Source organism: Actinopolyspora sp. BKK2 (assembly GCF_011291845.1).
Lineage (GTDB): Bacteria > Actinomycetota > Actinomycetes > Mycobacteriales > Pseudonocardiaceae > Actinopolyspora > Actinopolyspora saharensis.
Map to the genome: position 1 here is coordinate 113,670 of NZ_JAANTE010000005.1, position 56,595 is coordinate 170,264.

Genomic DNA, 56,595 nt, shown 5'->3' on the forward strand with positions numbered 1-56,595 from the left:
CCGCGCAGTACCTCTGGCGGGACGTGTTCACCGAGTGGTTCCCGTCCAATCCCTACCGCAGCGTTGCCGGGCCGGAGATCCTGCGCACCGAGCTCTCCGCGGACGGAACCGAGATGAGCTGCGAGCTCTGGATACCGGTCGAGCACGAGAACGGGAACTGACCCGCACGAAGCGGGTCCGTTCCCGGTGGGACGTGGGGGCGGGAAGCGTTCCGCCCCTTCGTCCGTTCCACCGATGCGCGCGCAGAGATGCCTCCGATCGGGGTAAAACGAGTCCTGCGGTGCTCGTTTCCGCACGCGGAATCCTGGTTCCGTGCTCGCCGGTCCAAGTAGGATGATCAAAAGCCCCTCCTGCGGGGCATCGTCATCCAGCACCACCAGTATGCGAGAAGAGGCGCCCGTCGGATGGACGCGGAGATAACGCTGCGGGTGGACGGACAGCGGCGGACGCTGACCGTGGACACCCGGACCACTTTGCTGGACGCGCTGCGCGAGAGGCTGGAGGTGATCTCGCCGAAGAAGGGCTGCGACCACGGCCAGTGCGGCGCGTGCACAGTGCTGCTCGACGGCCGCAGGGTCACCAGCTGCCTGACCTTCGCCGTCGCCAACGACGACAGCGAGGTCGTCACGGCCGAAGGGCTGGCCGAGGACGACCAACCGCACCCGGTGCAGCAGGCCTTCCTGGACAACGACGGCTTCCAGTGCGGCTACTGCACCCCGGGCCAGATCTGCTCGGCCGTCGGGATGCTCGACGAGGTCAAGGCGGGCTGGCCCAGCCACGTGACCGAGGACCTCGACGAACCGCCCGAACTGGACGACGAGGAGATCCGGGAAAGGATGAGCGGCAACCTCTGCCGCTGCGGTGCCTACGCCAACATCGTCTCAGCCATCCGAGAGGCCGCGGAGTGAAACCCTTCGACTACCAACGCGCCGACGACGCGGACAGCGCGATCGCGACCGTCAGCGCCGACCCAGAGGCAAGGTACATCGGCGGCGGGACCAACCTCGTCGACCACATGAAATTGGGGATCACCGAACCGGGGAAGCTGGTCGATGTCACCCGGCTGCCCTACGACTCCGTCGAGACGCTGCCCGACGGCGGGGTGCGCATCGGCGCCACGGTGCGCAACAGCGACCTCGCGGCCTCCCACGTGATCCGGCAGCGCTACCCGGTGCTGGCCCAGGCGCTGCTGGCAGGAGCCTCCGGGCAGCTGCGCAACCTCGCCACGACCGGCGGAAACCTGCTCCAGCGCACCCGCTGCTCCTACTTCCAGGACACGAGCACGCCGTGCAACAAGCGCGAGCCCGGAACCGGCTGCTCGGCCCTGGAGGGCTGGAACCGCTACCACGCGGTGCTCGGGGCCTCCGAGCACTGCGTGGCCACCAACCCCTCCGACATGGCCGTGGCCCTGGCCGCGCTCGACGCCACCGTGGTGGTCCAGGGGCAGCAGGGGCAGCGTCGCATCCCGGTGACCGAGCTGCACCGGCTCCCGGGCGACGAGCCGGAGCGCGACAGCGTGCTCGAGCACGGCGAGCTGATCACGGCCGTCGACCTGCCCGCCCCCGCGGAGAACTCCCGCTCCGCCTACCGCAAGGTCAGGGACCGCGCCTCCTACGCGTTCGCCCTGGTCTCGGTGGCCGCCGTCGTCGAGGTCTCGGCGGGCACGATCGACAACGCCGACATCGCCCTCGGCGGGTTGGCGCACAAACCGTGGCGGGCCACCGCGGCCGAGGAGGCGCTGCGCGGGGCCCCGGCGACCGAGGAGTCCTTCCGGAGCGCTGCCGAGGCCGAGCTGGCCGAGGCGCGGCCGCTGCGCGACAACGCGTTCAAGATTCCCATGACCCGCAACACCCTCAGCGCGGTGCTGCGCGAGCTCACCAGGCAGGAGGGAGCGTGACGGACGTGTCGAACCCCGGCAAGCTCGGAGAACCGCTGGAACGTCTCGACGGACCGGCCAAGGTCACGGGCACGGCCAGGTACGCCTTCGAACAGCCCGTGGACGACCCCCTCTACCTGCAGCCGCTGCAGGCCGACATCGCGCGAGGGAAGGTCGTCAGGATCGACACCGGAGCGGCCGAGGCCCTGAGCGGGGTGCGCGCCGTGCTGACCCACGAGAACGCGGAGTCGCTGAACTCCGGGGTCGACGTCGAGCTGGCCGTCCTGCAGTCCCCCGAGATCAGCTACCGGGGGCAGGTGATCGGTGCCGTGGTCGCCGACACCCAGGAGATCGCGGCGCACGCCGCGGGCCTCGTCGAGGTCACCTACGAGCGCCATCCGCACGACACCGTGTTCCGCTCCGCCGAGGAGATCGTCTACACCCCGGACAGCTCCAGCCCGATGATCGGCGAGAACCTCGATCAGGGCGATGTGGACGGGGCGCTGGCCGCTGCCGAGCACACGCTGGACGCCACGTACACCACCCCGGCGGAGTACAACAACCCGATGGAGCCGCACGCCACCGTCGCGGTGTGGCGGGACGCGGAACTGACCCTGCACGACTCGAACCAGGGCTCGCACACCGTGCGGGACGTGGTCGCCCCGACGCTGGGGCTGGACCCGCAGCGGGTGCACGTCTTCGCCCCCCACGTCGGCGGTGGTTTCGGGGCCAAGGGGATGCCCCACGCGCACGTGATGCTGGCCGCGCTGGCCGCGCGGAAGCTCGAGGGACGGCCGGTCAAGTGCGCGCTGTCCCGCAGGCAGATGTTCTCCCTCGTGGGCTACCGGCCGCCGACCAGGCAGCGGATCCGGCTGGGGGCGGACGCGGAGGGCAGGCTGACCGCCACCGAGCACTCGGCGCTCGAGCAGACCTCGCGGGTCAAGGAGTACGCGGAGCAGAGCGCCAGCGCGGCGCGGAACATGTACGCCTCGGCCAACCGCCGCATCACCAACGAGCTGGCCGCGCTGGACGTGCCGGTGCCCACGTGGATGCGCGCCCCCGGGGAGGCCGGGGGGATGTACGCGCTGGAGACGGCCATGGACGAGATGGCCCTGACCTGCGGGATGGACCCGATCGAGTTCCGCGTCCGCAACGAACCCGAACGAGCTCCGGAGTCGGGGCTGCCGTTCTCCAGCCGCAACCTGGTGTCCTGCCTGCGCCAGGGGGCCGAGATGTTCGGCTGGAACGACCGCGATCCCGAACCGGGCGTCCGGGAGGAGAACGGCTGGCTGTTCGGAACCGGTGTGGCCGCGGCCACCTTCCCGAGCTTCAGCATCCCCGGGTCGAAGGCGACCATCGGCTACGAGCCCGGCGGGTACTACCGGGTGGAGATCGGGGCAGCGGACCTGGGCACCGGTTCCCGCACGGCGCTGAGCCAGATCGCGGCCGAGGCGCTGGAAGTTCCCGTGGAGGCGGTGCGGCTGCACCTGGGCAGCACCGCGCAGCCGCGGGCGAGCATTGCCGGCGGTTCCTCGGGAACGGCCTCCTGGGGTTCGACGATCGTCCAGGCCGCGCGCGAGTTCCGCTCCGAGCACGGCGCGGAACCGGCGGAGGGGGCCGAGACCACGGCCGAGGCCGCGGCCAACCCGTCCGCCGGTGAGTACGCGATGAACGCCTACGGGGCGCAGTTCGCCGAGGTGGCGGTGAACGCCGACACCGGCGAGATCCGCGTGCCGCGCATGCTGGGCGTCTTCGCCGCGGGACGCATCGTCAACGCGCGCACCGCGCGTTCGCAGTTCCTCGGCGGGATGACCATGGGTCTGTCCATGGCGCTGCACGAGCACGGTGTTCTCGACGAGCGGTTCGGCCACGTCGTCAACCACGACTTCGCCGGGTACCACATAGCGGGCAACGCCGATGTGGGTTCGGTCGAGGTTAGCTGGCTCGACGAGCACGACCCGCACGTCAACCCCATGGGGATCAAGGGGATCGGCGAGGTCGGCATCGTCGGGGTGGCCGCGGCCATCGGCAACGCGGCTCGGCACGCCACCGGGATTCGGGTTCGTGAGCTCCCCCTCACCCCGGAGAAGTTCCTCGTTTAGATTCCGTGGCGGAGCTTCGCGCGGGGTGGTGGCAAGCGTCCGCGCCGCTCGATCGAGGCCGGGCCGACCGCGGGGACGGCGTTACCGGCGCCGTCCCCGCCGGGAGTCCTGCGGAACCGGCTTGCGCCCCCAGGTCCGGTGCCAGCGCCAGTTGATCCAGGCGTCCACCAGCAGCACGAGCAGCGCCAGCACGGCCATTCCGGCGCCCAGCGGTACTGATATCACCACCGCGAGGGCCACGCCCACGAGGAACAGCGGAATCACCAAGATCCAGCAGAACGGATCGATGCTGCCGAAGAACGAGGGGTTGAGGCGGGAACTCCCCTGGTCACGCGCCACCGGGATGCTCGCTTTCACTCGAGGCCTGGTCCGGGTGAATTATCGGTGCATCCGCGCGGAGCGCTGCGGGCGGGGCGGGGCGAAGAGTCACCGCTGCCCACGGGGTGGAGTCCCGGAGCCGGGGGATCGCGGCCGCAACGTGGCCCTGCTCGGCAGGCCGAGCCGCCACCTCCTCGGGCCGAAGCGCCACTCGTCCGGGCCGAAGCGCCAGCGCCGCGGAGTGAGTCGCCAGTGCTGCGCCTCCTGCGGTTTCTTCGGCACGCGGCGGTACGTCAGGAACCCGAGTGCGACGGCCGCGAGGAAGCAGGGCACGGAAACGCCGAGCGGGGGGTCGGTCAGGTTGAGCACCATCGCGGTGCTGGAGGGCGCGATGAACCCGACGGTGAGCAGGACCCGGTCCCGCGGGGACGTGGAGTTCCAGGGCGGAACGGATGAGCTGACACCGGGGCGTGCGTTGCTTCCGGCGCCGCCGGAGCGGTGTCCGTGCCCCGAGCTCTCCGAGGACGTGGAGGTCATCGTCGCCCCTGTCACGTGCTTGGTGGTCGTGTTCCGTCCCGGCCGCGAGTGCCGACGGGGGGCAGCCTGCTCCGCACAGCTTCGCGACGTAGGACTCGCCGTGGCATTGTTTCAGTTCCGCGAGGCTCCTGTCCGGAGGTTCCAGGGTTTTGGCCATCCGCGGTCGCGAGTCCACCGCACCGGGGTTCCAGCTCTCCGGCTTCCACAGGTCGGCCCGCACGAAGGACTTCGCGAAGTGGTGGAGATCTGCTCGGTCTCGACGACCGGGGCGAGTGCGGGGCGGTGTCCGCCGACCTCCATGCGCTCGAAGAACGGTGCGTCGGTCGCGATGCGCGCCCGTCCGTTGATCCGGGCTGTTCGGAGGGGAACCGCTTGCTCCGGATTCGAACAGTCCGCGACCCCCTGCCGGGTGGATCCGTCGACGGAAACGATACCCGGCAGCGGGGTGGGGCAGGTGGTCCTTTCGGGACAGTCCTTTCAGGGCAGCCATCGCGAGAGCACCACGAGAGGCCCCGCTGCGGTGCCGTCCACGTAGCTGTTGGACTGCGGCTTCGCGACTTTCCGGCGGTGTCCGCTGTGGCCGGAAGGCTTACCTCGCGGGGCGTGGTCCGGAAATCCGCCGTGCCGTTGTGCGGGGAGGCAGCGCGTGCGACTGCGGGAGCCGTTACGAGCCCGTACCGCTCGTGGTGACGAGCAGTGATCCGGGCGTGTGATCGTCGGGAAGTTCGAGCAGCTGGTCGATCACTCGGTAGACGGTTCCGCTGGAGCGCCACAGGACCGTGCTCGGCGCGTAGATGTTCTCCTCCGCGGAGGGCATCCTGGTGGCCGACACCTGGTCCTCGGACTCCAGCCGGACCACGTCGATGACGTTGTCGTGCCCGCGGAAGCCCACTATGGACTCCAGTTCCCCGTCGGAGTCCGTGGACTGGACGAACTGGAAGCCGCGTGCGATGAGCTGCAGCAGGCGGGTCTCGTACTCCGTTTCGGCGTCAGCTGATGAAGTCATCGAACTCACCGTCCTTGGCTCCGGCGACGAAGGCCGCGATCTCGGCGCGGGTGTAGATCAGGGCGGGACCCTCCGGATCACGCGAATTCCGCATCGCCACCTCGTTGCCGTCCAGCGCGGCGACCTCCACGCAGTTGCCGATCGCGCCGCTGTGCCTGCTCCTGCGCCACTGCGCTCCGGTGAGCCGGGTGGCCGAGGTGCTGGTGCGGGCCTGTCCGTTCATAGGGTCACTTCTCCTGTGCGTTTTGTGCATGTGCACGTGCACGGTGATTCTGCCAAGGGAGCTTTCCGGCTGGCAATGCATGTGCACGTGCAGCTGCAAGTACCACACGATCGTGGGAGATAGTGGCTCCTCGTTGTCCGGATGTTCACTTTTCGTGTTCCCCGTGGCGTCACCGCCTCACCGCGCGTCGCGCGGGCGGTGGCGGTCAACCGATGCACGCCCGCACCTTCTGCAGCAGTTGCCTGGACGCCTCCGGGGTCTCCGCGTCCACGGTCAAGCGGTCGAAAACCCTGCCGTACTTCTCGATCTCCTCCGGTTTGTCCAGGTGCAGCGCTCCGGCCAGGTGCTCCACGTAGACCAGGTTCGGCAGCTCCGGCTCGGCGAACCGCAGCATGCTGAAGGACCCCTCGGCCGCGTAACCGCTGAGCCGGTACGGAACGACCTGCAGGGTGATCGTGGAACGCTTGGTCATCTCGAGCAGGTGATCGAGCTGGGCGCGCATCACCCTCGTCCCGCCTATGGGGCGGTGCAGCACGGACTCGTCGATCACGGCCCAGAGCCGAGGGGCGTCGGGGCGGTTGAGCAGCTTCTGCCGCTGCATGCGCAGCGCGACCCTGCGCTGGACGTCCTCGTCGGCCAACTCCGGCCTGCCCCGGCTGGCTACCGCCCTGGCGTACTCCTCGACCTGTAACAGGCCGGGAACGAACTGGAGCTCGAAGGTCTGGATCCGCGCGGCGGACTCCTCCAGCCCCACGAAGTCCTGGAACCAGTCGGGCATCAGGTCGCTGTAGCGGTTCCACCAGCCGGGCTGGTTGGACTCGCGGGCCATCTCCAGGAACGGCTCCCGGTGCTGCTCGTCGATCCCGTAGCACTTCAACAGGTCGAGGACGTCGCGTTCCTTGACGCTGACCTTGGCCAGCTCGATGCGGCTTATCTTCGACTCGGAGCCGCGTATGGACTCGGCTGCCTCGGCCCTGGTGATCTCGGCCGCCTCCCGCAGGCGCCGCAGCTGCGTGCCGAGCACGATCCGCCTGGCGGTCGGCTTCGGGTGCTCTTCGGGTGGCTCGTGGTGGTCGCCGGGATCGACAGTGGTCATCGCCGCTCCTGTTTCCTCGGTGTGGGAACCGGTCCGCGGTGGACCAGGACCGTCGGGGGTGCTCGGATCGGAGACGTCCGAAAAGGCCCAACGGTTCCGCTGCTCCGCTCCGAATCGAGTCCTTCGTACGGTTTCGCGAGGTTACTTCACTGTGCTTGCATTTACCGCACGCGATGGTTCCTTTACGCCACGTGTCCTATTGTGGAGTACTCGCCGGCAGTCACGTGAGGTTGCGATGACCGAAGTCAACCCGTTAGTAGAGAGCGCCACCCCGGTCCACATCGACACGAGCAAGGCGAGTATCGCCAGGGTCTACGACGCCTTCCTCGGGGGCAAGGACAACTACGAAGTGGACAGAGGAGTCTTCGAGGACGTCAAGCGCGTCACCCCGGAGGCGGCGGACCTGGCCTGGGACAACCGCGAGTTCCTCATCCGGGTGACCCGCTTCGTCGCCAACCAGACCGGAGTGAGCCAGTTCCTCGACTGCGGGTCCGGACTGCCCACCGCGGAGAACACCCACCAGGTGGCCCAGCGCCTCAACCCCGCGGCCCGGGTGGTCTACGTGGACAACGACCCCGTGGTGCTTGCCCACGGACGTGCGCTGCTGGAGGAGAACGAGCAGACGCACTTCAGCGCGACCGACATCTTCGAGCCGCGTCAGGTGCTCGAGGACCCGGTGGTGAACAGGCACCTGGACTTCTCCGAGCCGATCGCGCTGTTCCAGATCGGAACGATGCACCACCACGTCGGCGACCGCGACCCCGGCGAGGTGATGCGGGAGTACGTGGAGGCGCTGCCCTCCGGATCGCTGGTGGCGCTGAGCCACTTCTACGACCCGGAGGACGACGGCTACTACAGCGGGCTCGCGAGGCGGATGGAGCAGAGCTTCACCAACAGCCCGATGGGCACCGGCCTGTTCCGCTCCCGGGGGCAGATCGAAACCATGTTCCCCGGGCTGGAGCTGATCGAACCGGGCCTGGTGCTGTGCTGCGACTGGTGGCCCGACGGGCCGCGGTTGCGGAAGCAGCCCGAGGTGTCCAACTGCATAGTCGGGGCGGTGGGACGCAAGCCCTGATGGGACGACGGAGGCACTGACTTCGCGCGGCTCGGGTGGTTGGTTACCCGGCACGTGAGTCGGGCGGACCCTTCGGCGCCGCGGGCACCGAAGGGTTCGTCGAGCAAACCGCCCCGGGAAGAATCAACCACCCGCGGTGAGGACGCGCGCCACTCGTTGAACGTCCCTCTCCTCCAGGTCGGCCCGCGCGGTCAGCCGCAGCCGGGACTCCCCGTCCGGGACGGACGGAGGCCGGAAGCACCCCACCCGCACCCCGCGCTCCAGGCAGGAGCGTGCCCAGGTGACGGCGGTGTCCGGTGACCCGGCGGGGATGCCCAGCACGGCGGCGCCGGGGGAGCCGGCGGGGACGCCGCGCTCGGTCAGCGCCGCGTGCAGCCCGTGGGCCACCTCCTGGACCCGTCGCGCGCGCCGCGGGTCCTCCCGCAGCAGGCGCACCCCGGCGAGCGCGGCCGCGGCGGCGGGCGGAGCCAGCCCCGTGTCGAACACGAAGGTGCGGGCGGCCTGCGCGATGTGGTCGACCACGCGGCGCGGTCCGAGCACCGCGCCGCCCTGCGCGCCCAGCGCCTTGGACAGGGTCGCGGTTGCCAGAACGTCCGGGGCGCCTCCGAGGCCGAAAGCGGTGAACGCCCCGGCACCCTCGCCGAGCACGCCGAGGCCGTGCGCGTCGTCGACGAGCAGCGCTGCCCCGTGCTCGCGGCAGGCGGCGAGCAGCTCGTCGAGGGGGGCGGTGTCCCCGTCCACGGAGAACACCGACTCGCTCAGCACCACGTGGGGAGGGCTGCTTCCTTCCAGCGCGTTGCGCACCGCGCCCGGATCGGCGTGGGGGACCACCTGCACCCGTGCCCTGGACAGCCTGCACCCGTCGATCAGCGAGGCGTGGTTGCCGCCGTCCGAGACGATCGTGGAGTCCGCTCCGGTCAGCGTCGTCACCAGCGCCAGGTTGGCGGTGTAGCCGGAGGAGAACACCAGGGCGGCCTCGGCGCCGTACAGCCAGGCCAGTTCGTCCTCCAGGGTCGTGTGCAGCTCGGTCGTTCCGGTGACGAGCCTGGAACCGGTGGAACCGGTGCCCCAGCGATGCGCTGCCGCCGCGGCTGCCTCCGCGACCGCGGGGTGCCGGGCGAAGCCCAGGTAGTCGTTGCTCGCCAGGTCCAGCACGTCCTCCGCGGAACCGCGCGGCTCGACGACTCTGCGCAGCCCGTTGTCCCGCCGGTGCCGCGCGTGCCGGTCGACCCAGTCGAAAACCGCCTCACCCGCGGAACTGCCGTTCGCGGAACCACTCGACTTCATGGGTCCATACTGTTCGGACTCGTTCGGTATCCGACAGTGTTCGCACCGAACAAGCAGCGCGGTCCGGTTTTGTCTGTGGCACGAATGGGAAGCGGCGCCCGGAACCGGGCAGGGTCGCCTGCGTGCTGTCGCTCGATGCTCCGCTGAGCGCGGAGGAACTGACCGAACTGGACCGAACCCGTGTCTGGCACCCCTACACCACGTCGCCCACCGCGAGTCCGCAGCTGCTGGTCGAGTCGGCCTCGGGGGTTCGGCTGCGCTTGGCCGCGCCGGTGCGCGGAGTGGAGGAACTCGTCGACGGGATGTCGTCCTGGTGGGCGGCCGTTCACGGTTACGCGCACCCCGAGCTGGACGCGGCCGCCCACGCGCAGGTGGACCGGATGAGCCACGTGATGTTCGGCGGGCTCACCAATGAGAGCGCGGTACGGCTGGCCGCGACGCTGACCGAGATAACCCCCGCGGGGCTGGACCACGTCTTCCTCGCCGACTCGGGGTCGGTGTCGGTGGAGGTCGCGCTCAAGATGTGCCTGCAGTACTGGCGCGGACTCGGGCGTCCGGACAAGCGGCGGCTGCTGACCTGGCGCGGCGGCTACCACGGTGACACCTGGCACCCGATGTCGGTGTGCGACCCGGAAGGCGGCATGCACCACCTCTGGAGCGGGCTGCTGAACGAGCAGGTCTTCGCCGAGGCGCCTCCGGAGGGGTTCGACGCGGAGGTGGATGAGGCCTACCTGGGGCGTTTCGAACGGCTGCTGCGCAGCCACGCGGAGGAGCTCGCCGCGATCGTGGTCGAACCGGTGGTGCAGGGCGCGGGCGGGATGCGCTTCCACGCGCCCGAGTACCTCCGCAGGCTGCGCGAGCTCGCCGACCGCTACGAGGTGCTGCTCGTCCACGACGAGATAGCCACCGGTTTCGGACGCACCGGCGAGCTGTTCGCCGCGGACCACGCGGGCGTGGCCCCGGACGTCATGTGCCTGGGCAAGGCGCTCACCGGCGGGTACCTGACGATGGCCGCGACCGTGTGCGGCCGGCGGGTCGCCGAGGGGATCGCGGGCGGGGAGGTGCCGGTGCTCGCGCACGGCCCGACGTTCATGGGCAACCCGCTGGCCGCGGCCGTGGCCAACGCCTCGCTGCGGGTGCTGTTCCGGGACGACTGGAGGACGAGGGTCCGCGGGATAGCGGCCGGGCTGGAGGCCGGGTTGGCACCCGCCCGGGAAATGGCCGGGGTGCGCGACGTCCGGGTGCTCGGCGCCGTCGGGGTGATCCAGCTCGACCACGAGGTGGACGTGGCAGCGGCGAGCGCGGCGGCGATCGAGCGAGGTGTCTGGCTGCGCCCCTTCCGGGACCTGATCTACACGATGCCGCCGTACGTGATCGACGCCGCGGACCTCGGCAGGGTGACGGACGCGGCCGTGGCCGCGGCGCGGGTGGGGTGAACGATGGCGCCGACTCCGCTGTTCGTCACGGGAACGGGAACCGACGTGGGAAAGACGGTGGTCACGGCGGCGGTGGCCGCGCTGGCCCGCGGGCCGGTGGCCGTGGTCAAACCGGCCCAGACCGGAACCCGGGGCGGGGGCGACTGCGCCGAGGTCCTGCGGCTGGCCGGTGGCGTGGACGTGCTCGAACTGGCGCGGTACCCGGATCCGCTCGCCCCCGCGACGGCAGCGCGCCTCGCCGGTGAACACCCCGTCACCCCGGAACTGATCGCCGGTGAGCTCGCCGAGCTGCCCGCCGGTTACGGCACGGTCCTGGTGGAGGGGGCGGGCGGGGTGCTGGTGCCCTACGACGACCGGGGCGGCACGCTGCTCGACGTGGCCGAGCTCCTGGGCGGGGCGGTGCTCGTGGTGTGCCCGCCAGGTCTCGGCACGCTGAACTCCACGGCGCTGACCGTCCGGGAGGTGCTGCGGCGCGGGCTGCGCTGTCCCGGCACCGTGTTCGGCAGCTGGCCCGCCGAGCCGGGCACGACCGAGAGGTGCAATCTCGTGGACCTGCCCCGGCTCACCGGGGTGCCGCTGCTGGGGGCGGTCGAGGAGAACGCCGCCGACCACGACCGGGAGGGCTTCGGTGAGCGGGCGCGTTGCTGGCTGGCCCCCGAGCTCGGCGGGACGTGGCGGGCACCGGACTGAGGGCCCGGTCGGGGAGCGCGGGGAGATCGCGGTGGCTCTCCGCCTTTCCGGCGAAATGCGGCAAAAGGGGTGCGTCGCCCAGTTCGGGGTTGGTACCGTTTTCCCGGTGAATGATCGCTCACGTTCCGTGCTGGTCATCGGTGCCGGTGTCCAGGGGTTGAGCACCGCGACGATCCTCGCCGAGGCGGGGCACCGGGTCCGCGTCAGAACCAGCGAGCACCCTTCCGAGACGACTTCGGCCGTGGCCGGAGCGGTGTGGGGCCCGACCTCGCTGTGGCCTGCCGACTGCGCCAGGCGCTGGGCGGAACGTACCTACGGCGTCTTCCTCGAACTCGCGACCGATCCGGCAACCGGGGTGCACTCGGCTCCGGGGACCGTGGCGGGCAGAACGGGGTTCCCCGAGAACCCGCCGGGTTCGCTGGGGCTGCTCGACGGGGTCCGGCCGTGCGGGGCGGGTGAGCTGCCGCCCGGGTTCGCGGTGGGACTGCGGGCCACCCTCCCGCTGGTGGACATGCCGCGTTACATGGAGTATCTGGGCAATCGGTTCCTGGACGCGGGCGGGGAGCTGGTGCTCAGCACGGTTCCGAGCCTGTCCGAAGCGGCAGCGGAGAGCTCGCTGGTGGTCAACTGCGCCGGTGTCGGGGCGCGCGAGCTGGTCGGAGATCCCGGGGTGCGCCCGGTGGCCGGACAGCACGTGGTCGTGGACAACCCCGGGCTCGAGGAGTTCTTCGTCGAGCTCAGCGAAGTCGGGGAGTGGACGAGCTACATGCCGCACGGCAAGCGGCTCGTGCTGGGCGGCACCGCCGTCGAGCACGACTGGGACCGGACCCCCGATCCGCAGGTCACGGAAGGGATCCTGCGGCGGTGCGGTGCCATCCAGCCCGTGCTGCACGACGTGCGGGTTCGCGAGGAGCTGGTGGGACTGCGCCCGCGCAGCGAGGCGGTGCGGCTGCACACCGAGCACTACCAGGGGGCCCGCATCGTGCACGACTACGGCCACGGGGGCAGCGGGGTCATGGTGTCCTGGGGGTGCGCGTACGAGGTGGTCGAACTCCTGCTGTCCGACCTCGACGACTGATGTGCTTCCGCGCGGTTCGGTCGGGCTGCGCAGGCTCGTAAGCGCTCGCGTTGGAGCGGACTTCCCTGGTCGGGAGTGCTGGTTGGATTCGCGGTGGTGCCGACCGGTGGGGTGGTGAGCGCCGATCCGGCTACCCCGGACAGGCTCTCGGGCCCGCGAGCGGGTCGAGTAGACTGCCCGCCGCCACGGGAGTCCAGTGCGCTGGGCTGAGAGGAGGGCACGGGGTCCTCGACCGTCCAACCTGAACCGGACAATGCCGGCGCAGGGAGGCGTGCGATCAGCTCGGTGTCGCACTGCTCGTGGTGTGTCTTCGGGAGGACCATTGAAACGACACACCGCACGCCGGATGCGTGCCGCGGTGGCCACCGCCGCCGTGCTGCTGGTCGCGGGTTGTTCGCTGATCGGAACCGGCGGAGGGTCGGAGGCCAAGACCGTCACGCTGGTGACCCACGACTCCTTCGCGATCAGCGACGACGCGCGGCGGCACTTCGAGCGCGAGTCCGGCTACGAACTGCGCGTCAACAAGATGGGCGACGCCGGAGCGCTGACCAACGAGCTCGTGCTCACCAAGGACGCCCCCGTCGGGGACGTGGCCTTCGGAGTGGACTCCACGTTCTACTCCCGCGCGCTCGACTCCGGCGCCTTCGCGCCCTACCGGCCGCAGGGGTCCGGCTCCATCCCGGTGGAGTACGCGACCGTCGACCCGAGGCTCACCCCCGTGGACGCGGGCGACGTGTGCGTCAACATCGACAAGACCTGGTTCGCCCAGCACGACGTTCCCGCGCCGGAGAACCTGGCCGACCTGGCGGAACCGCGCTACCGCGGACTGCTCGCCGTGCCCAACCCGGCCACCTCCTCGCCGGGCATGGCCTTCCTGCTGAACACGATCGACCGCTTCGGCAGGCAGGAGGGCTGGAAGAACTACTGGCGCCAACTGATGTCCAACGACGTCCGGATCTCCTCGGGCTGGCAGGAGGCCTACAACCAGGACTTCTCCGGTTCCGCCGGCAACGGGCAGCGCCCCGTCGTGCTCTCCTACGCCTCCTCCCCGGCGGCGGAGATCGGGGAGAACGGCGAGTCGCGCACCCGCGCCCTGCTGAACACCTGCTACCGCCAGGTCGAGTACGCCGGGGTGCTCACGGGGGCCGAGCACCCGCAGCGCGCCAGGGAGCTGATGGACTTCCTGCTGTCGTGGAAGTTCCAGTCCCAGGTCTCCGAGCAGATGTACGTCTATCCGACCGTGCTGGGAGTCGACCCCCCGCGGAGCTGGCGGGACGTGGCGCCACGGCCGTCCGAATCGGCCGAGATGAGCCCGGAGGTCGTGCGGAAGAACCGTGAGCAGTGGGTGAACCAGTGGCGTGAGCTGACGCGGAGCTGATCGTGTTCCGGACGCGGTGCTCCGGCCGCACCGGAGCAGTCACCCCCGGCGGGCCCGCCGGATCCGCGGGACACCGTCCGCTCCTGCTCGGCGGAGCCGTCGCAGTGCTGGGCTTCCTCGGCGTTTTCTTCGCCTGGCCCGTGCTGGCCATCCTGCACCGCGGGTTGCGCCCGGAAACGGTGCGTGTGCTGGCCGACCCGGGGACCTGGCGGATCGTGGCCTTCACCCTCGGGCAGGCCGCGGCCTCCACCGCGCTGGCCCTGGCGGCCGGGATGCCGCTGGCCTACCTGCTCGCCAGGGTGCGGATCCCGGGCAAGGTGCTGTTGCGCGCGGTTATCACGGTTCCGTTCGTGCTGCCCACCCTGGTGGTGGGCATGGCCTTCCGCGCGCTGCTCGGAACCACGGAACCGAGCGTGACGGCGATCGTGCTGGCCAACGCGTTCTTCAACGTCGCCGTGGTCGCCCGCACCGTCGGTGGGCTGTGGGCCCAGCTGGACCGGCGGGCCGAGGACGCGGCCCGCAGCCTCGGTGCGGGACCGCTGCGGACCTTCGGCACCGTCACTCTGCCCGCGCTGCGCCCGGCCCTGTGGTCGGCGACCGCGGTGGTCTTCCTGTTCTGCTCCACGAGCTTCGGGGTGGTGCTGGTGCTCGGCGCGGGCAGGTACCGGACCTTGGAGACGGAGATCTACCTGCGCACCGTTCGGATGCTGGATCTGTCCGGTGCGGCCGCGCTGTCGCTGCTGCAGTTCGCCGCGGTGGTGGCGGCCCTGATCGTGGCGGCCCTGGCCAGGAGGCGCCGCGAGTCCGCGGGAGGGGTGCGTGCCGCGGAGAGTTCGGCGCGAAAACCCCGCGGAGCCGAGTGGTCGGTCGTGGCGGCCGGTGGCGTGGTGCTGATCGCGCTGCTGGTGCCCGTCGGTGCGCTGCTGGTCCGCTCGGTGAGCGCGCGGAGCGGGTGGAGCCTCGCCGGTTACCGCGCCCTGTCCGGGACCGGGGACGGCGCGTTGGGCGTCACCGGGTGGCAGGCGGCGCTGAATTCGCTGCGCACGGCGACTGACGCCACCTGGATGGCCCTGTCCTTGGGCGGGATCGCCTGTCTGGTGCTGATCTCGCTGCGGAAGCGCTGGACCGCCGAGCTGATGGACACCGCGCTGATGCTCCCGCTCGGGGTATCGGCCGTGACCGTCGGGTTCGGCTACCTGATCACGCTGCAGCTGCTGCCCGGCGATCTGCGCACCTCACCGCTGCTGGTGCCGCTCGCGCAGGCCCTGGTGGTGACCCCGCTCGTCGTGCGCACGGTGCTGCCCGTCCTGCGCTCGGTGGACGAGCGGCTGCGGGAGGCCGCGGCGACTCTCGGGGCAGGCCCGTGGCGGGTCCGCCGGGAGGTGGACCTGCCGCTGACGGGCAGGGCGATCTGCACAGCAGCGGGCTTCGGGTTCGTCGTCGCGCTGGGGGAGTTCGGGGCCACCGGGTTCCTGGCGAGGCCGGAGGAACCAACGCTGCCCGTGGCCATCAGCGAGCTCATCAGCCGTCCCGGCGAGCTCAACACGCAGATGGCCTACGCGGCCTGCGCGCTGCTCATGCTCGTGACGGCGGGAGCGGTGCTGGTGATCGAAAGCCTCCGCACGGATTCGGTCGGGGAGTTCTGATGCGCACCTTCGAGGTCCACGACGCGGCGGTGCCCGAGGTGCGGCAGCGGGACGAGGGGCTGCGCCTGGAGGGCGTGACGGTCCGCTACGGGAGCACGACGGCGCTGTCCGGGATCGATCTCTCCGCGCCGAGCGGCGAGGTGCTGGCCGTGCTCGGGCCCTCCGGGGGCGGCAAGTCGACCCTGCTGCGCACCGTGGCCGGTTTGGAGGGCTCCTCGCGGGGATCGGTTCGCTTCGGCGGCCAGGACCTCTCCGGGGTGCCGGTGCACCGCCGTGGCTTCGGGATGGTCTTCCAGGACGGGCAGCTGTTCGGGCACCGCGACGTCGCGGGCAACGTCGAGTTCGGGCTGCGAATGCGCTCGGTCGGGAGGCGCGAGCGACGCCGGGAGGTGGCGCGGCTGCTGGAGCTGGTCGGGCTGGCCGGTTACCAGCGGCGTAAGGTGGGCGAGCTGTCCGGAGGGCAGGCGCAGCGCGTCGCGCTCGCCCGCGCGCTCGCGGCCCGGCCGCGGCTGCTGCTGCTCGACGAACCGCTGTCTGGGCTGGACCGGATGCTGCGCGAACGGCTCGCGGTCGACCTCGCCGAGCTGCTGTCCGACAGCGCCACCACCGCCGTGGTCGTGACCCACGACCTTGACGAGGCGTTCACCCTGGCGGACCGGGTGGCGGTGCTGTCCGAGGGGCGCGTGCTGCAGGAGGAACGGCCGCGCCGGTTGTGGACGCGGCCCGCCGACGAGGAAGTGGCCGGGTTCCTCGGGTGCACGACGTTCCTGCGCGGTCGGATCGAGGACGGGATCGCCTCCTGCCCGCTCGGGTCGGTTCCGTGCCCGGGGGAGCACGCGGGCGAGGTGCTGCTGGGCTTGCGCGCCACCGGGGTGCGCGCTCACCGGTCCGGGACGGAGCGGAACCGGGGAGCCCGCGGAGAGGTGGTGCGGCGCTCGCACCGCCACGATCACGTGCGGTTGACCGTGGCCGTTCCGGAGCTGGCCGGCGTGGACCGGTTGGAGGCGGTGGTGGCCGACACCGAAGTCCCCGAACCGGGTGAGGAGGTCGCGTTGGAGATCGATCCGGCAGGAACAGCCCTGCTCGGGCGTTAGGGAGGTCGGCGGTTCCGGTTGCGTGCGTGGTCGCTTGGCGGTGGGGCGCAATTTTGCCTATAGCTGGAAGGGCCGTCACGTCCCGCTGCCGGTGGGGGTGTCCTCGGTGGCAGCGGTGGGAGCGCTCGCCTCGAACTCGCTCAGCAGCGAGTGCGCGAGCCCGCCGTCCAGCGACTCGCGGATGATGTCGGCGTGCCCGGCGTGACGTGCGGTCTCCTCGATCAGGTGCAGCAGCACCCAGCGGGTGGAGAACGGTTCCAGGTCGGTGCGGCCGCGCATCTCGGGAGGCAGCGGCAGCGGAGCGTCGAGATCGGTGACCTCGGCCACGAGCCGCTCCGTCTCCGCGGGAACGGCCGCGTAGGCCTCCAGGTACCCGGACAGCGACTCGTGCGCGTCGACCCTGAACTCCTCCTCCAGGTCCGTCACGGGCCACAGCCCGGGCAGCTCGCGCTGGCCGATCTGGACGACGACCCAGCGCCGCTCGGTGCGCACGACGTGCTTGAGCAGGCTCGCCATGGTCAGCGCGCTGGCCGTGGTGCGTTGCCGGGCCTGCCGCTCGTCCAGCCCGTGGGCGGCGGCGCGCAGCGCGTCGCGCTGCTGTCCGAGAAAGGTCAGCAGACCCGCGCGGTCGTCGGTGATCCGTGGTGTCAGCAGCGGTGACATCGGTGAACTCCTCGCGGAAAGCGGCTGAGCGGTCCCGGTGCGGAATCGCGCACCCGATGCTGGCACCGACCCCCGACACCGACCCCCGACACCCACGGGGTGCTCCGCCGGTGCCGCGCGGAAACGCGGATCGGACGGTTCCCGCCGGGGCAGCGGTGTCAGGTGTCCTTGGTGGCCATCAGCGCCGTGGCCGTGGACATCCCGACGAGGATGTAGCAGCCTGCGCGCCACAGACCGGTCAGCAGGTCCGCGGAGCGGACCGGGTCGCTGAGCACGTCGCCGATGGAGTACCAGTCCGCGGTGAGGAACACGGGCTTCAACCACTCCAGCGCCGGGAGGGCCTCCAGCACGCCGAACACGATCAGCCCGCCGACAGCCACGGCCATGACCACCAGCGGGTGGTCCGTCACCGCGGAGACGGCCAGCGCCACCGCGCCCACGGCGGCCATCTGCACTGCGCACCACCCGGCGGCCATGGCGACCCTGCCGAGGGCGGGCCCGAGCGACAGGGTCGTGCCGGAGAGGGTGACGAAGCCGTCTCCGCCCACGACCACCAGACCGGTCACCGCGCCGCTGACCGCGATCAGCCCCACCGCCAGCACGACCACGGTCAGCACCCCGATCGCCTTCACCGCGACGAGCCGCACCCGTCCCACCGGGGCCAGCAGCAGTCCGCGCAGCGTGCCGTTGGCCGATTCGCCCGCCAGCGCGTCGGCGGCGACCATGGCCGTGACCAGCGGAAGCAGCAGGTTCTGCGTCATCATCAGGCTGAAGACGGGCAGCACCAGGCCGTTGCCCGCCATCGCCGAGAGCAGCCGGGGGCCGGAGCCCGCCGCGGGGGTGCCGGTCAGGGCGACGACCGTTCCGATGAGCACGGGCAGCGCGGTCAGCCCGAGCAGGGCGAGCAGATTGCGCGGCCTGCGCAGCACCCAGCTCAGCTCCGCGCGGATCACGCGTCCGAGCGGTGCGGACTCGCGTTGCCTCGTTCCGGACGGCAGCTCCACCCGCGAGGTCGTCCCGTTCAACTCTCCTCCTCGGTGAGCCGGGTGAAGATGTCCTCCAGAGCCGCGCGCTCCCTGCGGGCCTCGTACACGTCCACCCCGGCCCGCACCAACCCGGCTATCACCTCGGCAGCGTCCCGATCGGACAGTTCGACGCGCAGCGCGCCGTTCTCCGCGCGGGCCGGTATCCCGCCGGCGCGGAGCGCCTCCAGCCCCGCCTCGGGGTCCGCGACGGAGACGAGCAGGTGCGGTCCCCCGGACTCGAGCAGCGAGCTCAGCTCGCCCTGGGCGATGAGCGAACCCCGCTGCATCACGGCGGCGTGCGTGCAGCTGGCCTCCACTTCGGACAGCAGGTGCGAGGAGACGAGGACGGTGGTCCCGCCTGCGTGCAGTTCGGCCACGATCCTGCGGATCTCCCTGGTGCCGGCCGGGTCCAGCCCGTTGGCCGGTTCGTCGAGCACCACGAGCTCGCGCGGGACCAGCAGCGCGGCGGCCAGCCCCAGCCGCTGCTTCATGCCGAGCGAGTAGGAGCGGTACTTGCGGTCGGCGGCCCCGTCCAGCCCGACCCTTTCCAGGGCCCGGTCCACGGCGGTGCCGGTGTCGGCCCCGAAGAGGGCGGGCTCCATCGCCGCGCAGCGCGCGAGGTTGCGCCTGCCGGACAGGAACGGGTGGAATCCCGGCCCCTCGACCAGCGCTCCCACCAGCGGAAGCGCTCGCCCCGCGTGTTCGGGGATCCGGTGGCCGAGCAGCTCGACGGAACCGGAGGAGGGCTCGGTCAATCCGAGCAGCATTCGGATGGTGGTCGTCTTGCCCGAACCGTTGGGGCCGAGCACGCCCAGCACCGCACCCCGGGGAACGACGAGGTCCACATCGGATACGGCCACGGTCCGGCCGTAGGTCTTACGCAGGGAGCTGGTGCGCAGCGCGGGCTCCCCCTCCGGGGCCGACTCGGGAGCGCAAGCCCCCGACTCGGCCGTGTCGGTGGAGCCGCTCATCAGGCTTCCTTCAGCGCCTCGATCAGCACCTGCCTGGGCACGGCGCCGGCCACGACCCTTCCGTCGGAGGTGATTACGGCCGATCCGACTGAGGTGTCCACGGCCCAGCCGCGACCCCAGGAGCCGTTGACCGGCTCCCCGGCCCGTTCGAGCAGGCCGCGGAGGTTCCCGCCGCTCTGCTGCGAGTGGTTGTCCCGGTCACCGTTGTCCTGCTGAGCACCGCGCAGGGCCTGGGCGGGTACGCGGGTCGTCACGACCGTGTCCCAGCCCGTTCCCTCCGTGCGGGGCGCGAGGTCCTCGGCGCCCCGGGGCGCGTTGCCGTGCCGCTCGGCGCGCCCGTCCGGATCCGCGGTGCGCACCCGGGCGTTCTCGGGCGGGGTGAACCGGAAGAGCCCGGGATCCTGGGAGCCGAAGTCGATCCGCGAGAAGCCCGCGCGCAGCGCCGGCTCCGGGGAGTCGTTGGTGCCGACCTCGACCCGCAACGGGATCCGGTGCTCGGCGTCCACGGCCACCCGGACCTCGCTCAGCTTGGTGCGCTCACCCGGTTTCGGCTTCAGCACGAGCTCGTAGGCGTCCCGGCCGGCCACGTTCGTCGTCCCGTCCACGGTGACCGAGCTGCTGTCCCGCAGCTTGCCCACGATGCTCCGGGCGAGTTCGCTCGGGTCGGCCTGCCCGGTGCCGGACTCGGCCCGCTGTCGGATTTCGGGGTGCTTGACGACGGTCCGCTCGGCGGAGTCCCACTTCCACAGGGTGCTGCCGTCGTCCACGACGGTGATCTCACCGTCGTCCTGCTGGACGGACATCCGGTGCGCCCGCTGCCCGTCGGACCACACCCGGAGGGACTGCTCGCCCGCGGACAGGAACTCGCCGGCATCCCCCGTCCCGGGCAGTGCACCGAGCCCGAGGTCGTTGTCGACGGTGACCCTGCCCGCCATCGCCGGGGCGTCGGCGTCCAGCACGGAGGAGACCAGCTCCTCGGCCGTGGCCCGGGGCAGGTTCGGGTCCTGGGCTCCGGCGGGCAAGGCCAGCGAGGTCAGTCCGAGGGCTCCGGCCGCCACCCCGGCCGAGGCCGTCAGCGCGATGCTCTTGCGTCTCATGCGGAACCTTTCCGGTCGGATCCGTAGTGCCGTCGCTTCTTCAGCCTGCACCCGGTTCGCCGAGAAATCACTGGGGAGATCGTGCGAGGAACCCGCGGCTCGGCGTGTCCCGGTGCGTCGCAGAATACCGCGAACGGCCCTCGAACGGTCCCCGTCGGGCGTGGACGAGTCCGCTGCGTCGAACGCGGGTTCGCGGTCATGCTGAGGGTGTGGACGAAGACGATGCCCCGGTGCGGGTGCTGGTCGCCGACGCCGAGACGGGAGACCGCTCCGCCCCGCGTCATGGGCTGACCGGCGAGGGAATGGTGGTCACCGCTTGTTCCGGGGGCGCCGAGGCCCTGCGGCTCGGTTCGACCGGAGAGTTCGACGTGATCCTGCTGGAGGTGCCGCTGACCGGGACGTCCGGTCACCGGGTGCTCGAGCTGCTGCGCGAACGAGGGACGAGCACCCCGGTGTTGCTGCTCGCCTCCGCGGAGGCTGATCTCGACCGGCCCGCGGGGAGCGCGGGTCCCGACGACAGCGTGGTGCGCCCGGTGTCCTCCGCGGAGCTGGCCGGGCGGGTGCGGGCGCTGGTGCGCGGGACCGGGTCCTCCGAGCAGGGGGACGTGCTGCGGGTGGCGGGGCTGGAGATCGACCGCGCGGGCCGCAGGGTCAGCTGGGCGGGTGAACCGATCGCGCTCTCCCCGCGGGAGTACAAGCTGCTGCTGACCCTGGCAGGTCGGCCGGGGACGGTGCTGACCGCGGAGGAGCTGCTGCGCGAGGTCTGGGGCGGGGACCGGGACGCGACCAGCGACGTGGTGGAGGTCTACATCGGTTATCTGCGGCGCAAGCTGGACGCGGTCGGGGCGGGTGAGCTGCTCCGCGCGGTGCGCGGGGGCGGCTACCGGTTGGGTGCGGGGTGAGCTCCCGCGGAGGGGTTGCCCGCCGGCGCCGGCGTCCGGGGGGCGCGGAGAGAGGCTTCGACCGGCGGGGCAGGATGTCCGTTCGTGCTGGTTCGTACCGTCTCCATCGACGCCCCCGTGCGCACCGTGGCGGCCGCAGCGCGGCACACCCGAACGGTGCTGGCCGGTTTCGCCGCTCTCCGACCCGACCCCGTTCCTCCCGCGGGCGAGCTGCTGGTCCCCGGGGACGGGCTGGTCCTGCGTTCCGGTGGGGAGCTGGAGCCGACGCGCGGCTCCTTCGTGGTGCGCGGGGCGGACGAGCACGGCCTGCTGTTGGCTCCTCCGGGAGCGGACCGGTGTCCGCCCGCGGAGTTCGAGGTCGCGCTGACCGGCGGCGCGGCCGGGACGTCGATGACCGTCACCGCGCGCCCCGGGGAGGGGGTCGGGAGGGCCGAGCTCGCCGCCCTGGAGGAGGTGCTGGACGGTTATCCGGCCGCGGTGAGGGAAATCACGGAGGAGTGGTGCGGCAGGCCGGTCGTGGTGGCCGCGGCGATCGTGGACGGGGGGCTGCTGCTCGCGCAGCAGCGGCGCAGCCCGGCGCGGCACGCGGGTGGCTGGGAGCTGCCCGGCGGGAGGGTCGAGGCGGGCGAGACCGAGGCGCAGGCGGTGGTGCGGGAGTGCCGCGAGGAGCTGGCCGTGGACGTCCGGGTGCTGGGCGGCTTCGGAACCGATGTCCCCGTCTCCGCCGACGGCGGGATGCTGTTGCGCGGTTACCTGGCCGGTCTGCGGGATCGCTCGGCCGTTCCGCGTCCGGTGGAGCACCGGGCCGTGCGCTGGGTGGGGGCCGATCGGCTGCCCGAGCTGGAGTGGTTGGCCACCGACCGCCTGCTGCTCGATTCGATGCGTTCTGCCCTGGGAGGTGCGGCGCGGTGACGCGCGGGAGCGGGGCCGGGTTCCGCGTGGATTCGGGTCCCGCCGATGACGGTGGCCGCCGGTTTCGGGAGCGTTCGCCGGGAAAGATTCATGATTATTTTTCGGATTTGTCGGAAACGGCGGGAAAACTGATCGAAAGGTGTGTCGTTATACCTTCTTGGTCGTCAACGCCGCCCCCGCGGACATATCATCGAAGAATGTACGTTGTTCTGGTTCACTACACAGCTCCCCTGGCCGAGGTCGACGCATTGTTGGCCGATCATTCCGAGTGGTTGGCCCATCATCAGGATTCGGGCGAGTTCATCGCCGCGGGCAGGCGCCACCCGCGGACCGGTGGGGTGATCATCGCCCGCTCGATGTCGCGCGGGCAGTTGGACGCGATTCTGGCCACCGACCCGTTCGTGGTGCACAAGGTCGCCAAGCAGGAGGTCATCGAGTTCCAGGCGCTGCGCACCATCCCGGAGCTGGCCGAGTACGCGGATCACCTGACTCCGTCGGAGTGACGGTCGGGCCGTCCCGGTGTGCGGCTTCGCCGCGGTCTCGACGTCGTGTTCCGGGGCGCTCCGATGAGTCGTTTTCGTAAAAAGGAGTGCGGGAAACCGATCCCGGTGGGGGACGGCACTCCGGGCGGTGTTCGGGTGCGCCCGTTTTTCCTTTTTCGTCCTTTCGGTCCGCTGGCGCGCTCGACCGCATTCGAGTGAAGCCGAACGCCACTCGAACGGATGAAGATTCAGTGTCGTCGCTCACCGGGGTGCGACGTGAGCGGGCCGGGCTCGTGGAAATGAGTCCCCGTGGAGGCCGATCGGCCGGTCGGGATCACCTCCCCGCCCGGCAACAGTTCCGCGGCGCCAGGACCGTGCCGAGGAGCCCGGGACTTCCGCGGCAGTTCGCTCCGCTGCGGGAATAGCGGGCCGCCGGGCCGTGTTGGGCCGGGTGCGTCGTTCCGACTCGGTTGCCGGTGCTCCCGGCGGTCGAGCGGTTCGCGGAACGGTGTCCGAACGGTCGCTCGGCATCACTCGACGAGCACCGCTGTGCTCCACGTTCTCGTGGCCCCGGCCCGGAGGAGAAGGGCCGTGCCCCGGGTCGACGGCGACGGTGGTGAGCCACACGCTCCCCGGAGCGGGTTCGTGCACTACGCTGGTGGGGGATATCCGGCCGTCGGAGATGGGCACGTCAACCGTGCCGAACAGACACCAGATTTCCGCGGCGGCCGCGGCCCACGGGTTCCGTGCTCATGCGAACCGCAGGGGCCGCTCCTCGAACGACGCCGTTTTCAACACCCGTACGAAGCCAGGAGTTCCTGCGTGTCCGCCACCAGTGTCGCCAGCCCGAACCAGCGCACCCGTACCGATTTGCGCAACCTCGCGCTCGTCGCGCACGTCGACCACGGCAAGACCACCCTGGTGGATGCCATGCTCCGGCAGTCCGGCGCGTTCTCCGAGCGCACCGAGCCCGTCGACCGCGTGATGGACTCCAACGACCTGGAGCGCGAGAAGGGCATCACGATCCTGTCCAAGAACACCGCCATCCAGCGCATGACCGAGGACGGGCCGGTGACGATCAACGTCGTCGACACCCCCGGTCACGCCGACTTCGGCGGTGAGGTCGAGCGCGGCCTGTCCATGGTCGACGGCGTGATGCTGCTGGTCGACGCCAGTGAGGGGCCGCTGCCCCAGACCCGGTTCGTGCTGCGCAAGACGCTTGCCGCCGAGCTGCCGGTGATCCTGGTGGTGAACAAGGTCGACCGCCCGGACTCCAGGGTCGCCGAGGTCGTGGACGAGACCCACGAGCTCCTGCTCGAACTGGCCGCCGAGGTGGGCGCCGACGAGTCGGTGCTCGACATCCCGGTGGTCTACACGGCGGCCCGCTCCGGGCGCGCCGACCTGACCGCCCCCGAGTCGGGAGAGGTCCCCGAGAAGGACCTGACCCCGCTGTTCGACACCCTGCTCGAGCACGTGCCCGCCCCGGAGGGCGACTCCCAGGCGCCGCTGAGCGCGCTGGTCACCAACCTCGACGCCTCCTCGTTCCTGGGCCGGATCGGGCTCTGCCGGATTCACGCCGGTGAGCTGCGCAAGGGCCAGACCGTGGGGCTGTGCCGCGAGGACGGCAGCGTGGAGAAGGTGCGCCTGAGCGAGCTGATGGTCACCGAGAACCTCGACCGGGTCAACGCCGACTACGCCTCGGCGGGCGACCTGGTGGCGGTCGCCGGGATCCCGGACATCAACATCGGCGACACGATCACCGATCCGGAGAACCCCGAGCCGCTCCCGCGCATCACCGTCGACGCCCCCGCGATCTCGTTGACGATCGGGACGAACACCTCGCCCACGGCGGGACGCAACGGTGGGACCAAGGTGACCGCGCGGCTGGTCAAGAACAGGCTCGACTCCGAGCTCATCGGCAACGTAAGCCTGCGCGTGGTGGAGACCGACCGCCCGGACACCTGGGAGGTCCAGGGGAGGGGCGAGCTGGCGCTCGCCGTTCTCGTGGAGACCATGCGCAGGGAGGGCTTCGAGCTCACCGTGGGCAAGCCGGAAGTGGTCACCAAGACCATCGACGGCAAGGTCTGCGAGCCGTTCGAGAGGCTGTCGCTGGACGTCCCGGAGGACAACCTCGGTGCCGTCACCCAGCTGCTGGCCACCCGCAAGGGCCGCATGGAGTCCATGGACGGCCACGGGACCGGTCGGATCAAGATGGAGTACGTGATCCCGGCGCGCGGCCTGATCGGCTTCCGCACCGACTTCCTCACCGAGACGAGGGGTGCGGGCATCGCCAACCACGTCTTCGAGCACTACGCCCCCTGGGCCGGTGAGATCCGCACCCGCAACAACGGGTCCATGGTCGCCGACCGCTCGGGTCCGGTGACCGCCTACGCGCTGATGCAGCTCTCCGACAGGGGGACCTTCTTCGTCGAACCGACTGACGAGGTCTACGAGGGCATGGTCGTCGGCGAGCACCCGCGCACCGAGGACCTCGACCTCAACGTCGCCAAGGAGAAGAAGCTGACCAACATGCGCTCGGCGGGCTCGGAGGAGCTCGAGCGGTTGGCCCCTCCGCGCAGGCTCGGCCTGGAGGAGGCGCTCGAGTTCTGCTCCACCGACGAGTGCGTCGAGGTCGGACCGAACGCGCTGCGGGTGCGCAAGACGACCCTGGACGGCTCCCAGCGCAGCAGGGAGCGCGCCCGCGCCAAGTCGCGGGACCAGGGCTGAGCGCTCGTTTCCGAAGGCGGGTTCCGGCGGCCCGTCCCATCCGGCCCGGATGGGACGGGCCGCCGTTCTTCGAGCCCCGGGACGGCAGCGCGGTGAGGCCCGCCCCCGGGATTCGCCGGTGCGGTTCCGGAGGGCGGCACCGGCTGGCCCGCGCCGGGGAAACGCCGGTATGGGATGGTCGTGGAGATTCACGGCCGTTCCCGGCCGCCGCTCCGCCCCGCCGGTGTGGTCTTCCGGCCGGATCCGCAACGGAGGTTCGACCAGCGTGTACCGAAGTCGGCGTCGTCCGCTTCCCGTGGTGGCACTGCTGCTGGTGTCGCTGAGTGTGCTCGCCGGGTGCACGAACGCGCCGCCCCCGCCACTGGTGGAGAGCACCTCGTCCGCTCCGACCTCCGAGCCGCCGCCGACGGAGCCGGCTCAGCCCAAGGTGGTCGTGGCCGGGATCGACGAGCTCAGCGGCGGTTTCAACCCGCACGCCCTGGCGGACCAGTCCCCGGTGACCGACGCGCTGTCCGAGCTCATGCTGCCCTCCGCGTTCGTGCCGGGGCCCGACGGCAAGCAGGTGCTCAACGACACCCTGCTGAAGTCGGCCGAGGTCGTCGGCGACGCGGACGAGTTCACGGTGCGCTACCGGATCCGCACCGGGGCCGGTTGGTCGGACGGCGCTCCGATCGCTGCCGAGGACTTCGTGTACCTCTGGGAACAGATGCGGGATCGTTCCGGGGTGGTCAACCCGGTGGGGTACCGCATGATCTCCGACGTGGAGTCCAGGCAGGGCGGCAAGACCGTTCTGGTCACCTTCGACCAGCCCTACCCGGGGTGGAAGTCGCTGTTCGACCACCTGCTGCCCGCCCACCTGCTCAAGGACGCCCCCGGAGGTTGGACGGACACCCTCGACAAGGGATATCCGGCCTCGGGCGGCCCCTTCGCGATACGCCGGTTCGACCTCGACAGGGGCGAGGTCGTGCTGATGCGCAACGAGCGGTTCTGGGGGAAGCCGGCGAAGTCGGACCGCATCGTGCTGCGGGCCGCCGACCGTTCCGCGAATCTGAACGCCCTGCGCAGCGGGAAGGTGCAGATGGGCATGTTCACCGCCGACGGCCGCACCATGGACGCGCTGCGCGACCTGGACGAGCAGGTCAGCCTGACCACCCTGCCCCGCCCCGTGACGAGCACCCTGCTCCTGCGGCGCACCAGTCCGCAGCTCTCCGACGTGCGGGTCCGGCGCGCCGTGCTGGCCGCCCTGGACCGGAACGCGCTGGTGCGGAAGGGCACCGAGGGCGGGCCCGCGCAGCAGCTGCGTGCCCACTCGCAGGTCCTGGCGCCCTCGCAGCCCGGGTACTCCCCCACCGAGCCAGCGGGCGAGTTCCCCGACTCACCGCAGCCGCAGCGGGTCGAGCGGCTGCTCAAGGAGGCGGGCTACCAGCACACCGGCGGTTCCTGGGTGCGCGACGGTGCTCCGCTGAACCTCGTGATCGCGGCCCAGTTCGAGGACGAGTCCTACGAGGACGTGGCCAACGCCGTGGCCGAGCAGCTGGCCGCGCAGGACATCCAGGCCACCGTCATCACCCCGGAGGGCGACGAGCTCTACCGCACGATGCTGCCCGCGGACCCGGAGACGCGGGGTTCGCCGGACGCGGCCGAGGTCGACCTCGCCGTGGCTCCCCGCCCGGTGGGCCCGGATCCCGCCTCCACCATGGCTTCCCAGTGGGGATGCCCCGGGGTGGACCCGGAGACGGGACGAACCGCCGCGTTCAACATGACCGGTTTCTGCGACCGGCTGCTGCAGCCGACCATCGAGGCCGCCACCACGGGGGAGACCTCCTTCGAGAAGGCCTCCGCGCGGGTCGAGCCCGCGCTGTGGTCCAGCGCCGTGGCGTTGCCGCTCTACCAGGAGGCGCAGGTGCTGGCCGTGCGCCGCGAGATCAGCGGCGTGGAGGACGGCCCCGGCTTCGCCGGCCCGTTCAGCTCGGCGGGCGACTGGGTCGGTGCCCCGGGGGAGAGCTACGACTGGTGAGCTCCTCCCCGGAGGGGGCTCTTCCCGCTCGTCGGGTGTTGGGCGCTCGTGGCGGAGCGAGCACGTCCGAGGCAGTACTGGCAGGTGTCGACCCGGGGAAGGTGGTGGCATGTCGTTCACGACAGCCGGTTCGGAAAGCTCCGCGGAGCACGGTTCCGCGGAGGGGGCCGCGCATCCGCGGCTGCGCGGGCTGCGGTGCGTGCGCTGCGGGGAGCGGAGTTCGCTTCGCTCCGACACCGAGGGCTGTCGGCGGTGCCGCGCGGACGGGGTTCCCGCCGCTCTGCTGGCCGAGCACGAGCTGTCCGGCACCGACGGCGGGCTGTTGGCCGAGCGCTGGTCCCGGAGGCGGGACGGGATGTGGGCCTACCGCGAGCTGCTGCCGGTCCCCGGGGAGAGGGCCGTCACGCTGCGGGAAGGGGCGACCCCGCTGGTGGCGCTGCCCGCACCGGCCGGGGGTGAACTTCCGGAGGTGCTGGTCAAGGACGAACGCCGCAACCCGACCGGCAGCTTCAAGGACCGCTTCTACAGCGCCGCGGTCTCCTGGGCCGCGTGGCAGGGGGCGCGGACCGTGGCGCTGGCCTCCAGCGGCAACGCGGCCGTCTCCGCGGCCGCCTACAGCGCGGCTGCCGGCTTGGACTGCGTCGCGGTGGCCACTCCCGACATCGGGGAGGTGTGGCGCGGCCTGGTCGAACTGCACGGCGGGCGGATGGTCTACGCCGCCGACGCCGCCGAGCGCTGGGACGTCCTGCGCCGCGAGGCCGACGAGCGAGGCTGGTCGGTGCTGACCAACACCTCGGCGGTGCCGGTGAGCAGCCTGTGGGCCGGTGTGGAGGGGTACAAGACGCTGGCCTACGAGATCGTCGAGGAGCTCGGCGCCGCTCCCGACGCGGTGAGCTTCCCCGTTTCCAGGGGGGACGGCTTCGCGGGGATGTGGGCCGGTTTCCGCGAGCTGTTCGAGCTCGGGTTGATCGGGGCTCTGCCGCGCATGATCGCGGCCGAGCGCTACCCCTCGCTCACCACGGCGCTGCGCGAGGATCTGGAGCTCCCACCGGAGCAGCCGGTGGATCCCGCGAGCCTCGCCTCCTCCATCGGCAACCCGCAGGCGACCGTGATGTCGCTGCGCGTGCTGCGCGAGTCCGGGGGAACTGCCGTGGCCTGCTCGGAGGAGGAGTTGCGCGCTGCCACGAGGACCCTGGCCCGCTCGGGGCTCGCGGCCGAGCGGAGTTCGGCCGCGTCGCTGGCGGCAGTCGAGCGGCTGTGCCGGAGCGGGAAGCTGAGCCGGCGGGACCGGGTGGTGCAGGTGCTCACCTCGCACGCCGCGCACCAGCCCTCCACCCTGCGCTGACGTTTCGGAGCTCGCGGTGGAGCTCCGCGTGGCCGGGCGGTGCGCGAGTGGGTGCGGGGTCGTCGGGGACGTCCGCGGGAACGGCAGCTCCTAGGCTGGAGCGGTGACGTTGACGACCGAACCGCGCCTACTGCTGGTGCACGCTCATCCGGACGACGAGACGCTCTGGACCGGCGGGACGATAGCCCGCTACGCCGCCGCCGGAGTGCACGTGACGTTGGTCACCTGCACCCTCGGCGAGGAGGGGGAGGTGATCCCCGCCGAACTGCGCGGCCTCGACTCCTCCGCGGCCGACCAGCTCGGCGGCTACCGCATCGGCGAGCTGAACGAGGCCTGCGCGGCGCTCGGGGTGTCCGACCAACGGTTCCTCGGCGGCGCGGGGCACTGGCGTGACTCGGGAATGGTGTGGCAGGAGCACGGCAAAACGGCCGTGGCCGCCCCCGAGACGCACCCCCGGGCCCTGGTGGCAGGCGACGTCGGCGCGCAGGCCACGCAGCTGGAGGAGATCCTGCGCGAGGTCGAGCCCCAGGTGGTGGTCACCTACGCCGCGGACGGCGGCTACGGGCACCCGGACCACGTCAGGGCCCATCGGATCACCGTGGAAGCCGTCGAGCGCGTTCCCGCGGTGCGCCGCCTGTTCTACGCGACCCCCTCCGCGGCCGCGGTGCGCGACGGCATCGACAGGCTGGCCATGACCGAGGGGATGCCGTTCACCCTCCCAGGGGCCGACGAGCTGCCCGCCGTGGACGACACGGTCATCAGTACCGTGGTCGACGTGTCCGACGGGTTGCCCGCCAAGTTCGACGCGCTGCGCGCGCACCGCACCCAGGTGCGGCTCTGGACCGAGGAGTGGGACGGCGGAGGTGGCGCTGCCGCCTACGCGCTGTCCAACGGGATCGGCCAGCCCGTGGTGAGCACCGAGCACTACGTTCTCGGACAGGGGGAGGGAGCACCGCCGAGCACTGATCTGTTCGGCGGACTGGACGTGGCAGGCGGCGACCCGTTGGAGCTGCGATGAACGAGCACTCCCCCTCCTGGATCGATCGCTGCACCCTGGGCGTGCTGCTGTTCGACGCCGTGCTGCTGGCGGTGCTCGAACTGCTGTTCCTGCCCGCCCACATCGGTTCGGTGCAGTTCCCGGTCACGGTGGCCCTGGCGGTGTTCACGAACCCGCTGCTGGTGGCCGTGGCCGGGCGGTTCTCGTCGAACGGGCTGGTCACCGCCGCGCCGTTGCTGGTCTGGTTCGCCACCGTCGTCGTCTTCGGCACCATGGGGCCCGGAGGCAACACGCTGCTGTTCGCGGAGGACTGGCGGAGCTACCTGCTGATCGGGGGCGGAACGCTGCCCGCGGCGGCGATGCTCGGGATCACCCGGGGCAAGCAGCCACGTACGAGGTGAGCGCACGTGTCCGAGGTGGTCAGTGACGAGCGCGTGGCGGCGGTGCTGCGCCCGTTCGTGCGTGCCTGCGAGCCCGTGCTCCGGGCGTTGCGGGAGTCGGATCCGCTGCGGCTGCGCGGCAGGTTCGGTACTTCCGGGGCCGATGCCGAAACCGCCTCGGAAGCGGGGCCCGGTGGCGGGGAGCGGCTGCTGCGGCGACTCGACGCGATGCGCGTTCCGGGGAGCTCGACGTGGGACGGGATGACCGTGCGGCAGCGCTGCGACTGGTGGTCGCTCCGCGTGGGCAGGTTCCTGGCCGCTCTGGTGGGGCTGCCGCGGTTCGGCGGGGCGATCACCTCGCGCCTGCCGCTGCGCAACGCGCTGGGAACGGTGGCGCAGGGGCTGGTGCTCGTGGCCGTGGCCGGGGAGCACGGGCTGCACGACCGGGCCGAGCAGGTCAGGATGATCGCTCACGTGCTGTTCGGGCGGGACCTCTCCCGGAGGGCGGCCGCGGGCGAGAGCGCCGAGCAGCGGGCGGCCGACGAGCGCAGGGCCGCGGAGCTGGCCGGTGGGGTGGACGAGCCCCGGCGATCCCGAGCGGGAGCTCTCGGACGTGCCGTGTGGCGAATGGCACGTGCCCTCTGGGAAATCCACTCCGAACTCGATTCGCGTCCGCAGGGCGGGGTGGGGTACGAGCTGATCGGCTCGGTGCCCGTGGTCGGAGTGCTCGGCGGTTACCTGGGAGAACGATCCGCGCTGCGGCGGATCACCCGCGAGGCGGGTAAGTGGATCGCTGCCGAGCACGGCTTGTCAACCGGGTGAGAGGATGGCTCCGGGATCGCACGAGTCGCCGTTTACCGGTGGCCAAACGGCCGAGTACCCTCGATCACGCTCCCGTGCTGTGGAACCGCCTATGTGTGCGGGGCACCTCCGAGGGATACTGACGGCAGCCGCGCGAATTCGGCGCGGGACGACGAAACGTACCAAGCAGGAGAGCTACCGTGACCTACGTGATCGCCGAGCCCTGCGTCGACGTGCTCGACAAGGGATGCATCGAGGAATGCCCCGTCGACTGCATCTACGAGGGCGGGCGGATGCTCTACATCCATCCGGACGAGTGCGTCGACTGCGGGGCCTGTGAACCGGTCTGCCCGGTCGAAGCCATCTACTACGAGGACGACGTCCCCGACGAGTGGGCCGCTTACACGCAGGCCAACGTGGACTTCTTCGACGACCTCGGCTCGCCCGGCGGGGCCGCCAAGGTCGGCAGGGTGAACAAGGACGTCGAGCCCGTCACCAGCCTCCCCCCGCAGGGCGAATGAGTTCGCAGAACTCGTCCAGCGGTGTCGCGGCGTCCGGGCGGGGGTCGTCCGTGCCGCGGGACCGGCGCATGCCCGAGTTCCCGTGGGACTCGCTGGCCTCCGCCGGTGAGACGGCGCGTTCGCATCCCGGCGGGATGGTGAACCTGTCGGTGGGAACGCCCGTCGATCCGGTTCCGGACGTGGTGCGCGAGGCCCTCCGCTCCGCCGACGACGCGCCCGGCTACCCGGCCACGCACGGGACGAGCGAGCTCCGCGAGGCCGCCGTCGAGGCGCTGTCCCGGCGGCACGGTGTGACGGGCCTGGACCAGCGCGCCGTGCTGCCCACGATCGGCTCGAAGGAGTTCGTCGCCTGGCTGCCCGCTCTGCTGGGGCTGCGGCCCGGCGACACCGCGGTGATCCCGGAGCTGGCCTACCCCACCTACGAGGCGGGCGCCAGGCTGGCCGGGGCCGAGGTCGTGCGCACGGACGCCACGCACTCCCTGGGACCCGAGCGCCCCGCGGTGCTGTGGTTGAACTCGCCGTCCAACCCGACGGGCCGGGTGCTGCCGAGCGAGCACCTGCGCAAGGTCGTCGAGTGGGCCCGCGAGCGCGGGACGGTGGTGGTCTCCGACGAGTGCTACCTCTCGCTCGGCTGGGACGCCGAGCCGGTATCGGTGCTCGACCCGGCGGTGTGCGGCGGCTCCTCCGAGGGACTGCTCGCGGTGCACTCGCTGTCCAAGACCTCGAACTTCGCCGGCTACCGGGGCGGGTTCGTCACGGGCGATCCCGAGATCGTCGGCGAGTTGCTCGAGCTCCGCAAGCACGCGGGGATGATCGTCCCCCGGCCGGTCCAGGAGGCCATGACGGCCGCGCTGGGCGACGACGAGCACCTGCGTGCCCAGCGCGCGCGCTACGCCGCCCGGCGCGAGCGGTTGTGGACCGCGCTGGAGCGGGCGGGCTTCCGGATCGACCACTCCGAGGCGGGCCTGTACCTGTGGGCCACCGCAGGCGAGGACGCCTGGAAGACGGTGGAGTGGCTGGCCGAGCGCGGGATCCTCGTCGCCCCGGGAACGTTCTACGGCCCCGAGGGGCAGTGGCACGTGCGGGTCGCGCTCACCGCCTCCGACGAGCGGATCGAAGCAGCCGCGGAGCGGCTGGGCCGCTGAGCTCCGTCCCCGGGAGGGGCCGCGTCCGACGGGACGGTCCCGCATTCCCGGGGACTCCGCCGCGAGCGGGACGCGCCGTGGCGTCCGGCCGCCCTCAGCTCCGTCCCGCCTCGGAACCGGCTGAGAGCTCGGCCGCCGCGTTCACGAGCTCCCGCCACGCCGGTCGCCACGCCTCGCGCAGTTCGGCACGGCGTGCGCGGGCGCTCTCGGCCAGCCTCCCCGCCAGGAGCACGGCCGTGACGTCCGGTTCGCGAGTCGCCCCCTCGAACGGGGAGTCCGGAGCGGTGGCCAGCCGGTGCATCCGGTGCTCGGTCACCGCGGCGTCCTGGTGCCTGCCCAGCACGTCCTGCAGCCTCTCCGCGGCAGCGGGCAGCTCGCCGATCTCGAGCACCGGTGCGGCGAGTTCCGCGCAGTAGCGCAGCCCCTTGGCCCGGATCCGCAGCTCGTGCAGCCGCGCGTCCGTGGGCGACTCGCGGGCCCGAGCGGCGGCGCGCTCCACCTTGACCAGCCGGTTCCGCAGCACCGCGCGCAGCGCCTGCGCACCGGACTCGGCCGTCCCGGGAGCCGGAACTCCCTCGTGGACGGCGCGGGCGAGGGTTTCGAGGAGTTCGCGGTAGCGTTCGGAGGAAAGCGCCTCCAGCAGCGCGGAACGCGCGTGCTCGCGCTCCTCGAGCAGCACGGCCTCCAGGCGCCCGGCGGCGGCGTGCTCGCGCTCCTCGAGGGATTCCGTCGCTTCCCGCAGCCCGCTCAGCTGCACGTCCAGATCGCGCACCGGACCGAGGGCGCGCCCGAGAACGCCGAGTTCGGTGCGGGTCCGGCGGCACCACTCGGGGTCGAGTCGTTTCCCGGTGGCCTTGAGCACCGCCCGCATCCTCCGGACCGATACGCGCGCCTTGTGCAGCTCCTCCGGGTCGTCTCCAGCTCTCGCCCCGGGAGCGTGCGCGGCCAGGGCGCGTGCCCGCACGGAGAGGAGGGCGCGGACGTGCTCGGCAGGTGGGTCCTCCCGGGAGACGGGAACCGGCTCCACCGCGGCGAGGGCGGACTCGACGTCCCACCGCTCCCGCGAGTCGTCCGGCCGACCGTCCGAGCGGATCATTTCGCGATGATAGCCCGTGTGACCGGGGTTCTCCCGCTCGCGAGGGGCCGCGAGGGCGGGGTGGTCGCGATGACCCGGACGCCACGGGCCGCCACGGGCCGGCGCGGTCCGGCCGAACCGGGTCCCGAACGGGCGACCGGTTCGACCGGACCGCTGCTCCGCCTCGTGGTCACCCGCGACGGCTCCCGCCAGGGCTCCAACGACGGCTCCAGCGAGGGGCAGTCACGGGAGTCCGCGATCGGGGTGAGCGGGAGGGGTGCTCAGTCGTTGGCGTGCAGTGCCGCGTTCAGCTCGACCTTCCCGCCGGTGCGGGTCACGGCCTCGACCGCTCCGGTGTTGGAGTTGCGGCGGAACAGCAGGCCGTCGTTGCCGGAGAGCTCGGCTGCCTTGACCAGGGTGCCGTCCTCCAGGGTGACCTTGGTCCCGGCCGTCAGGTAGAGCCCGGCCTCCACGACGCAGTCGTCCCCGAGGGAGATGCCGCAGCCGCCGTTGGCCCCGATCAGGCAGCGCTCGCCGACCGAGATCACCTCGCGGCCGCCACCGGAGAGCGTGCCCATGATCGAGGCGCCGCCGCCGATGTCGGAACCGTCGCCGACGACCACCCCGGCCGAGATGCGGCCCTCCACCATGGAGGCGCCGAGGGTGCCTGCGTTGAAGTTGACGAAGCCCTCGTGCATCACCGTGGTCCCGCTGGCCAGGTGCGCCCCGAGCCGAACCCGGTCGGCATCACCGATGCGCACCCCCGAGGGGATGACGTAGTCGACCATCCGGGGGAACTTGTCGATGCTGTAGACCGTGACCGGGCCCCGCGCGCTGAGCCGCAGCCTGGTGGCCTCGAAGCCCTCGACCGGGCAGGGGCCGTGGTTGGTCCAGACCGTGTTGGACAGCAGGCCGAACATGCCCTCCATGTTCTGCCCGTGCGGACGCACCATCCGGTGCGAGAGCAGGTGCAGCCGCAGGTAGACGTCGTGGGTGTCCGCGGGGGCGTCGGAGAGCTGGGCCACGCCGGTGCGCACGGCTACTACCTCGACACCGCGAGCGTCGTCACGGCCGAGCAGTTCCGCCCCGGTCGCCCCCAGCGCTTCGGTGGCCTCCTCGGTCGTCAACCGGCTGCTGCCGACCTGTTCCGGCTCCCCGAGTCGGACCGCGGGGAACCAGGTGTCGAGTACTGTCCCGTCGTCGGTGACGGTTGCGATTCCCACACCGTGGGCGCCGGTGTTCTGCGGATCGGGAGTGGTTGGGCTGCTCATGGTGCAAACGGTAGTCGGAGCCCCGGTGCCGCGCCTTCGGGGGATCGGCGAGTTCGTCGAGCGCCGCCCCTCCGGCGGTAGGGTGCTTGGACATGACGCCGCGCTTGGATCTCACCACCGACCCCGTCGAACTCACCGCAGCGCTGGTCGACGTGCCCAGCGTCTCCGGCTCGGAGGAGCAGCTGGCCGACGTCGTCGAGCGGGCCCTCCGCACCGACGCCCCCGGGCTGGAGGTCGTCCGCAGCGGCAACGCCGTGCTGGCGCGCACCAACCTGGGGAAGCGCTCGCGCGTCGTGCTGGCCGGGCACCTGGACACGGTGCCGATCAACGAGAACCTTCCGGTGACTCGCACCGGCAGCGGGGCGGACGAGGTGCTGCACGGTTGCGGGACCGTGGACATGAAGGGCGGGGACGCGGTGATGCTGCACCTGGCGGCCACCCTCGACAACCCCGCGCACGACCTGACCTTCGTCTTCTACGACTGCGAGGAGGTCTCCGCCGACCGCAACGGGCTCAACCGCATCGAGAGCGAGCTCCCGGACTGGATGGACGGCGATCTGGCCGTGGTCTGCGAACCCTCCAACGCCGCTGTGGAGGCGGGCTGCCAGGGCACGTTGCGCGTGGAGGTCCGCACCAGGGGGCAGCGCGCCCACTCGGCGCGGGCCTGGATGGGGGAGAACGCGATCCACGCGGCCGAACCGGTCCTGCGCAGGTTGTCCGAGCACGAACCGCGCACCGTCGACGTGGACGGGCTGCGGTTCCACGAGGGCTTGCAGGCCGTGGGGATCAGCGGCGGTGTGGCCGGCAACGTCGTGCCGGACGAATGCGTGGTCACCGTCAACCACCGCTTCGCTCCCGACACCGCGCTGGAGGAGGCCGAGGAACGGGTGCGCCGAATCTTCGACGGTTTCGAGGTCACGGTGGTCGACGCGGCCCGCGCCGCCCACCCCGGGCTGAACGAGTCCGCCACGGCCGAACTCGTCGCGGCCTCCGGGGCGGAGCCCGTGGCCAAGCTCGGCTGGACCGATGTGGCCCGGTTCGCGGCCAGGGGGATGCCCGCCGTGAACTTCGGCCCCGGATCACCGACCCTGGCCCACACCCAGCAGGAGAACGTGGCGGCAGGCGACGTTCGCCACTGCGCCGAGGTGCTGAGGCGCGCCCTGGCAACTTCCTGAGCCCGAGCGCGGAGGGGCTTCAGCTCGGGCCGGTCCGCGTTCGTCCTTCCGGAACCCGCTGCGCGGGCAGCTCGTCCCGGGGCTGCCCGGAACCGACCTCCTCGGCGGGGGACGCGGAGTCGGCGGGGGCCGAGGTCTCGGTCGCGGCCCCCGCCGCGGGCGGGGGCGCGGTCTCGGAGTCGTGCTCGGGCGCGGATTCGGACGCGGACCCGCCCGCTCCGTCCCCGCCCCGGTCCTGCTCGACGAAACGCAGCAACTCGACGGGGAACGGCAGCACCAGCGTGGAGTTCTTCTCCGCGGCCACCTCCACCACCGTCTCCAGCAGGCGCAGCTGCAGCGCGGCAGGCGTGTCGGACATGACGGAGGCGGCCTCGGAGAGCTTGCGGGAGGCCTGGAACTCCCCGTCGGCGGAGATGATCCGCGAACGCCGCTCCCGCTCGGCCTCGGCCTGGCGCGCGATCGAACGCTTCATCGCCTCGGGCAGCGCGACGTCCTTGATCTCGACCCTGTCTATGTGCACGCCCCAGTTCAGGGCGGGGCTGTCGATCATCACCTCGAGGCCCTGGTTCAACTTCTCCCGGTCCGAGAGCAGGTCGTCCAGGTCGCTCTTGCCGATGATGGAACGCAACGACGCCTGGGCCACCTGCCCCATGGCGAACCTGTAGTCCTCCACGTTGATGACCGCGCGCTGCGGGTCGGTGACGTTGAAGTACACGACCGCGTCCACGCGTACGGTCACGTTGTCCCTGGTCACACCCTCTTGGGCCGGGACGGGCATCGTGATGATCTGCAGGCTCACCTTCCGCATCCGGTCGACACCGGGAACGATCGCGGTCAGCCCCGGGGTTCTGCTCCGCTCCCGGAGCCGCCCGAAGCGCAGCACCACGCCACGCTCGTACTGGTTGACGACCCGCACGCTCGCGGCGGCGTAGAGCGCGAGCAGGGCCAGGACCGCGATGAGCACGTCGATGAACATGGCCGGCTCCCTGGTTCGGAGTTCCGGTTCGGCGCGAACGGTACGAGCGGATGGCCGCCCTCCGTTCACGGGCCGCTGCCGGCAATGTTACCCCGCTCACAACCATCTGGGGGTCTCGGAAGCGATCGCCACCTCCGGACGGAGGCTTCGTTGAACCGGATGCCGCGCGTCCGTGCAGGGGACATCATTTCCCGTTCACGCGCAGTGCATAAGCTCTCTCGTATGAGTATCGACGAACAGCGGCAGCGGAGCACGGAAACCAACGGGACGGGCCCGCACGATCACGAGGGCGGCGAGCCCGAACTCGAGCAGCCGGGCGAGCCGCCGGGCGAGCAGCGACGCGGTCCCGTGGTGCTGCGGCGCTCGCGGCGGGAGGAGATGAGCACGACCGACCAGCGGCTGCTCGACTCCCGCGGTCCCACGGACTGGGTGCACACCGACCCCTGGAGGGTGCTGCGCATCCAGGCCGAGTTCGTCGAGGGATTCGGGGCGCTGGCCGAGGTGCCGCGCGCGACCACGGTTTTCGGCTCGGCGCGCACGCCGCGGGAGCACGAGGAGTACTCGCGGGGAGTGCGGCTGGGATCCTCCCTGGCCGAGACCGGTAGCGCAGTGATCACCGGAGGCGGGCCGGGGACCATGGAGGCGGTCAACAGGGGAGCCTCCGAAGCGGGCGGGCTCTCCATCGGCCTCGGGATCGAACTGCCCTTCGAACAGGGCCTGAACCCCTGGGTGGACCTGGGGGTGAACTTCCGGTACTTCTTCGCGCGCAAGACCATGTTCGTCAAGTACGCGCAGGCATTCGTCTGCCTGCCCGGAGGTTTCGGCACGCTCGACGAGCTGTTCGAGTCGTTGACCCTGGTGCAGACGAAGAAGGTGACCAAGTTCCCCGTGGTGATGTTCGGACGCTCCTACTGGCAGGGGCTCTACGACTGGATCAGGGACACGATGCACTCCAGCGGCAAGATCGGGGACGCGGATCTCGGCCTGCTGCACCTGACCGACGACGTCGACGACGCGGTGCGGGTGGTTGAGGAGGCCTGGGGTGCCTGGGACGCCACTCATTAGCGGGTCGGCGGCTCTTTCTGCGTGGCGGTGCGGGTGGCGGAACCTCTCGCGGGCTCTCGCTGCGGGTGCCCCGACATCGGGTAGCGGCCTACACAACGTCGGGGCCGTCCTCGCGAGAGCACCACGAGAGAACCCGCGGTCGGTCGGGCTGCCCAGGCTCAGAGCATTCGCGTCGAAGTGGAGGATCTCCGGGAGCTCGGGTTGCTCGGTGGGTCGTTTGGCGGAACCCGCGGCGGTGCCGACTGCGTAGTGGGTGTTTTCGGCGCTGTCCGCGTCGAAGAGCACCAGAGAGTCGGCACAGCCGTGGCGGGTACACCGGGACTTGAGGAAGTCCCGTCAGGATTCGGCGGCGGAGCTCGGTGTTGGTGTCCGACCACCGGATCAACTCCTCCAGGGCGGAAACCTTAGGGTTCACTCGAAACGGCGAGCGACCCGAACACCCCAGGAGAGCGAGGTCCCATGACGACGGGAAACGTCGACGCGGTGCAGCAGTCCGAGCGAGTGGCCGTGTGCGTCTACTGCGCCTCCCGGCCGGTTCCGGACCGCTACGTGCGGCTGGCGGGCGAGGTCGGAGCGGGCATCGCCGAACGTGGTTGGCGGCTGGTCTCCGGAGGCGGTCGGGTCTCCATGATGGGCGAGGTCGCGCGCCGCGCCCGCTCGGGAGGGGCGCGCACCGTCGGCGTGATCCCCCGCGAACTGGTCGACATGGAGGTCGCCGACACCGAGGCGGACGAGTTGCTCGTGGTGGACACGATGCGGGAGCGCAAAGCGCTGATGGACGGCCACGCCACGGCCTTCCTGGCGCTTCCCGGAGGGATCGGGACCTGCGAGGAGCTGTTCGAGGTGTGGACCTCGCGCTACCTCGGCATGCACACCAAGCCCGTGGTGCTGCTCGACCCGGACGGGCACTACAGCGGCCTGCTCGACTGGATGAGGGGACTGGTCGAGGCGGGATTCGCCTCTCAGCGCTCCCTCGACCTGCTGACCGTCACCGCGGACGTGGACACGGCCCTGCGGGCCTGCGGGCCTGCTTGAGCTGAGCGGACCGGGAAGGGCCGAGCGTGCGGGCGCACGGCCGGATCGCGCCCGCGGTCCGCTGTGCCAGGATGGGAGTGTGCAGCCCCTCCGGTTCGGCGACAAGCGCGTGGCCACGGACCGCCCGCTGGTCATGGCCATAGTCAATCGCACCCGCGACTCCTTCTTCGACGGTGGGCGCACCTTCGAGCAGAGTTCGGCGGCCGAAGCCGTGGAACGAGCCGTCTCCGAGGGGGCCGACATCGTCGACATCGGCGGTGTCCGCGCCGGGGCCGAGGGAGAGCGGGTCGACGTCGAGGAGGAGAGCCGCCGAGTCGTCCCCTTCGTCGCCGAGCTCCGCAGGCGCTACCCGGAGCTGGTCATCAGCGTGGACACCTGGCGGCACGAGGTGGCCCACCGCGTCTGCGAGCAGGGCGCCGACCTGATCAACGACAGCTGGGCCGGAGCGGACCCGGAGCTGGCCCGGGTGGCCGCCGAGTTCGACGTCGGAGTGGTCTGCTCCCACACGGGAGGCCTCCCGCCGCGCACCGACCCGCACCGCGTCCGTTACTCCGACGTGGTCACCGAGGTGGTGGACGAGCTCGTGCGGCGGGCCGAGCACATGACCGGGCTCGGCGTCGCCCCGGAGAGCGTCCTGATCGATCCGACCCACGACTTCGGCAAGAACACCTGGCACGGGCTGGAACTGCTGCGCAGGGTCGACGAGCTGGTCGAAACGGGCTGGCCCGTCCTGATGGCGCTGTCCAACAAGGACTTCGTCGGGGAGACGCTCGGTGCCGGAGTGCACGAGCGGCTGGAGGGCACGCTGGCCGCCACCGCGGTCAGCGCCAGGGCGGGCGCCAAGGTGTTCCGCGCCCACAACGTGGCCCAAACCCGCGCCGTGGTCGACATGGTCGCCAGCATCGCGGGGACTCGGCCGCCCCACGAGGTTTTGCGCGCCCTGGCTTGAAGGACAGTTCGGCGGTGCCGGTGGCGTAGGTGGTCGCTTGGCGGAACCACTCGCGGGCTCTCGCTCCGGCGAGGCCCGACATTGGGTAGCGGCCTACACAACGTCGGGCCTTCCTCGCGAGAGCACCACGAGAGAACCCGCGGCGGTGCCGACTGCTCAGGCTCAAAGCGCCTGCGTTGGGGTGAGGCTCTGGTTGGGAGTTTCCGGCCGGGGCTCGGTGGCTCGGTTGGCTCGCGGCGGTGCCGGTGGATCGGGCTCAGAGCGCTCGCGTTGGACGGTGTCCGCTGGTCGGGAGTTCTTGTCCGGGATTTCGCAGCCGGTCGGGGCGGGCGTTCCCGGGTGCTCCCGGCATGCTCCCAGCACGCGGAATCCCTGTGACGCAGATCAATTTCTCCGTCGTGTCAACAGGACCTAAGCCTCTTGTGTCAAAAACGGTGACAGTGTTCGTGGTGCAACGTAGAGTGGCTAGTCGTGAAAGCTGATGCCCTTCGTGGTCATTTGGACGGACTGCTGCTGGCCACTCTGGACGGCAAGCGGCTGCACGGCTACGCGATCATCGAGGCACTGCAGCAACGCAGTGGCGGAGTCGTCTCACTGCCCACCGGGACCGTCTACCCCGCGCTGCGTCGGCTGGAGAAGGGGGGCTACGTCCGCAGCGAATGGAGCACGGTCGGAGGAAGACAGCGCAGGTCCTACAGTCTGACCCCCGCGGGCAAGAACAGCCTGGAGAACGAGCGGCGGGAGTGGCGCGAGTTCACGGCCGCCATCGAAGGTGTGCTCTGCGGCGCCACGAGCGCCGTCTGACTTCTGGATCCAGCGGGACCGGCCGAGGGCGAAGATCGGCCGGGGTGGAGCGGCCGGTCGTTCCGAGCTCGCGGCTTGCGGGCAGGACGCGGCCGGCGGCGTGACCGGGCACTCGCGGTAACCGGTGTCGTCCAGGTGTGCCGTGCGTGCCGAGCGTGGAGCACGTGCCACTATCTGGTGCTGTGGCAAGTGCACTCATCTACGTCGTGGTCGTGCTCGCGGTGGCCGCCGTGGTCTACCTGCTCGCAAGCCTCGTCTTCGGGCGCGGGGAAGAGCTGGAGCCGTTGCGGCCGGGGGCGACACCCACGCGGTTACCTCCGTCGCCCCTGGCAGGGCACGATGTGCGTTCGCTGCGTTTCCAGCTGGTTTTCCGCGGTTACAAGGTCTCGGAGGTGGACTGGGCCCTCGAGCGGCTGGCCGACGAGCTGGACGACGCCCGGCGCCGTGTCACACTGCTGGAGCGAGAGCTGAAGGTCGAGCGGCAACGACGGGACGATTCGGCGGACGCGAACGGGTAGGACTCGGCGGACGGGGAGGGCACCTCGACGGAGCGGGAGCGCTGATCCTGGGGTGCCCCCGGGGCTTCACGCGCCGTGTCCGCTTCCGCGCCCGTTGGGCAGGACCCGGTTCTCCAGGGACGAGGTGGACGGCATGGTCGTTGGTGAGGTGCGTTCGCGGGTGCGGATTCCCTGCGCCCGGAGAACTGTGTGGACGGTGGCCACCGACTGGCCCGGACAGAGCGAGTGGATGCTCGGCACCACGGTGCGGGTGACGGCCGGGGACGGGAGGAGCCCCGGGTCGGAGCTCCTCGCCTTCACCGGGGTGGGTGACATCGGGTTCCTGGACACCATGCGCATAGAGCTCTGGCGGCCGCCCTCGGCCTGCACGGTGCGCCACGAGGGGAAGCTGGTGCGGGGAACCGGCGGCTTCACGGTGCAACCTGTCGAGGAGAGCGGAACGGACTTCGTGTGGTGGGAGCGCTTCGAGCTCCCCACCGCGCTCCTGCCGCTGTGGCTGTTGGCCAAGCCCGTGGTCTCCTGGGGGCTGAGACGATCGCTGCGCGGATTCGCCCGCCGTTGCCTGCGCTACGCACGGGAGAGGGGAGACCGGTGACCGCGGTGTTCGGTGACGACGGCAGAGGGCGCTGTCCCTGGGGCGCCGCCCCCGCGGACTACCGGGAGTACCACGACGCCGAGTGGGGCAGACCGGTGCGCGGGCAGCACGCCCTCTTCGAGCGGTTGTGCCTGGAGGGGTTCCAGTCCGGGCTCTCCTGGCTGACCATCCTGCGCAAGCGCGTCGACTTCCGGCGCGCCTTCGCGGGGTTCGACCCGCAGCGGGTAGCGCGGTTCGGGGAGCGTGAGCGCGAGTCGCTGCTGGCCGATCGCACGATAGTCCGCAACCGCGCCAAGATCGACGCCACGATCGCGAACGCTCGGGCCGTGCTGGAGCTGGACACCCCGCTGGACGAGTTGTTGTGGTCGTTCGCACCGGAGCGGCGGGACCCGCACGCGCGTCCCGCGACGATGGAGGAGGTTCCCGCGACCACCCCCGAGTCGAAGGCCATGGCCAAGGCGCTGCGCGGGCGCGGTTTCCGGTTCGTGGGGCCGACCACCTGCTACGCGCTGATGCAGGCGACGGGGATGGTCGACGACCACCTCGCGGGGTGCTGGCTGGCGGGCTGACCCGGCCACCGGAGGCCGGTCGAGTCGCCACGAAACCCCGAACCGGAACTCCCGATCAACAGGTTCCCTCCAGCGCGAGCGCTTCGAGCCTACGCAGCCGGCACCGCCGCACGTTGATCGAGCCGTCGAAAACCCCGGACCGTAACTCCCGGTAAAGAGCTCACTCCATCCCAAGCGCTGTGAGCCTGCGCAGTCGGCACCGCCGCAAGCACCCCGAGCTGTCGGAAACTCGGACAGGAACTCCCAAGCAAGGGATTCGCGCCAACGCGAGCGCTTCGAGCCTACGCAGCCCGACCGACCGCGGGTTCTCTCGTGGTGCTCTCGCGAGGAAGGCCCGACGTTGTGTAGGTGGCTACCCGAGGTCGGGCCTCGCCGGAGCGAGAGCCCGCGAGAGGTTCCGCCAAGCGACCCACCGAGCAAACCGAGCCGGGAAATCGCTGCTGCTCATCAGGTGCCGGTGAAGTGGGGATCCCTCTTCCCAACAAAGGCGGCCACGGCCTCGTGGTGGTCGTGCGTGCCGCCGCACTGGTTCTGCGCCCCGGCTTCGACGGCCAGGGCCTCGTCCAGCCCTTCGGACGCGGCTGCGAGCATCGTCTCCTTGATCCTGGCGTAGGCGCTGGTCGGGCCGGTCGCCATTCGTTCGGCCAGTTCGGTGGCCCTGTCCGGGGCCTCACCTGCGGCCACGACGCGGTTGACCATTCCGATGCGCTGGGCCTCGGAGGCTTCCACGGGTTCGCCGAGCAGCAGCAGCTCCATGGCTCGGCCGTAACCGATCAGCCTGGGCAGGGTCCAGGAGGCTCCCGAGTCCGTGGACAGCCCCACGCTGGAGAAGGACATCACGAATTTGGCGTTGTCGGCCGCGACCCGCAGGTCGCAGGCGTAGGCCAGGGAGGCTCCCGCTCCGGCCGCCACACCGTTGACGGCGGCGATGATCGGTTTGGGCAACGTGGTCACCGCGCGGATCAGCGGGTTGTAGTGGTCCTCGACCGTGCGCAGCGGTGTCGGGTCGTTCGCTTCCAGCTGGCTGACGTGCTCCTTGAGGTCCTGGCCCGCGCAGAAGGCCTTCCCGGAGCCGGTGAGCACGACGGCGCGCACCGAGTCGGCGGTGGCTGCCTCGCGCAGGGCTTCGATCAGCTGCAGCTTGAGTTCGGTCGTCAGGGAGTTGTAGGCGTCCGGCCTGTTCAGTGTGATCCTGCGCACGCCGTTTGTATCCTCGGTCAGCAGTACCTCGCTCACGGGGATCCCTTCTCGTGTCGGGGTGGGACAGCCGTTCGCCCTGGTGGGGGACAAAGAACGTTTTCGGTCTTCCGCCGGTTTCCACAGTAGACCTCGGGGTCGCGTGTGGTTGGAGATGAGCGTGCCAGGTGAGGGGGGTCTTGTCGAAGGTGGTGAAAAGGACGCGCGGAGCGCGTGGACAACTGCGCGGGCGGAGTGATCGTTGTCCGGACGGTCCGGAAAGCCCTGCTGTGGGCGCGTTCCGTGGCCGCTTCGCTCCTCCGAACAGGGGGCTGCGGCGGAGCTCTCCCCGCGGGGGCGGCGTTCGACCAGCGCAGAACGGATGGAAGTTGATCGGTTCGGTTTCGCGGGTGCGTCCGGATGGGGGAGAATGTAGGGCAAAGGCTGGCTTGGTGACCAGCCGGTGGGATGAGTTCACGGAGGGAGCACGCTATGGCGGCCATGAAGCCCCGGACCGGTGACGGTCCCCTCGAGGTGACCAAGGAGGGACGCGGAATGGTGATGCGCATCCCACTCGAGGGAGGTGGGCGTCTTGTCGTCGAAATGACGATGGAGGAGGCCACGAATTTGAGCGAGGCTCTAAACTCGGTCACCGGTTGAGGCCGCCGCGAGACGACCGGAGGGCGAACCACGCCCCGGCGCAGCGAGCCGACCCCGGCATCGGTCGATGGTGTCGGGGTTACAGTACGCGAACGCGTCACGCTCCGGTGAGTCCGCGCGCGTGACGGGAACGAGCTGTCGCCGTTGCCTCTTCGGGCGGACAGCGCCTTGTCCAGCACATGCCAGCCGAACAACCCGATCAGGAAGGTGCCGCAGTGTCCGGTTCCGCAACCTCGACTTCGAGCACAGCCGCGATCCTTCCCGTTATTCCGACTGCCCTGGTCGAAGTCGACGTCGTAGAGCGGTGGCGCGACGGGATTCCGGCCGCGGTGCCGATACGAGATGTGGACGGTGAGCCGGAACTGGGCACCTCCTGCGAGGTGTTCGGCGTGGACGCGGGAGTGCTGCGTGCGCTGGAAGTGACCGGCAAGGCCGGGGAAGTGCGCACGGTGCCGTTGCCGGAGGCGCGCTTCGGCTGGACCGTGGGCAGCGGTGACGGCTCCTCCGCGAACTGGCGCGCGGTGGGCGCGGCGCTGGCGCGGGCCGCTCGCGCCAGGCTGGAGGATGCCGGAGCGGACGGTGGCGATCCGGAGGACCTCGGTGAGGCGCTGGACGTGGAGTACCTCCAGGTCCGACTGCCCGCGGAGGCCGACGAGGAGCTCGTCGCGGCGTTGACCCTGGGGCTGGCGCTGGGTGACTACCGCTTCCGAGTGACGAGCCAGCCCACGCCGCCCCGGCTGCGCAAGGTGCTGCTCGTCGCCGAGGCGGAAGAGGACGCGCAGCGGCTGCGTCCGGCCGCGTCCCGGGCCCGCGAATGGGCCTCCGCCACAGCGCTGGCACGGGACCTGGCCAACACGCCTTCGAACGTCAAGGACCCGGCCTGGCTGGCGAGCACGGCAGCGGGGCTGGCCGAATCCGTTCCCGGGCTGCGCACCACGGTGCGCGACGAGAAGTGGCTCGCGGAGCACGGCTTCGGAGGGGTTCTCGCCGTCGGGGGAGGATCGACCCGTCCGCCGCGCCTGCTGGAGATGCACTGGGACGGCACGGGCGATTCCGCGGCACGGCACACAGTGGTCGTCGGTAAGGGGATCACCTTCGACACCGGGGGCATATCGCTGAAGCCCGCCGACGGCATGGAGATGATGCGCACCGACATGGCCGGAGGCGGAGCCGTGATCGGGGCCATGTTGGCCGTGGCGCGGCTGGAGCTGCCGGTGCGGGTCACGGCGCTGGTGCCGATGGCCGAGAACCACGTTTCGGGCAGCGCCTACCGGCCCGGTGACGTGGTGCGGCACTACGACGGCACCACCACGGAGGTCGTCAACACCGACGCCGAGGGACGCATGGCGATGGCCGACGCGCTCGGTTACGCGGTGCGTGAGCACGACCCCGACATGCTCGTGGACGTGGCCACGCTCACCGGGGCGATGAAGGTGGCGCTCGGCCTGCGCACCGGTGGCGTGTTCAGCAGTGAGCAGTCCTTCGGGGAACGGGTGCGTGCCGCGGGTGAGCGTGCGGGTGAGCGCTGGTGGCCGATGCCGCTGCCCGAGGATCACGTTGAGGACGTGCGGGGGGCGAACGCCGATGTTCGCCAGGCGCCCCAGGGGCCCGGTGGGGTTATGGCAGCGTTGTTCCTCCGTGAATTCACCGGGGGACTGCCCTGGGCCCATCTGGACATCGCAGGTCCGGGGCGTGCGGAGAAGAACTACGAGGAAGTGGTCCCGGGAGCCACCGGGTTCGCCGCGCGGACGCTGGTGGAACTGATGGCGGGGCTGGCCGAGTGAGGTACGGGTCCTGGTCGCGCGCGTGACGGACCTCCGGCGTTCCGGGGGTTCGTTTCGCGCGAGCGCACCCGTCCTGCTCACCAGTCTTGCGGGCCGGACCGGGAAGCAGCTCCCCCGGCGTTCAGGAGCTCACGACTCCCACGCGGGCTGAGGCGCTCGGTCCGGGTGAGGTCCGCTGTCCGAGGCGTTGGAATCCGAAGCGCTGGTCAGGATCAGCGTTGGGCGGGGGCAGTGCTGGGCGGGATCAGGTGGTGTCCCCGTCGAACGGGGGGCGCTCCCCGGACTCCAGGGGGTTGTGATCGCGGGCCCGCGGAGGTGTCGCTCCGGTCCCGGAACCGTGGCCGTTGGCCTTGGGGCCGCCGTTGTCGGTGACGTCGTCCAGCGGGTTCTGCCCGTCGAAGAGGTGCTTGCTCACCGCGCGCCGCGGATCGAAGTTGCGGACCTCCCGCAGGTCCTCCAGCGGTTTGCGCAGATCGTCGAATTCCGGACCGAGTTCTGAGCGGATCTGTTCCCGCGCGCCCGTCGCGTACTCGCGAACCTGACGGACCGTCCTGCCGAGCCATGCCGCCGCGGAAGGCAGCCGCTCGGGTCCGAGGATGAACAGACCGGCGACGATGAGAATCAGGATCTCACCCCAGCCGATGCTATCGAACACCTCGACTCCTTCCGGGGATGACGCCGTTGTTCGGACATCGGCACGCTTGCCGAGTGCCGTGCGTGCTCAGCCTATCCAACTTTGCCCGTTAGTGAAGAGTGACGTCCAGGACAAGTTCGCGTCCTTTGCGAACGACTGTCACGGGGACGACGGCCCCCACGTCGTGCTCGTCGACGGCGACTTCCAGCTCATCGGCCCCACCGATCGTGCGATCGCCGATCTCGGTGATCACGTCGCCTTCCGAGATCCCGGCCTCCTGGGCCGCCCCGCCGTCGCGGACGTTCTGCACCTGGGCGCCGTCCGCCGCTCCGTCGGTGACGGACTTCGCGTTCACGCCGAGTTCGGGGTGCCGTACCTGCCCGGTGCGGATGAGCTGCTGGGCGATCTCGCGCACCTGGTTGATCGGGATGGCGAATCCCAACCCGATCGAACCTCCGCTGTCGCCCGTTCCCATCGTCCGGATGGCCGTGTTGATCCCGATGACGGCTCCGTTGCCGTCCACCAGGGCACCTCCGGAGTTGCCCGGGTTGACCGCGGCGTCGGTCTGGATCGCGTCGATTACCGCGTTCGTGTCGGTCTCCTCCCCGGCGAGGCGGACCGGCCGATGGACGGAACTCACGATTCCGCTGGTGACAGTGCTCTCCAAGCCGAGTGGTGAACCGACTGCCATGACCTTGTCCCCGACCTGGAGATCCTGCGAGTCCCCCAGCTGAGCGACGGTGGGGTTGCTTACCTCGACCTTGAGCACGGCCAGGTCGGTCTCGGGATCGCGGCCCACGATCCGCGCCGGGGTTCGGGTGTTGTCCGAGAAGACCGTGAAGATCTCCGCGTCGGGGGTGTCCGCGGCCATCGAGACCACGTGGTTGTTGGTCACGACGTAACCGTTGCCGTTGATCATGACACCCGAGCCGGTTCCGCCCTGGGAGCCGACCCGAACCTCGACGGAGACGACTGCGGGGACCACGCTGGAGGCGGCCCCGGCGATGGAACTCGCGGGGCGGTCCGCCCCCGGCTCCACAGTGGCCAGGGTCACGTCCGGGTTGGTCAGCGGGTTGCCCTCCTCGGCGGTTATCCGGCCGACGAATCCTCCGGCGGCCCCCACGAGCAGCACCACGACCCCGAGGGTGATCAGCGACCGGGGGCGCACTCTGCGGCCGAAGATCACCTCCCGCGCGCTGAGCAAGGGACCGGAGCCGGGGGGAGCGGGGTCCTCGTCCCGTTCATCGGTGAGCGCGGGGCCGCCCAGCACGGCCCCGGTGGTGGGGTCCCGCCACGGGTCGTGCTCGTCCCCCTCATCCCAGAGAACGGGGTCCTGCGCGGTGGAGTCGGCGTCAGCACCGCTGTCCCCGGGGGAGCGTTGCAGCGACTCCGAGCTGTTCCGGGGGCGTCCGAAGGCCTTGGTCAGGGATTCCGGAGGTGGGGGCGCCTGTTCCACCCGAGGTGTTCGTCCGGGGGAGTTGCTGCGGTCGAAGCTTCCGGTTACCCCCTCCGGCCTGCCGAAGACGGCTGCTTCGGCCGGGGTCGCGGCTGCTCGCCGCGGAGTGCTCCGATCCGGATCCCGGGGCTCGTTCGCGTTCTCGTGCCCGGTTGCCGACGGTCTTGCCCAGGGAGATTGTTCGGAGTGGCTGGTAGCGCTCCCGTGGTTCGCGTGCGCAGCGGGTCCACCCGTGTTCGGATGCTGCGAGTCCCCCTGGTGCGCGGATGTCCTCGGCTGCTCGCTCATCGCTCCCCGGTTGTGTGCACGTTTCGGTTCGGCCGTTACCCGTGAGTGCATCACACGAAGGAGGCTTCGTGCTCACCGGCGCGGGAACTCGTGCCGAACTCCGGAATCGTCCGGCTCGCCGGCGACGGGGCTTTTCGGGTCGTTGCGGCCGGAATCCATTCTGCCGGTCCGGGTGTGAAGTTTTCGTTGACGGTCACCCGGGGGCTGCGCGGAAGCACCCGCGGACCGGGGCGACGAGGTGCTGCGAGGTGCGTCAGGGGGAATCGGGGGCGGTGGGAGTGGCCGCCCTGGTGCGGCCCGGCTCGGACGGGCTGGTTCGCGCCGGATTTCCGGGGGAGGAGGCGACCGCGGTTTCCGGCACGGGGCTGGTGGACGTGGCCGAGGACTCGGCTTCCTCGACGGCTCCACCGTGGGGAGCCTGGTTCGGCACCGTGGTGACGTTGTTCCGGACGGTGTCGGTAGGGGTGTTCATGAAGGCGAGCGCCCCCAGCACCAACCCGGAGAACACCACTCCGGCGCCCTGCTTGGCCCGGCGGCCGCCGAACTTCGAATGGTGCTGGCCGGAGGCGGCCTCGGTCGACTCGTCGTCCAGCGAACCGGGCCGGGAGGGTCCACCCAACGGGAGCTTCGCCCCGAGCGGGGAGGACTTCGCTCCGGCGTTCCTCCCGTTGGTGGTGACGAGGCGGCCGTCCTCGCTCAACGCGAGGTTGTCCGGTTGCTCGGGGAGCTCGGCGGTGCTGGGGATCGACTGCAGGGACTGCAGCAGCTGTGGGGATATCGCAGGGGTCGAGGCCGTACGCACCGCGGAACGCGCCTGCCGCTGGGAGTCCGCCTCGGCGGCGCAGCTGGGACACGTCGCGAGGTGGGCGGCGGCGCGGTCGTGGGCGTTCGGACCCAGTTCGCCGTCCACGAAAGCGACCAGCGCGTCCAGCGCGAGGTGCTGCTCCGGCAACCCCCAACCTCGAAGTCCGGTCATGCGGTTTCCTCCCGATTGCGCTCGCGGCGAGCCTCCAGGGCCGATTTGAGCAGCTGCCGGCCCCGATGTATCCGGCTGCGCACGGTCCCTAGCTTCACGTCGAGTGTAGCCCCGATTTCCTCGTAGGAGAGGCCTTCGACGTCGCACAGCACGATGGCCGCGCGGAATTCGGGAGGCAGTTCCTCCAGCGCCGCCTGCAGATCCGGGTCGAGGTGCGTCGCCTGATACACCTGTTCCGGGCTGGGACCGCTTCCGGGGATGCGGTCGGTGTCCTCGGGGAGTCCTTCCATGCGCACCCTGGACCGCCGCCGCGCCATGTCGAGGAAGAGGTTGGTGGTTATGCGGTGCAACCACCCCTCGAAGGTCCCCGGACGGTAGGAGGCCAGCGAGCGGAACACGCGGATGAAGGTCTCCTGGGTCAGGTCCTCGGCGTCGTGCTTGTTCCCGGAGAGGCGGAAGGCCAGCCGGTAGACGCGATCCGCGTGCTCGCGGACCACCTCGTCCCAGGACGGCGGGGTCCAGTTGGCCTCGGTGGCTTCGGAGGGGGAAGTGACCGCCGCTTCGTCGCTCGTCGTCGCCCGCACCGGTTGATCGTCGGCCTTGGCGGCTTTCGAACCGGTGTCGGTCGTCTGCGGCGAAGCCGTGCTCGGTGCTGCCGTGTGAGTGGCCATGTGGCGAGAAGGCACCTCCTGCGGGCGGGTTGCGCCCCGTAGAACGATCTCCCCGGTCGGTTTGTTCCCGCCCTCGCGGGGCGGGGTGACGAATCGCCGGATATGACGCCCTCACTCTCCCCCTCGCGGGTGAGTTGACCGTGATAGAAGCCTGAGAAACCGCTGAGAACTTGTCCGCCACTCCGGTTCCCGGGGAGAGAAACGCGGTCGGTCGGCCGGAAGCCCCGGGCTCGCCCCGTCGTTTCGCTCTCAAGGTACTCCCTCACGGCCCGGTTCGACACGGGGCGAGGGAGGTTTCCCGGGCTGTTTCCGCACCGCAGGTGGAGAGGTGGAGCACACGTCCGGCGGAAGGGGCGGAGTTGATCGTGGGGCGCGGGCGCCGCGTTACTCCGGAGTCGGGACGTGACGCGATCCGTTTCGAAATCGTTGTGACCCACCTCGCGGGAACAACCCCGGTTCAACGATAACCTGTTCAACCGTGCAACCCGAAATTTCCTCCCCAGTGCCGAGGGGCGGCGGTGCGCCGTACCCCCGGAACAACGTCGGGGACGTGTCAGGTCGTGCTCGAACCTCCGGGCGCGCCCCCGTGGAGCTGGTCGACAGCGATCACGGTGCGGAGTGGGCCGCCGCCGAGCGTTTCGGGTCCCCCGAAGCGGTGCTGCGCTTCCTGGCCGCGGTGCTCCGGGCGAAGTCCGTGGTCGAGGTCGACGGTTCGACCTCCACCGCGCTCGCGTTGTGCGAGGGAATGGTCGCGGAAGGCACACTGACCTGCATCACGCTGGACACGGAGGTGCAGCGTTCCGTGCGCAGCGCCGTCGCCGAGGCCGAGATGTCGACCCACCGGCTGCGCATGATCACCGAGGTGGCCTCCGGAGTGCTGCCCAAGCTGGCCGAGGGGGCCTACGACCTGGTGCACATCGTGGTCGGCGGCGCCAGGACGGCCACCTTGCTGGAACTCGCGACTCCGCTGCTGCGCCCAGGCGGGACGCTGGTCCTCAACGGGGCGTTCGAGCGGGGCCGCGGCACCGACCGGTTCGGAGCTGACGGGAGTCCGCGCATGGCGCGCGAGGCGTTGCACGCGATCCACGCGGACCCCCGCCTCGTTCCGGTGGCCCTGCCGACGGGAAGCGGGCTGCTCGCGATCGCCCGCGACTGATCCCCGCCGCCCCGCCGGACTCGGGGCCGTGCGACGTCACCGCGCCCGCGAGCGGGAGGCCCGCCGAGCGGGCCCCGCTCGCGCGACCGCGGACGTGAGGAACCCGATCAGGCGGGCGAAACGGACAACAGCTGGCCAGCCAGCCCGCGCGCCCTGGTGGACAGCTTCTTGGCCACGTCGTTGAGCACCGTGCTCGCGGGGGAGTCGGGGTCCTGCAGGACGAGCGGAGCACCGCTGTCACCGGACTCCCGGAGACGAGTGTCGAGCGGGACCTGGCCCAGCAGCGGGACCTCCGAGCCCACCGAGCGGGTCAGCGACTCGGAGACGATCTGACCGCCCCCGGAACCGAAGACCTCGACGCGCTGGCCGTCCTCGAGCTCCATCCAGGACATGTTCTCGACGACTCCGGCGAGCCGCTGCCGCGTCTGCATGGCGATCGCACCGGCGCGCTCGGCCACCTCGGCCGCGGCCTGCTGCGGTGTGGTCACGACCAGGATCTCCGCGTTCGGGATCAGCTGGGCCGTCGACAGCGCCACGTCGCCCGTGCCGGGCGGGAGGTCGAGCAGCAGGACGTCGAGGTCGCCCCAGAAGACGTCGGACAGGAACTGCTGGAGCGCCCGGTGCAGCATCGGACCACGCCACACGACCGGTGTGTTGCCGGGGGTGAACATGCCGATGGAGATCAGCTTGACCCCGTGCGCCTGGGGCGGCATGATCATGTTCTCGACCTGGGTGGGCTTGCTCTCGGTCCCCAGCATCCGGGGCACGGAGTGACCGTAGATGTCGGCGTCGACGACGCCGACGGAGAGTCCGCGCTCGGCCATGGAAGCGGCGAGGTTGACCGTCACGCTGGACTTGCCTACACCGCCCTTCCCGGAGGCGACGCAGTAGACCCTGGTCAGCGAGCCGGGCTCGGCGAACGGGATGCGGGGTTCCTCCGCGTCGCCCCGCAGCTGCTTGCGGAGCTCGGTGCGTTGCTCGTCGCTCATCACGTCGAGCTCGACCTCGACCGAGCCGACGCCGGAGACCTCGGAGACCGCCGAATCGACCCGCTGGGTGATGGTTTCCCGCATCGGGCACCCTTGCACGGTCAGGTAAACACCGACCTTGACGTCACCGTCGGAACCGATGGTCACGTCCTTGACCATGCCGAGCTCGGTGATCGGCTTGTGGATCTCCGGGTCCTCCACCTTGGTGAGGGCCTGCCGCACCGCGTCCTCGGTGGGAGTGGGCTGAGTTGTGGTCACGGCTACGCGACACCGACCTTTCCTGCGCTGGTGTGCCACCCCATATGCTACGGGCGAGTACGGCTGGGATCACAGCCCGACCGGCCTTCCGTGTCGGCGGGCCACCGGCAGCCGCTCCCGCGCGCACCCGCGAGGTCCGGTTCGCGTCGGGGCGAGCGGTCCGGGGCGGCCTGCGGTTCGGGTCATTGCTCCACGGGGGGCGCCTCGGGCGAGGAGTTCACCGCCCGGGCCAGGTCGAGCGCGGCCAGGTCGGCGAACAGCCACCCGTTCGGCGGCAGCGGGGTGTTGGGTGCCGCCTGCAGGGCACGGATCAGCTCGGCCACCTCGAAGGCCTTCGAGGGATCCGCTGAATTCGCCGACTCGACCAGGTCCCGCCACTGCTGATCGGTGCCCTCCTCGAGCACGATCCCGCGGATCCTGGTCAGCAGCGCGGTGACGCTGCTGCTGGCCGACTCGGGAACGGTTTCGAGCTGGTCGAGACGAGCCGTCGCCTCCCGGACTTCTTCGATCGGTGCCATGTCGTCCCGTCTCCCGTTTCGGGTGTGCTCCGTTCGGTGGCTCCCCGCGCCGCGGAGTCGCGGGGTCGCCCTCCGGGCGAAGCGACGCGAGGGTCGACTTCGCCGGACATGGTAGTGCCCGGCGGTGCTGGTTCTCCGGTGTGCCCGCGGGCCGCGTCACCGGCGCGGTTCCGCGCGTCGTGCGCGCAACTCCGCGGGTCGGACTCGCGGTCGCGGCGAATATACTCCGGCACGCGGCCGGGCCGACTCCTGAGGAGCCGCTCCCCGGAGGGGCCCGGACCGGTTTTCCGCCCCGGTAGGAGGTGCAGTTCATTGACCGCCGCACAGCGCTCCCGACGCAGCTGCCTCGCCGTCCCCGGCTCAGCGCCCAGGATGATCGAGAAGGCGCGCGGACTGCCCGTGGACCAGTTCTTCCTGGACCTGGAGGACGCGGTGGCCCCGCTAGCCAAGGCCGAGGCGCGCGGCGCGGTCGTCGACGCGTTGAACGCGGGCGGCTGGGGGGACAAGATCCGCACGGTTCGGGTGAACGCGCTGGACACCGCGTGGACCTACCGCGACGTGGTGGACGTGGTCGAGGGCGCCGGCGCCGCGCTGGACACCCTCATGCTGCCCAAGGTCTCCGGTGCGGATCAGGTCCGCTGGCTGGACCTGACGCTCTTCCAGCTGGAGAAGGCCCTCGGGCTGCCGGCCTCCTCGATAGGCATCGAGGCGCAGATCGAGGACGCGAAGGGGCTGGCCGAGGTCGACTCGATCGCGGCCTCCTCGTCCCGGCTCGAGGCGCTGATCTTCGGGCCCGCCGATTTCATGGCCTCGATCAACATGCCCTCGCTCGTCGTCGGGGAGCAGCCCCCCGGCTACGACGTCGGCGACGCCTACCACTACGTGCTCATGCGACTGCTCACTGCCGCGCGGGCGAACGGGTTGCAGGCAGTGGACGGCCCCTACCTGCAGATCAGGGACGCGGAGGGGCTGCGTCGCGTCGCGGGGCGTTCCGCCGCGCTCGGGCTGGACGGCAAGTGGGTGCTGCACCCCGCGCAGGTGGACGAGGTGAACGGGATCTTCTCGCCGAACCAGCGGGACTACGACCGCGCGGAGAACATCCTCGACGCCTACGCCTGGTACACCTCCGATGAGGGAGGTAGGCGCGGGGCGGTCATGCTGGGTGACGAGATGATCGACGAGGCCTCCCGCAAGATGGCCCTGGTGGTGGCGGGCAAGGGGCGCGCGGCCGGGTTGAGCCGCACCGAGCCCTGGCAGCCCCCGCAGGACTGAGCCCGCGGGAGCGGACCGGACGCCACGCCCCGGACATCCCGCGGTGCGTGGTAAGGAACCCTTGGCCTCCCGTTCACCCCGCGTGCGTGGTGCGGGCATCCCTCCGGTGCGCAGGCTGTGCGTGTTCGTTCGCCGGTACTGGGAGACCGCGGTGTTCGTCGGATCGGATCGCGCGGTGGCGCTGGGGTGGGACGGTGCTCTCGTCCTGCGGGAACGCGGCGGTGCGCGACTGACCAGCGGAGCTGACGAGCTCCTGCGGGGGGCGCGTGCGGCCTCCATCCCGGTCGTAGTGCTGACCGGGACCGCTGTGGACCGGGTGGCCTCCGAGGCGCGACGGCTGCGCGTCGCGGAGGGGCTCGCCATCGTGATCGCCGGGGTGGAGGACGAGGCGGCCGAGCTGCGCGCGCTGGCGACCGAGTACCCGTGCCTGGCACGGGTGGCCGGTTCGGAGGAGGAGATTCGCGCCGCGCGCCGAGCGGGGGTGCTCGCGTTCGGGTTCTCCGGTGGCGGGGTGGCCGGGGCGCGGTTGCGTGCGGCCGGGGCCGAGGCGGTGCTTCCCCGGTTGGACCGTGCGCTGGCCCTGCGGGTGACCGCGCGGCGCCTGTTCACCGTCTCCGGGGAGCCCTGATCGAGCGGTTCTCCCGTGCCGGTCGTGCCCGCTTCGCGCGGCGAGGCCGAGCGTCCGGCGGATGATACCGGAATCAGCGATCTCGGCAACTCGGTCGCGGAGGGTCGAGAACTGTCGTCACTCTTCGTGCTCGTTCTGTTGTCGTGTGTTCGCTTCCGCCCGCGTGGCCCGGCTCGCCGTAGTGCGGAGCGGCGGTGCCCACTTGTTTCCGGGGTGATTCCACAGCGTGACCTCTCCGTCTTCCCGGCGTGATGAGCGATTTCCGTGGTTCGTTATTCCATTCCTGTTCATCTCGGTTGATTCGCCACGTCACCTTTTCGGTTTAACGTTTTCACTGCCAGTGCAGACCTCGGCCGGTGAGCCCGGTCGCAGCAGCGTGAAAAGGGGCTACCTGTGCAGCGCAGTATTGTCAGACGTGTTGTCGCCGGTGCGGCGGTAACGACGCTGACCCTGGTTCTCGGGGCATGTGGTGCCGCCAACGAGGAGTCCGGGTCGGGCGACGGTTCGGGACTGTCCGGAACTCTCGACGGCGCCGGTGCCAGCTCCCAAGAGGCCGCACAGCAGGCCTGGCGCGCGGCGTTCTCCGAGAAGAATCCCGACCTCACGATCAACTACTCGCCCATCGGCTCCGGCGGTGGACGCGAGCGCTTCGTCTCTGGGGCCAGCGACTTCGGCGGCACCGACGCCGCGCTGGAAGGCGAAGAGCTGACCAAGGCCAAGGAGCGCTGCGGCAAGCTCGTCGAGCTCCCGGTGTACGTCTCACCGGTCGCGGTGTCCTTCAACCTCGAGGGCATCGACAAGCTGAACCTTCCCCCCGAGACGATCGCCAAGATCTTCAACCAGCAGATCACCAAGTGGAACGCCCCGGAGATCGCCGAGGCCAACCCGGACGTTGACCTGCCCGACACCCCCATCACCCCGGTGAACCGCTCCGACGAGTCCGGCACGACGGAGAACTTCACCGACTACCTGTCCACTGCCGCGCCGAACGCCTGGCCTCACGAGGTGAGCGGTGACTGGCCGGTTCCCGGCGGCGAGGCGGCCAAGGGCACCTCCGGAGTCAAGAGCGCCATCGACGCCGGTCAGGGAACCATCGGCTACCTGGACGCCAGCCAGGCCGGTGACCTGGGGCAGGTGGCCGTCGGGGTCGGCGACGAGTTCGTCTCCTACTCCCCCGAGGCCGCTGCCAAGGTGCTGGAGGTCTCCGAGCGCAAGAAGAACCAGGGCGAGCACGTGTTCGCCTACGACCTGGCGCGGGACACCACCCAGT

At 70.9% G+C, this 56,595-nt stretch carries 56 protein-coding genes and 1 riboswitch (2 of these 57 running past the window's edge); of the genes, 36 read left to right on the forward strand and 20 right to left on the reverse strand.

The features are described from left to right. The 4 genes from G9Q41_RS12640 to G9Q41_RS12655 all read left to right on the forward strand — a co-directional run. Positions 1 to 161 carry the 3' portion of an AraC family transcriptional regulator gene (locus tag G9Q41_RS12640; RefSeq protein ID WP_165633351.1) on the forward strand. Its footprint begins 709 nt before the window's first position, so only the last 161 of its 870 coding nucleotides appear in the window; its start codon lies off the left edge, out of view; it ends in the stop codon at positions 159 to 161. 243 nt (positions 162 to 404) lie between these two features. Then, on the forward strand, positions 405 to 908 hold the full coding sequence (locus G9Q41_RS12645) for a 2Fe-2S iron-sulfur cluster-binding protein (protein ID WP_165633352.1): 504 nt from the start codon (positions 405 to 407) through the stop codon (positions 906 to 908). Continuing rightward, the gene (locus G9Q41_RS12650) at positions 905 to 1,897 is read left to right on the forward strand and encodes a xanthine dehydrogenase family protein subunit M (protein WP_165633353.1); all 993 of its coding nucleotides are present in this window, start codon (positions 905 to 907) and stop codon (positions 1,895 to 1,897) included. Before G9Q41_RS12645 ends, G9Q41_RS12650 begins: the two co-directional genes overlap by 4 nt. Further along, complete coding sequence (locus G9Q41_RS12655; RefSeq protein WP_165633354.1) at positions 1,894 to 3,978, forward strand: xanthine dehydrogenase family protein molybdopterin-binding subunit; 2,085 nt, start codon at positions 1,894 to 1,896, stop codon at positions 3,976 to 3,978. The genes G9Q41_RS12650 and G9Q41_RS12655 overlap by 4 nt, the downstream gene beginning before the upstream one ends. 81 nt (positions 3,979 to 4,059) lie before the next feature. Here G9Q41_RS12655 and G9Q41_RS12660 read toward each other — a convergent pair whose 3' ends face one another. From G9Q41_RS12660 to G9Q41_RS12680, 5 genes are all read right to left on the reverse strand, one after another. After that, complete coding sequence (locus G9Q41_RS12660; protein ID WP_242687407.1) at positions 4,060 to 4,335, reverse strand: hypothetical protein; 276 nt, start codon at positions 4,333 to 4,335, stop codon at positions 4,060 to 4,062. 69 nt (positions 4,336 to 4,404) lie between these two features. After that, complete coding sequence (locus G9Q41_RS12665; protein ID WP_165633355.1) at positions 4,405 to 4,833, reverse strand: hypothetical protein; 429 nt, start codon at positions 4,831 to 4,833, stop codon at positions 4,405 to 4,407. Between the two features lie 664 nt (positions 4,834 to 5,497). Continuing rightward, entirely contained in the window at positions 5,498 to 5,839 is a 342-nt protein-coding gene (locus G9Q41_RS12670; protein ID WP_165633356.1) for a hypothetical protein, read from the reverse strand. Continuing rightward, entirely contained in the window at positions 5,823 to 6,062 is a 240-nt protein-coding gene (locus tag G9Q41_RS12675) for a DUF397 domain-containing protein (RefSeq protein ID WP_165633357.1), read from the reverse strand. Before G9Q41_RS12675 ends, G9Q41_RS12670 begins: the two co-directional genes overlap by 17 nt. Before the next feature lie 205 nt (positions 6,063 to 6,267). Further along, positions 6,268 to 7,158: a helix-turn-helix transcriptional regulator gene (locus G9Q41_RS12680; protein ID WP_092526740.1), complete on the reverse strand. Its 891-nt coding sequence runs from the start codon at positions 7,156 to 7,158 to the stop codon at positions 6,268 to 6,270. Between the two features lie 235 nt (positions 7,159 to 7,393). Between G9Q41_RS12680 and G9Q41_RS12685 the strand changes: the two genes are divergently transcribed. Next, positions 7,394 to 8,233 (forward strand): SAM-dependent methyltransferase, encoded by an 840-nt coding sequence (locus tag G9Q41_RS12685; protein ID WP_165633358.1) that lies wholly within the window; start codon positions 7,394 to 7,396, stop codon positions 8,231 to 8,233. A gap of 123 nt (positions 8,234 to 8,356) precedes the next feature. Here the strand turns inward: G9Q41_RS12685 and G9Q41_RS12690 are convergent, their stop codons facing one another. Then, entirely contained in the window at positions 8,357 to 9,520 is a 1,164-nt protein-coding gene (locus G9Q41_RS12690) for an 8-amino-7-oxononanoate synthase (protein WP_165633359.1), read from the reverse strand. A 122-nt stretch (positions 9,521 to 9,642) separates the two neighbouring features. On the opposite strand from G9Q41_RS12690, the gene G9Q41_RS12695 reads away from it, so the two are divergent. The 6 genes from G9Q41_RS12695 (at position 9,643) to G9Q41_RS12720 (ending at position 16,842) form a co-directional block, all read left to right on the forward strand. Further along, positions 9,643 to 10,956 carry an adenosylmethionine--8-amino-7-oxononanoate transaminase gene (locus tag G9Q41_RS12695; protein ID WP_165633360.1) on the forward strand — a complete coding sequence of 438 codons (1,314 nt, stop codon included), beginning with the start codon at positions 9,643 to 9,645 and terminating at the stop codon, positions 10,954 to 10,956. A gap of 3 nt (positions 10,957 to 10,959) precedes the next feature. Further along, on the forward strand, positions 10,960 to 11,646 hold the full coding sequence (gene bioD / locus G9Q41_RS12700) for a dethiobiotin synthase (protein WP_165633361.1): 687 nt from the start codon (positions 10,960 to 10,962) through the stop codon (positions 11,644 to 11,646). A gap of 106 nt (positions 11,647 to 11,752) precedes the next feature. After that, positions 11,753 to 12,724, forward strand: a complete 972-nt coding sequence (locus G9Q41_RS12705) for an FAD-dependent oxidoreductase (protein ID WP_347567582.1) — start codon at positions 11,753 to 11,755, stop codon at positions 12,722 to 12,724. Positions 12,725 to 12,899: 175 nt separating this feature from the next. Further along, positions 12,900 to 13,009, forward strand: a riboswitch (TPP riboswitch). A gap of 37 nt (positions 13,010 to 13,046) precedes the next feature. Further along, entirely contained in the window at positions 13,047 to 14,102 is a 1,056-nt protein-coding gene (locus G9Q41_RS12710; protein WP_175455160.1) for a thiamine ABC transporter substrate-binding protein, read from the forward strand. A gap of 83 nt (positions 14,103 to 14,185) precedes the next feature. After that, a complete protein-coding gene (locus G9Q41_RS12715) occupies positions 14,186 to 15,748 on the forward strand; it encodes an iron ABC transporter permease (RefSeq protein WP_165633419.1) in 1,563 nt (520 codons plus the stop codon). Further along, complete coding sequence (locus G9Q41_RS12720; RefSeq protein WP_092526758.1) at positions 15,748 to 16,842, forward strand: ABC transporter ATP-binding protein; 1,095 nt, start codon at positions 15,748 to 15,750, stop codon at positions 16,840 to 16,842. Before G9Q41_RS12715 ends, G9Q41_RS12720 begins: the two co-directional genes overlap by 1 nt. Before the next feature lie 75 nt (positions 16,843 to 16,917). On the opposite strand, the gene G9Q41_RS12725 is transcribed toward G9Q41_RS12720, so the two are convergent. The 4 genes from G9Q41_RS12725 to G9Q41_RS12740 all read right to left on the reverse strand — a co-directional run bounded on the left by G9Q41_RS12725 (position 16,918) and on the right by G9Q41_RS12740 (position 20,598). Beyond that, a complete protein-coding gene (locus G9Q41_RS12725; protein WP_092526761.1) occupies positions 16,918 to 17,505 on the reverse strand; it encodes a DinB family protein in 588 nt (195 codons plus the stop codon). A 158-nt stretch (positions 17,506 to 17,663) separates the two neighbouring features. After that, complete coding sequence (locus G9Q41_RS12730; RefSeq protein WP_207631268.1) at positions 17,664 to 18,530, reverse strand: ABC transporter permease subunit; 867 nt, start codon at positions 18,528 to 18,530, stop codon at positions 17,664 to 17,666. Beyond that, positions 18,527 to 19,501, reverse strand: a complete 975-nt coding sequence (locus tag G9Q41_RS12735) for an ABC transporter ATP-binding protein (protein WP_165633362.1) — start codon at positions 19,499 to 19,501, stop codon at positions 18,527 to 18,529. Before G9Q41_RS12735 ends, G9Q41_RS12730 begins: the two co-directional genes overlap by 4 nt. Next, complete coding sequence (locus G9Q41_RS12740; RefSeq protein WP_165633363.1) at positions 19,501 to 20,598, reverse strand: outer membrane lipoprotein carrier protein LolA; 1,098 nt, start codon at positions 20,596 to 20,598, stop codon at positions 19,501 to 19,503. Before G9Q41_RS12740 ends, G9Q41_RS12735 begins: the two co-directional genes overlap by 1 nt. Before the next feature lie 209 nt (positions 20,599 to 20,807). Here G9Q41_RS12740 and G9Q41_RS12745 point away from each other — a divergent pair, with 209 nt between their 5' ends. From G9Q41_RS12745 to dapC, 11 genes are all read left to right on the forward strand, one after another. Beyond that, entirely contained in the window at positions 20,808 to 21,500 is a 693-nt protein-coding gene (locus G9Q41_RS12745; RefSeq protein ID WP_347567583.1) for a response regulator transcription factor, read from the forward strand. An 84-nt stretch (positions 21,501 to 21,584) separates the two neighbouring features. Then, positions 21,585 to 22,412: an NUDIX domain-containing protein gene (locus G9Q41_RS21955; RefSeq protein WP_347567584.1), complete on the forward strand. Its 828-nt coding sequence runs from the start codon at positions 21,585 to 21,587 to the stop codon at positions 22,410 to 22,412. A gap of 197 nt (positions 22,413 to 22,609) precedes the next feature. After that, complete coding sequence (locus G9Q41_RS12755; protein WP_092526773.1) at positions 22,610 to 22,915, forward strand: YciI family protein; 306 nt, start codon at positions 22,610 to 22,612, stop codon at positions 22,913 to 22,915. An 801-nt stretch (positions 22,916 to 23,716) separates the two neighbouring features. Continuing rightward, positions 23,717 to 25,621, forward strand: a complete 1,905-nt coding sequence (gene typA / locus G9Q41_RS12760) for a translational GTPase TypA (RefSeq protein WP_092526776.1) — start codon at positions 23,717 to 23,719, stop codon at positions 25,619 to 25,621. A 265-nt stretch (positions 25,622 to 25,886) separates the two neighbouring features. After that, a complete protein-coding gene (locus G9Q41_RS12765) occupies positions 25,887 to 27,638 on the forward strand; it encodes an ABC transporter family substrate-binding protein (protein WP_347567585.1) in 1,752 nt (583 codons plus the stop codon). 109 nt (positions 27,639 to 27,747) lie between these two features. After that, a complete protein-coding gene (locus G9Q41_RS12770; protein WP_207631269.1) occupies positions 27,748 to 28,983 on the forward strand; it encodes a pyridoxal-phosphate dependent enzyme in 1,236 nt (411 codons plus the stop codon). Positions 28,984 to 29,086: 103 nt separating this feature from the next. Next, positions 29,087 to 30,001: an N-acetyl-1-D-myo-inositol-2-amino-2-deoxy-alpha-D-glucopyranoside deacetylase gene (gene mshB, locus G9Q41_RS12775; protein WP_165633364.1), complete on the forward strand. Its 915-nt coding sequence runs from the start codon at positions 29,087 to 29,089 to the stop codon at positions 29,999 to 30,001. Further along, on the forward strand, positions 29,998 to 30,381 hold the full coding sequence (locus G9Q41_RS12780; RefSeq protein ID WP_165633365.1) for a hypothetical protein: 384 nt from the start codon (positions 29,998 to 30,000) through the stop codon (positions 30,379 to 30,381). Before mshB ends, G9Q41_RS12780 begins: the two co-directional genes overlap by 4 nt. 6 nt (positions 30,382 to 30,387) lie before the next feature. Then, on the forward strand, positions 30,388 to 31,182 hold the full coding sequence (locus G9Q41_RS12785) for a hypothetical protein (protein WP_165633366.1): 795 nt from the start codon (positions 30,388 to 30,390) through the stop codon (positions 31,180 to 31,182). A 179-nt stretch (positions 31,183 to 31,361) separates the two neighbouring features. After that, positions 31,362 to 31,682, forward strand: a complete 321-nt coding sequence (fdxA, locus tag G9Q41_RS12790; protein WP_092526792.1) for a ferredoxin — start codon at positions 31,362 to 31,364, stop codon at positions 31,680 to 31,682. A gap of 68 nt (positions 31,683 to 31,750) precedes the next feature. Then, positions 31,751 to 32,827: a succinyldiaminopimelate transaminase gene (dapC, locus tag G9Q41_RS12795; protein WP_165633367.1), complete on the forward strand. Its 1,077-nt coding sequence runs from the start codon at positions 31,751 to 31,753 to the stop codon at positions 32,825 to 32,827. 94 nt (positions 32,828 to 32,921) lie between these two features. Here the strand turns inward: dapC and G9Q41_RS12800 are convergent, their stop codons facing one another. Continuing rightward, positions 32,922 to 33,923: a CHAD domain-containing protein gene (locus G9Q41_RS12800; protein WP_165633368.1), complete on the reverse strand. Its 1,002-nt coding sequence runs from the start codon at positions 33,921 to 33,923 to the stop codon at positions 32,922 to 32,924. A 260-nt stretch (positions 33,924 to 34,183) separates the two neighbouring features. After that, positions 34,184 to 35,173, reverse strand: coding sequence for a 2,3,4,5-tetrahydropyridine-2,6-dicarboxylate N-succinyltransferase (dapD, locus tag G9Q41_RS12805; RefSeq protein WP_092526799.1), 990 nt, complete (start codon positions 35,171 to 35,173; stop codon positions 34,184 to 34,186). A gap of 92 nt (positions 35,174 to 35,265) precedes the next feature. Here dapD and dapE point away from each other — a divergent pair, with 92 nt between their 5' ends. After that, a complete protein-coding gene (gene dapE / locus G9Q41_RS12810) occupies positions 35,266 to 36,348 on the forward strand; it encodes a succinyl-diaminopimelate desuccinylase (RefSeq protein ID WP_165633369.1) in 1,083 nt (360 codons plus the stop codon). Positions 36,349 to 36,367: 19 nt separating this feature from the next. Here the strand turns inward: dapE and G9Q41_RS12815 are convergent, their stop codons facing one another. Next, complete coding sequence (locus G9Q41_RS12815) at positions 36,368 to 37,324, reverse strand: slipin family protein (RefSeq protein WP_165633370.1); 957 nt, start codon at positions 37,322 to 37,324, stop codon at positions 36,368 to 36,370. 222 nt (positions 37,325 to 37,546) lie between these two features. On the opposite strand from G9Q41_RS12815, the gene G9Q41_RS12820 reads away from it, so the two are divergent. The 7 genes from G9Q41_RS12820 to G9Q41_RS12850 all read left to right on the forward strand — a co-directional run bounded on the left by G9Q41_RS12820 (position 37,547) and on the right by G9Q41_RS12850 (position 42,859). Further along, entirely contained in the window at positions 37,547 to 38,389 is an 843-nt protein-coding gene (locus G9Q41_RS12820) for a TIGR00730 family Rossman fold protein (RefSeq protein WP_207631270.1), read from the forward strand. Between the two features lie 459 nt (positions 38,390 to 38,848). Next, positions 38,849 to 39,424 carry a TIGR00730 family Rossman fold protein gene (locus G9Q41_RS12825; RefSeq protein WP_165633371.1) on the forward strand — a complete coding sequence of 192 codons (576 nt, stop codon included), beginning with the start codon at positions 38,849 to 38,851 and terminating at the stop codon, positions 39,422 to 39,424. A 79-nt stretch (positions 39,425 to 39,503) separates the two neighbouring features. Beyond that, positions 39,504 to 40,373, forward strand: a complete 870-nt coding sequence (folP, locus tag G9Q41_RS12830; protein ID WP_165633372.1) for a dihydropteroate synthase — start codon at positions 39,504 to 39,506, stop codon at positions 40,371 to 40,373. A 471-nt stretch (positions 40,374 to 40,844) separates the two neighbouring features. After that, the gene (locus tag G9Q41_RS12835; protein WP_092526813.1) at positions 40,845 to 41,177 is read left to right on the forward strand and encodes a helix-turn-helix transcriptional regulator; all 333 of its coding nucleotides are present in this window, start codon (positions 40,845 to 40,847) and stop codon (positions 41,175 to 41,177) included. A 182-nt stretch (positions 41,178 to 41,359) separates the two neighbouring features. After that, entirely contained in the window at positions 41,360 to 41,695 is a 336-nt protein-coding gene (locus G9Q41_RS12840; protein WP_165633373.1) for a DivIVA domain-containing protein, read from the forward strand. A gap of 133 nt (positions 41,696 to 41,828) precedes the next feature. Continuing rightward, on the forward strand, positions 41,829 to 42,290 hold the full coding sequence (locus G9Q41_RS12845) for an SRPBCC family protein (RefSeq protein WP_165633374.1): 462 nt from the start codon (positions 41,829 to 41,831) through the stop codon (positions 42,288 to 42,290). After that, on the forward strand, positions 42,287 to 42,859 hold the full coding sequence (locus G9Q41_RS12850; RefSeq protein WP_165633375.1) for a DNA-3-methyladenine glycosylase I: 573 nt from the start codon (positions 42,287 to 42,289) through the stop codon (positions 42,857 to 42,859). The genes G9Q41_RS12845 and G9Q41_RS12850 overlap by 4 nt, the downstream gene beginning before the upstream one ends. A 447-nt stretch (positions 42,860 to 43,306) precedes the next feature. Here the strand turns inward: G9Q41_RS12850 and G9Q41_RS12855 are convergent, their stop codons facing one another. Beyond that, entirely contained in the window at positions 43,307 to 44,095 is a 789-nt protein-coding gene (locus tag G9Q41_RS12855; protein WP_092526825.1) for an enoyl-CoA hydratase-related protein, read from the reverse strand. A 432-nt stretch (positions 44,096 to 44,527) separates the two neighbouring features. On the opposite strand from G9Q41_RS12855, the gene G9Q41_RS12860 reads away from it, so the two are divergent. Both G9Q41_RS12860 and G9Q41_RS12865 read left to right on the forward strand, forming a co-directional pair. Beyond that, positions 44,528 to 44,695 carry a DUF3117 domain-containing protein gene (locus G9Q41_RS12860; RefSeq protein ID WP_017976434.1) on the forward strand — a complete coding sequence of 56 codons (168 nt, stop codon included), beginning with the start codon at positions 44,528 to 44,530 and terminating at the stop codon, positions 44,693 to 44,695. 215 nt (positions 44,696 to 44,910) lie between these two features. Continuing rightward, positions 44,911 to 46,479 (forward strand): leucyl aminopeptidase, encoded by a 1,569-nt coding sequence (locus G9Q41_RS12865; RefSeq protein WP_092526828.1) that lies wholly within the window; start codon positions 44,911 to 44,913, stop codon positions 46,477 to 46,479. A 244-nt stretch (positions 46,480 to 46,723) separates the two neighbouring features. Here G9Q41_RS12865 and tatB read toward each other — a convergent pair whose 3' ends face one another. From tatB to sigE, 4 genes are all read right to left on the reverse strand, one after another. Next, entirely contained in the window at positions 46,724 to 47,134 is a 411-nt protein-coding gene (gene tatB, locus G9Q41_RS12870) for a Sec-independent protein translocase protein TatB (RefSeq protein WP_165633376.1), read from the reverse strand. Positions 47,135 to 47,222: 88 nt separating this feature from the next. Further along, positions 47,223 to 48,569 carry a trypsin-like peptidase domain-containing protein gene (locus G9Q41_RS12875; protein WP_245695923.1) on the reverse strand — a complete coding sequence of 449 codons (1,347 nt, stop codon included), beginning with the start codon at positions 48,567 to 48,569 and terminating at the stop codon, positions 47,223 to 47,225. A gap of 541 nt (positions 48,570 to 49,110) precedes the next feature. Then, positions 49,111 to 49,833: a zf-HC2 domain-containing protein gene (locus G9Q41_RS12880; RefSeq protein ID WP_165633378.1), complete on the reverse strand. Its 723-nt coding sequence runs from the start codon at positions 49,831 to 49,833 to the stop codon at positions 49,111 to 49,113. Next, on the reverse strand, positions 49,830 to 50,504 hold the full coding sequence (gene sigE / locus G9Q41_RS12885) for an RNA polymerase sigma factor SigE (RefSeq protein WP_092526839.1): 675 nt from the start codon (positions 50,502 to 50,504) through the stop codon (positions 49,830 to 49,832). Before sigE ends, G9Q41_RS12880 begins: the two co-directional genes overlap by 4 nt. 550 nt (positions 50,505 to 51,054) lie before the next feature. Here sigE and G9Q41_RS12890 point away from each other — a divergent pair. Beyond that, positions 51,055 to 51,660 (forward strand): class I SAM-dependent methyltransferase, encoded by a 606-nt coding sequence (locus G9Q41_RS12890; RefSeq protein ID WP_245695932.1) that lies wholly within the window; start codon positions 51,055 to 51,057, stop codon positions 51,658 to 51,660. 107 nt (positions 51,661 to 51,767) lie between these two features. Here the strand turns inward: G9Q41_RS12890 and G9Q41_RS12895 are convergent, their stop codons facing one another. Continuing rightward, entirely contained in the window at positions 51,768 to 52,907 is a 1,140-nt protein-coding gene (locus G9Q41_RS12895; RefSeq protein ID WP_092526845.1) for an Mrp/NBP35 family ATP-binding protein, read from the reverse strand. Between the two features lie 182 nt (positions 52,908 to 53,089). After that, positions 53,090 to 53,425 carry a hypothetical protein gene (locus G9Q41_RS12900; RefSeq protein WP_165633379.1) on the reverse strand — a complete coding sequence of 112 codons (336 nt, stop codon included), beginning with the start codon at positions 53,423 to 53,425 and terminating at the stop codon, positions 53,090 to 53,092. A 312-nt stretch (positions 53,426 to 53,737) separates the two neighbouring features. Here G9Q41_RS12900 and G9Q41_RS12905 point away from each other — a divergent pair, with 312 nt between their 5' ends. The 3 genes from G9Q41_RS12905 to pstS form a co-directional block, all read left to right on the forward strand. Next, positions 53,738 to 54,697 carry a CoA ester lyase gene (locus G9Q41_RS12905; RefSeq protein WP_092526851.1) on the forward strand — a complete coding sequence of 320 codons (960 nt, stop codon included), beginning with the start codon at positions 53,738 to 53,740 and terminating at the stop codon, positions 54,695 to 54,697. Between the two features lie 61 nt (positions 54,698 to 54,758). Next, entirely contained in the window at positions 54,759 to 55,325 is a 567-nt protein-coding gene (locus G9Q41_RS12910) for an HAD family hydrolase (protein WP_242687408.1), read from the forward strand. 393 nt (positions 55,326 to 55,718) lie between these two features. Beyond that, a protein-coding gene (gene pstS, locus G9Q41_RS12915) for a phosphate ABC transporter substrate-binding protein PstS (RefSeq protein WP_165633380.1) crosses the window boundary here: on the forward strand, positions 55,719 to 56,595 show its 5' portion. It continues 215 nt past the right edge of the window; the window shows 877 of its 1,092 coding nt (coding positions 1-877); its start codon is at positions 55,719 to 55,721; the stop codon falls past the right edge of the window.

Coding starts and splice junctions, on each gene's coding strand:
- sigE (WP_092526839.1), bottom strand. CDS start 50,504: ATGGCCACTCACACGGCAGCACCGAGCACGGCTTCGCCGCAGACGACC.
- G9Q41_RS12680 (WP_092526740.1), bottom strand. CDS start 7,158: ATGACCACTGTCGATCCCGGCGACCACCACGAGCCACCCGAAGAGCAC.
- dapE (WP_165633369.1), top strand. CDS start 35,266: ATGACGCCGCGCTTGGATCTCACCACCGACCCCGTCGAACTCACCGCA.
- G9Q41_RS12670 (WP_165633356.1), bottom strand. CDS start 5,839: ATGACTTCATCAGCTGACGCCGAAACGGAGTACGAGACCCGCCTGCTG.
- G9Q41_RS12740 (WP_165633363.1), bottom strand. CDS start 20,598: ATGAGACGCAAGAGCATCGCGCTGACGGCCTCGGCCGGGGTGGCGGCC.
- G9Q41_RS12825 (WP_165633371.1), top strand. CDS start 38,849: ATGACGACGGGAAACGTCGACGCGGTGCAGCAGTCCGAGCGAGTGGCC.
- G9Q41_RS12780 (WP_165633365.1), top strand. CDS start 29,998: ATGAACGAGCACTCCCCCTCCTGGATCGATCGCTGCACCCTGGGCGTG.
- G9Q41_RS12845 (WP_165633374.1), top strand. CDS start 41,829: ATGGTCGTTGGTGAGGTGCGTTCGCGGGTGCGGATTCCCTGCGCCCGG.
- bioD (WP_165633361.1), top strand. CDS start 10,960: ATGGCGCCGACTCCGCTGTTCGTCACGGGAACGGGAACCGACGTGGGA.
- G9Q41_RS12685 (WP_165633358.1), top strand. CDS start 7,394: ATGACCGAAGTCAACCCGTTAGTAGAGAGCGCCACCCCGGTCCACATC.
- dapD (WP_092526799.1), bottom strand. CDS start 35,173: ATGAGCAGCCCAACCACTCCCGATCCGCAGAACACCGGCGCCCACGGT.
- G9Q41_RS12820 (WP_207631270.1), top strand. CDS start 37,547: ATGAGTATCGACGAACAGCGGCAGCGGAGCACGGAAACCAACGGGACG.
- G9Q41_RS12800 (WP_165633368.1), bottom strand. CDS start 33,923: ATGATCCGCTCGGACGGTCGGCCGGACGACTCGCGGGAGCGGTGGGAC.
- G9Q41_RS12755 (WP_092526773.1), top strand. CDS start 22,610: ATGTACGTTGTTCTGGTTCACTACACAGCTCCCCTGGCCGAGGTCGAC.
- dapC (WP_165633367.1), top strand. CDS start 31,751: ATGCCCGAGTTCCCGTGGGACTCGCTGGCCTCCGCCGGTGAGACGGCG.
- G9Q41_RS12675 (WP_165633357.1), bottom strand. CDS start 6,062: ATGAACGGACAGGCCCGCACCAGCACCTCGGCCACCCGGCTCACCGGA.
- G9Q41_RS12860 (WP_017976434.1), top strand. CDS start 44,528: ATGGCGGCCATGAAGCCCCGGACCGGTGACGGTCCCCTCGAGGTGACC.
- G9Q41_RS12880 (WP_165633378.1), bottom strand. CDS start 49,833: ATGACCGGACTTCGAGGTTGGGGGTTGCCGGAGCAGCACCTCGCGCTG.
- G9Q41_RS12770 (WP_207631269.1), top strand. CDS start 27,748: ATGTCGTTCACGACAGCCGGTTCGGAAAGCTCCGCGGAGCACGGTTCC.
- G9Q41_RS12665 (WP_165633355.1), bottom strand. CDS start 4,833: ATGACCTCCACGTCCTCGGAGAGCTCGGGGCACGGACACCGCTCCGGC.
- G9Q41_RS12720 (WP_092526758.1), top strand. CDS start 15,748: ATGCGCACCTTCGAGGTCCACGACGCGGCGGTGCCCGAGGTGCGGCAG.
- G9Q41_RS12815 (WP_165633370.1), bottom strand. CDS start 37,324: ATGTTCATCGACGTGCTCATCGCGGTCCTGGCCCTGCTCGCGCTCTAC.
- G9Q41_RS12690 (WP_165633359.1), bottom strand. CDS start 9,520: ATGAAGTCGAGTGGTTCCGCGAACGGCAGTTCCGCGGGTGAGGCGGTT.
- G9Q41_RS12900 (WP_165633379.1), bottom strand. CDS start 53,425: ATGGCACCGATCGAAGAAGTCCGGGAGGCGACGGCTCGTCTCGACCAG.
- G9Q41_RS12725 (WP_092526761.1), bottom strand. CDS start 17,505: ATGTCACCGCTGCTGACACCACGGATCACCGACGACCGCGCGGGTCTG.
- G9Q41_RS12735 (WP_165633362.1), bottom strand. CDS start 19,501: ATGAGCGGCTCCACCGACACGGCCGAGTCGGGGGCTTGCGCTCCCGAG.
- G9Q41_RS12645 (WP_165633352.1), top strand. CDS start 405: ATGGACGCGGAGATAACGCTGCGGGTGGACGGACAGCGGCGGACGCTG.